Genomic DNA, 53,956 nt, shown 5'->3' with positions numbered 1-53,956 from the left:
CGACGACGCTGTCTATTGCGAGCCGGTCAAGGTAGGCCGCGGCGACGGTTTCCGCCTGATCGTCGCGATCGCGGACGTCTCGCATTACGTGCATCCGAAAAGCGGGCTCGACGCAGACGCGATCGAACGCAGCACGTCCGTCTATTTCCCGCGCCGTGTGATTCCGATGCTGCCGGAAAAACTGTCGAACGGTTTGTGCTCGTTGAATCCGCACGTCGACCGTTGCGTGCTCGTGTGCGACATGATCGTCACCGCGCGCGGCGAAGTGAAGGGGTATCAGTTCTATCCTGGCGTGATGCATTCCGCCGCGCGTCTCACCTATACCGAAGTCGCCGCGGTACTGAAGAACACCAAGGGTCCTGAAGCCGCACGCCGCGCCGCACTGCTGCCGCAATTGCAGAATCTGTACGGCGTGTACAAGTCGCTGTTCGCCGCGCGTCAGAAGCGCGGCGCGATCGACTTCGACACGACCGAGACGTACATCGTCTGCAATGCGCAGGGCAAGATCGAACAGATCGTGCCGCGCACGCGCAACGACGCGCACAAGCTGATCGAGGAATGCATGCTGGCCGCGAACGTGTGCGCCGCCGACTTCCTCAAGCGCAACAAGCATCCGGGCCTGTTCCGCGTGCATGCCGGACCGACTGCGGAAAAGCTCGAGAATCTGCGCACATTCCTGCGCGGCATGGGCCTCACGCTCGGCGGCGGCGACAAACCCCATGCAAGCGACTACGCCGCGTTGATGGCGCAAATCCGCGACAGGCCCGACGCGCAGATGCTGCAAACCATGCTGCTGCGCTCGATGCAACAGGCTGTGTATAGCCCCGACAACATCGGCCACTTTGGCCTCGCGTACGAGGCGTATGCGCACTTCACGAGCCCGATCCGCCGTTACCCCGACCTGCTTACGCACCGAGCGATCTACGCGATCCTGCAAGGCCGCAAGTATCAACCGGAGCCGGCACAAGGCATCACGCTGAATACCGCGCTGTCGCCGCGCGCTCGCGCAATGCAGCAGGCCGACGAAGAAAAGAGCGGCCGCTCGCGCTCGAACAACGTGGCGATCTGGGAAGAGCTCGGTCTGCATTGCTCGGCCAACGAGCGCCGCGCCGACGAAGCCTCGCGCGATGTCGAAGCGTGGCTCAAGTGCTATTTCATGCGCGACAAGCTCGGCGAAGAGTATGGCGGCATGGTGAACGGTGTCACGTCGTTCGGCATTTTCGTGCAGCTCGATTCGCTCTTTATCGAAGGCCTCGTGCACGTCACCGAACTCGGCTCCGACTACTTCCAGTACGACGAGATCAAGAACGAACTGCGCGGCGAGCGTACCGGCATTCGCTACCGGCTGTCGGATCGCGTGCGCGTGCAGGTAAGCCGCGTCGATCTCGACGCGCGCAAGATCGACTTCCGCCTCGTGCGCGATACGCCGATCAAGCCGCATCCGGTCCGCGGCGTCGCTGCGGCCGAGAAGTCATCCGGCGAAAATGGCGGCGCGCGCGTGCGCGCATTGCCGCCGGTAGAAGGCGCCGCGGTGGCGCCGGGTGCGCGTCGCAAGAAGGCGGCGCCCGCACAAAGCGCCGCCGTCAAGGAAGCACGCGCCGCGCGCGCCGCCGCGAAGAAACATGGCGCGGCGCCCAAACCGGCATCCAAGCCCGCGGTGCGCAAGAAGCGCTGAAGCCGTCTCGTCGCTTGAACCGCGCGCAAGCGGGTACGTACAAACGTGCCGGTTGCGCGCGGTGTTCGTTTGATCCGCTTCGTTTGATCCGCGGTTAGCGCGGGCTTTATGCACTGATTTCATGTGCCGGTTTCATGCGCACGCTTCATGCACGGGCCGCACACGCTGGCTCGATCGCGGACAGGCACACATATTCATCACAGCAGCGCGGCTTTCATGCCGCGCTCAATCAAAGGTTGTATCAGTCATGGCACGTCACAAGGTTTTATACGGTTTCCACGCAGTCACCGCGCGTATCCGGCACGATGCGTCGACCGTCGAAGATGTTTATTACGACGCGACGCGCAAGGACCGTCGCATGACCGAGTTTCTGCACGTGGCGAAGGAAGCGGGCGTACGTCTGATCGCCGCCGACGAAACACGTCTGTGGGGTCTCGCGCACACCGAGCGCCATCAGGGCGTGGTGGCGCGCGCGGGCGACATGCCGCTCGCGCAGAACCTCGCCGAATTGCTCGACGGCATCAACGGTTCGCCACTGATTCTGGTGCTGGACGGCGTCACGGATCCGCACAATCTGGGCGCCTGCCTGCGCGTCGCCGATGCTGCCGGCGCTCACGCGGTGATCGCGCCGCGCGACCGCGCGGTCGGCCTGAATGCGACTGCCGCGAAGGTGGCAAGCGGCGCCGCTGACACGGTGCCGTACATCACCGTGACGAACCTCGCACGGGCGTTGCGCGAACTGAAGGACGCCGGCGTCTGGGTGGTGGGCACGGCTGGCGAGGCCAGCAAGAGCCTCTACGAGACGGAACTCGACGGTCCCGTTGCACTCGTGATGGGCGCCGAAGGTGAAGGCATGCGCCGCCTCACGCGCGATACCTGCGACGTCGTCATGCAGATCCCGATGGCCGGCACGGTGGAAAGCCTGAACGTATCCGTGGCAAGCGGCGTATGTCTGTTCGAGGCGGTCAGGCAGCGGGCGGTGAAGAAGTAATTCCGGCCGGTTGCCAGGCCTTACTCCGGGTAAACTAGGGCCTTTCACTGCTCGCTCCCGCATCCTCATGACTCAAGACGAACTGAAGCAACTGGTCGGCCAGGCCGCCGCCGACTACGTCCACGCCAGCGTGCCCGAAGGCTCGGTAATCGGCGTCGGCACCGGCTCCACCGCGAACTGTTTCATCGACGCGCTGGCTGCCAACAAGGCGCGCTACCGCGGCGCGGTGTCGAGTTCGCTCGCCACCACCGCGCGCCTGCAATCGCACGGCTTCAAGGTGCTCGATCTGAACGAAATCGATTCGCTGCCGGTGTATGTGGACGGTGCGGATGAGATCGACCACAGCGGCGCAATGATCAAGGGCGGCGGCGGTGCGCTCACGCGCGAGAAGATCGTCGCGTCGGTGTCGGACGTATTCGTCTGTATCGCCGATGCCACCAAGCTCGTCGATACACTCGGCAATTTTCCGCTGCCAATCGAAGTGGTGCCGATGGCGCGCACCGCAATCGGCCGCCGCGTGACCGCGCTCGGCGGTGTGCCGGTAGTGCGTGTCACGAAAGAGGGCACGCCGTTCATTACCGACAACGGCAACGAGATCATCGACGTCAAAGGCCTGCGCATTACCGATCCGCGCACGCTCGAAATGCACATCAATGCGTGGCCCGGTGTCGTGACAGTTGGACTCTTCGCGGGGCGCGGCGCAAATCTGTGCCTGCTCGGCACGGACACCGGCGCGCAAACCATCGAATACCGCAAGGACTGAGCAACGCGCGAGCGTGTGTCAGGCAGGCTCGCACGCGTTCATCGTCTATTCGGCGGCACGCGTTCTAGCGGCTCGGCTGAGTGTTGGCCGGGCTCCTCCGGGCCGCTGCATTTTCGCCGTCAGCGCGTCCATCATCCGCTGCAAACACTGATCGACTGAGCGCTCCGCTTGCGCTTCGATGAGCGCCTGTTGCGCAAGGTGCTGATCGATGAGCAAGTGCGGGATCTTTGCGGGCACAACGATTGCGTCGGCGAGCGCCGCCGCTTGCCAGGTTTTACGAACCAGCCGTTGCGGCATGCCGCACGATCTTCGTCCCCCGCCCGCCACTGCCGCGTTCACACGGCGGCCCGCGGCCATGCCTTCGACTATCACGCGTCCGCAACGCTCGGGTTCCCAGGCGAATGGCGATGATCAATTATTCGCATCCCGTCGCATGTCGAATGTGGGCATGCGCACACGCAGCAAACGACGCGACACATACACTCGTTGTTAAGCCCGGGAGGGGTTGACTGAGGATGGGAGATCATGAGAGTTGCGATCGTGCACGACTGGCTGGTCGCACCCGGCGGCGCGGAGGACGTGATCGAGCAGATCATCGAATGCTTTCCCGACACCGGTCTCTTCAATCTCGTCGACTTTCCCGAAGACCGCCGTCCGCTGCGCGGCAAACCGGTCACCCTCTCCTTCATTCAACGCATGCCGTTCGCGCGACGCCACTATCGCGCGTATTTGCCGTTGATGCCGCTCGCGATCGAGCAGTTCGATCTGACGGGCTGCGATCCGATCATCACGAGTTCGCATGCGGTTGCGAACGGGGCGCTCGTCGGCCCGGATCAAACGCATGTGAGTCATGGGCATTCGCGGATGCGTTACGCGTGTGACCTGCAGCATCAGTATCTGCGCGAAGCACGATTGACGCGAGGGCCCAGGTCGCCAGCCGCTTGCCGTGCGAGCGCCGAGCGATTTTCGGCGGCCGTGTTTCGCCGCGCGTTCATAGCCGAGGTCACGCGCACAATCGCGGCGGCGGTCTTGCGCAGCGAGAGCGGCGGTGGAGCGGGTCGACGCCGATCTCATGACCGACGAGTCGAACGGCCGGCAAAGCCGGCGTCACAGAGCAGTTGGGGGCGATGAGCCGAGGCTTTCGCGAGCTTGCTTGCTCGGCAAATCCGTCCCGTTTCAGCAGGGCAGCACCATCAAACAAGCCGTCCGGGCGATGCCACCCGAGCGGCGATCGGGGGGAGGCGCCGGCGTGGATCATGTGCCGCCTCGATACGACATACGACGCAGGCGGCAACCGGTAACGAATTGTCGCGGCGATTCATTACAACAGGCAGTCGTTATTCGTTCGTCATCCGATGACGCATGCGAAGCACGACCTTTGGACGAGGAAGAATTAAACTCATGAATGCCGATCGCCTTCCGGGATCTTTTCCCGACATCACTCAAAGCTGGGCCGCGCTGCAAGCCCAGTTGCCCATTACCCCGATTCGCAACGAGCACGACTACCAGACGATGGTTCAGCTCGCCGGTGCGCTTGCCGATTACCTGAACGGCAAGGAAGACGATCCGCTTGCCGATCTTCACGCAATCGTGTCGGAGCTCGTGCGCAACTGGAAAGTGCGGAATGTGACGCTTCCCGATGCGGAGCCGCGCGAGGTGTTGCGGCATCTGCTGGAAATACACGGCCTCAAGCAGAAGGACCTGATGGGCATCGCATCCCCGACCGTGGTAAGCGACATCCTCGCGGGCCGCCGTTCGATCAGCAAGAAGGTTGCGAAGGCCCTCGCACAGCGTTTTCAGACGGACGTGAGCGCGTTTTTATAAAGCAGCAGCCGGGCGGCGCGGACGTTGTGCGATCAACCGGCGCTGCCGTTTTCACTGAAGGCGTGTCGTTCGCGTTGCCTCGGCGGCTTTGATGCCGCCGGTGGCACGTCTGCCGAAGCCTTAACGTTCCAATCGTCCATCGCGCGGCGCAATAAAAAAGGCCGCGCCTTCATGTGGCGCAGCCCGCAACAGACTACCGCTTGCAACGCAAGCTAGCCTGTCTTGCCAGTGTCGTTCGGATCGACCTTGGTGTACGTGTACGCATAAGCGTAGTCATACGTATTGTTCTTGTTGTGACTCTTCCGCGCCACTCTCGCCAGCATCGAGCTCGAGGCTTTGTCGCGCCAGGTTTCGTACACGCCGAAACCTGGGAACGTCAGCAGCACCAGTGCGCAGTTGAACGCAATCAGCAGACGTTCAGTGTCCGGCAATGCGGTGAGCGTCGAAAAAAGCGCATCCACTGAGCGAGCAGGCCCCACGCAATCACGAAGAGTGCGTCGAGGCATCGAGAAGTATTCCTGAATATTATTGACTCTGCGATCTAGTCCAATCGCGCCGCGTTTTATTCGACCGTCTCAGCCTGGCGCAGACGCGGCAGAAGGCGATCGAACTCACGCTTGACGAGGCCATAGCATTCGCACGCGCGGGCTTCGAGCCCCTTGCGGTCGAGCACCTTGATGTGCCCGCGGCTATGATGGATCAGGCCTTCGTCGTGCAGCTTGCCGGCCGCTTCGGTGATGCCCTCGCGGCGCACGCCGAGCATGTCGGCGATCAGTTGCTGCGTCACGGTCAGATCATTCGACGCGACGCGGTCCACTTCGATCAGCAGCCAGCGGCACAGTTGCTTGTTCAGTGCGTGATGGCGGTTGCATGCGGCGGTCTGTGCGACTTGCGTGAGAAGAGCGTGCATGTAGAGCAGCATCAGGCGGCGCAGAAAATCGGAGCGGGCGAATTGCTGTTTGAGGGCCTGCGCGCTCATCCGGTACGCGAATCCGGCGCATTGCACCTGCACGCGATTTGGCATGGTTTCGCCGCCGGTGAGCACCGGCACGCCGGTCATGCCTTCGCGGCCGACCGCGGCGATTTCCACCGAGCTGCCGTCTTCCATCGTCGAGAGCATCGAAATGATCGCGGTAGTGGGGAAGTACACATGATGGATACGTTGGCCGGAATCGCACAGCAGCTGCTCAGTGCGCAGATGAACCAGTTCGAGATGCGGAGCAAGTGCTTGCCATTCGTGGGACGGCAATGCGCCGAGCAAATGGTTACCGTGCAGATCTGATTGAAGTGTCAACATGATCGGTCCTCGCGTGAAGCCGCGGGTCTCGCGTCTTCCTGTTTTTGATCCGATTCCTGCACCCTTTGTTAAACCGTGCGCTGCGTTATGAACAGCGGAGGATGAACAGAATCGGCCCCGTATTAGCTTGATGCGCCGCCGCGCCGTTTTCGTTGCTCCCCTACGGCGCCGCGGTGTTGCGTTCCTCTATTAGCGAGGACTGTGCCAACCATAGGGAGAAGCCTGACAGGTGCGACGCGGCGTCGACGTCCGGGCAAATCCGCCTACTTACATACGGCTTTTTGTTTCAATTCTGTACATCGGCCGGCCCGGCGGCCTAGGTTCCAGGCGCTGTTTTTATACGAGCCAAGTGCTTGATCCAATTGAGTTCGCCGCGACTGACAGCGGCTTTGCGCGCAAAGCGCCAGGTTCGACCCGGCCTTTCCAGACGCGCTTTCACGCCGCGTCCGGGATGTGCCGGAATTGATTCAGATGTGTTCAACGCTCTGCGTTCGCTGCCGTACGGTTCATCGTTTATGGTTTTCAGAAGTCGCAAGAAAAACAACAGTGATGGGCCGCTCCAGACAAATTCGTTCGCGCAACGCGTGGTTTTACGCGGGTTGCGAAGGCATCGGCGGCAGAAGGTGCGACTATCCGTAGAACGTGGGGGACGCGGCATTGAGCGCACGGACCTCGCCGGCGGGTGCCGCATATGTTGCGTCAGCTTTAAAGCCGGCGTTGGATGTGCGCGCAACCAGCGCGCTTTGCGATGCAAGCGGTGCGAGCGGAACAAGCGGCACGACACACGGGCGGTTCGGCGGAAGGTGAAACCAGTTGTGCGCGGCGCGGTAGTGCGAATCAATGATATGAACGAAGCGCGCGAAGCGCTGAGCTTCTATCACCAACTGCCAGCCGTCTGGGGTGCGCTCGGCCGTCACGCTCAGGCCGAGATCGTGACGCTCGGCAATGCGCCGCTCCGGTAAATGGAATGCTTCAGAAACGATTCGCCCGCTCGCCGCATCGCGTAGTGTCGCGATCGTCACGTCATGCGCGCGCGGGCCGAAGCGGTACGCATGCGTCAGGTCGAAGAACTGACCGAGGCACGCGGCAGCGGCGATGCGCGCCGTGCAACGCGGTGCGAGGTGCATCGCGCGGCTCGCCGCGGCGACCTTCACGCCGCCGTCGCGCAGGCACACGAGCTCCAGTTGCGCCGACAACGTTTCGGCGCGCTCATTGATCAGGTGGATATCGAGGCCGTTGAGGCCTTCGTCGGTGAGGAGCACCTGTATGGGTTGGAGCACGCGCGCGAGGCCGTAGAGCGCGCTTTTGGGCCGTCCTGTGGCGTCGATCAGCCCCCAGCCGGCGCCGGTCCGCAAATCCTGTAGCTGCCAGACGAGTCCGCCGCCGCAGCCAGATCCGGTGCTGCGCCATTCAGCGAAGACTTCACCCATCAATTCGGCTACGACCGCCCGCGACAGGTCCAGATAGCGCTCCGGGTCTTCGTAACGCAGGCGCGCCGGCTCAATGCCATAAAGCGTCTGGAGATAGTAGTCGCGCACGTCGTCGAAGTCCCAGCCGGCGCCGGGATCGCGCGGCACCGCGGCTTTCCAGCGCGGATCGTGTGGACGGATTGCGCCAGACCCTTCATGCAAGGTGGCGTCGTCGGGCACATTGGCAAAGGCGAGGCACTCGGCGGCAAAACGCACCTGCGCGCGGCGCACATCGTCGAGCGGCCGTTGATATGCGCCCACGCCATAGTAATGAGTGATGCCTTCATTAGTCGAAAACGGCCACACGCCCGTCGATGGTGAGTTGCAGACATAAGGCACGTCCGGCCGTTCGTGCGCGACGATCGCGGGCAACTGTTCGTCGAATAACGCTTGCGCGCGCAGCGAAGGCGGCAGCCCGAACATCGCGGCCTGCTGATCGGCCTCACTGCCGCCGCACAGCACCGCGAGCGCAGCGAAGCGGCGCGTGCGGGCGAGAAACTGCGTGGCTTCGCATTCGATGGAGGCGCGGAAGGCCGCATCGTTCGGATAGTCGAAATTCGCCAATGCGAAGTCTTGCCAGATCAGCACACCGTATTCGTCGGCGAGCGTGTAGAACATCTCCGACTCGTACACCATCGTGCCGCCCACGCGCAGCATGTTCATTCCTGCATCGCGGGCGAGTTCGAATGCGTGGCGCAATTGCGCTTCGGTGCCGGTTAGCGTGACCAGATCGGCGCTCGTCCAGCACGCGCCGCGGCAAAATACCGGCACGCCGTTGATATGCAACTGGAAGTGCGTGCCCTGAGCGCCGCGTTCCACTTCGATCTCGCGAAAGCCGATCGAGCCGAGCGGCTGTGCGATTGCACCGCTGTCATCGAGGTGCAGCGCAAGTGGATATAAAGTGGGCGCCCCATGTGTGTGAGGCCACCAGCGTTCGACGCAGGGCACCCGCACGCTTCCCGTCAGCGTGCGGGCATCGCTCCATTGCAACGGCGAAACGTGGCCGCCGCAACTGAGCGAAGCACGGCTCGCGGCTGCATCGTGTGGATGAACGAAATGTAGCGTTAGCGAAACAATGCCGTCGTCGCCGTCGATCCGGCTCACGACATCCATGTTGTCGACGGCATGACGTGCATCGCTCAATAACTCAACGGGTCGCCACGGCCCGACCGCGTGCACAGAGGGACACCAGCCCGGCATGTGGCCGAGCAGGGTAGTGCGCACGTTGCGCAAAGTCGCTGGCGACACGAGCCGCGGCCGCCATCGCGCGCGCGAGCGTTTTGCCGCCAACGCTGGCGCCAAAGAGCGAAAACACAAGGCGAGCGTTGCACTGCCGTTCAGTTCGATGTCGAGATCGTGGGTGACGAACATCGAATCGGACTCGAGGCGTTTGATGCCGTCAAGCCAGACTTCAGCGATGGTCGCGAGTCCATGCATGCGCAAGCGCCGTTTGCCGCTGCCATTCAGCGTGACGCGATACCAGTGATCGTCGAAGGCGAGGGGATCGGGATGCGCCGCGTCGAAAAGACCCGCGGCGCGCCGCGCGCTCGCCACCGTGCCCGGCACGTGCGCCGCGAGCCAGCCGTCGGCGGGCAAGTCGTCCGGCGACGCGCATGCGCCAGCCGGCGTGCTCACGCATTCCCAGCCGGTATCGAGCCGCTGCGGCCAGATGTTTTCCGGCGCGAGCTCGACAGCGTGCCCGGCTTGCACCGGTTCCAAAGCCGGGCCTCCGGTTTGAGCACGCGCAGATGCAACGTCGAGCGCGGCAGCGGGCGAGCTGCCTATGTCATTCTGCGCGTGCGCCGGGCCAGTCGTCAGTGCATCCACGGCGGGTTCCTGAAGAGTCTCCGGAGCTCGCGGCGCATGCGTCACAACACGAGCGCGGCGAGCGGCGGCAGTGTCTGTTCATAAGCGCTTTCGAGCACGTCGAAGCAGTCGTCGCACGTATCGCGACGTCCGCGTGCGATCGCGCGCACGAGCCGGAACTGCATCACCATCGACTCGGACGCGATGCGCTGTGCGGCGGCGGGAATCGTCGCGGGAATGTCGAAGCCTTGCGCGCAAAGCCACAGCAGATACTTCGAGAGAAACTCGAAGTTTGCGCCGAGCTGACGCATCAGATTGAACGAGTACGGATGGAAGAACGCCTCGCCGCGCTCGAGCAGCATATCCAGATGCATGGGAAATGCGGCGCGCCATTCGGAGACCGGATTCCTCAAAGGCCGGCGGCCTAGATGTGCGCACAACGATTCCGCCGACGCTTCGGCGAGTGCCGTGCCTTCCAGCGCAGGCCGCGCCTGCTTCGCGAATTCGACGTAGGGGAACAGCAGATCGGGCTGCTGCGAGAACTGCGGCGACTTGCGGAACACGCCGTCGTAGTCCTCGCCGTCCAGCATGTGATAGCCGGTGTTGTGGAAATAGCCGAGGCGGCGCGCGTCGGGATCGATGAAGTCGATGCCTACCGTAGTCTTCGGATGCTCGCGGCGATACGACGTGGCGCGCGTGTTCGGCAAATAGAAGCCGTCCACTTCCACGAGCACGGTGTGGCCGCGCAAGGTCTGCGCGAGCACGCGTGCTTCCAGCGAGTCGTAAATCGCGAGTTCCTGGACCTGCGTGCCGTAGAGCCGCTCCAGGTCTTCGAGAGGGAACTTGAAGAACGTGAACTGATCGCCCTCGAAGTCCTGCGTGACGGTGAAGCCGAACGCGGCGCGGGGATCGAGGCCGAAGCCGTGCAGCAATTCGATCCACAGGTCCACATAGCAATTGGTTTCCTGCCATACGCGCTCGCCCTGGTGCAACGGGTGCGGCTCATGTCGACGTGGGCGCGCCTCGGTTGCGCGAAGTGCCGCGGCTTGCGACGAAACGGCGGCACCGTTAGCGGGCAATGCGCGTTGCCTCGGCAACTGGAACGTGCACGACGGGTTCTTCGGCAGTGGTGTCAGTGATGGATTCATGCGCTGTCTCCGGCGTCCGGTAAAGCGGCAGCCGCCGCCTGCGTCCGCATCCGCGCCATGCCGTGCGCGACGCGCGTTTCTGTATCGCCCCACAGCAGCGCGCGCACGTCGTCGGGCCACGCCTGGACGTCGAGCCCGTGATGGCGGAAGAGGGCGAGCGTGATGCGCTCCATGCCGAAGCCGACGCAGCCCGTATGTGCGACCGTGCCGTCTTCACAGGCGATCTTCCAGATTGCGCCGAAGTGATCCATGTGATAGTTGAACGACAGGCACGCGGTCTTGCTGCCCGGATTCGCGACCGGGATCAGCAGTTCGAACTTCAGCGCCTGCGCGCGTTGACTATCGGCGACGATCTTGCCGCCGCGCCCAAAGAATGGATCGTTGGCGAGATCCACTTCGACGGGCAATTGCAGCAGGGAGACGAGCAGCGAGCCGCGTTCGATCCACATCTGGCGGAACGCCATTACGTCTTGCGCGTTGCCGAGCCGCACATATTCGCGCTGGCGAAACATCTGCATGCGGCCAGGATCGAGCGAGGGCTCGTGGCGAAAACAATACGACAGCACGTCGACTGTGCGTCCGCCGACAGGCAACGGGCCGCGCCGCGCCATTACCGGATAGATCGGATAGCAGGCGGCTGGCGTCAGCACGATGCGGGTGGGCTTCTGCTGCGCCATCCACGCGTCGCTGCGATCGTCGTCGCTTTCGTTCATCGCGTCGTCGAGCGCTCGCAACAGGCGCTGGTGGCCCATGTCGTTACCGCAGAACGAGTGGATCGTGCCGGCGAGATCGGGAAAGCTCTTCAGATATTCGCTATCCTCGAAGTCCGTGCGGCGCATGGCCGGCGGAAAGCGCAATACTTCGGGATCCTGATCGGCTCCGAGGTGCGTGATGGCGACATTCAGTCGATCCACGACGTCCTCGAAAAGCTGGCTGCGGCCGTACAGTCCGTTCTCGCCTGTGTCGATCAGCAGGCCCGCGGCCAGCAACTCGTCACGAAAGCTCGGCGCAACGAGTTCATCGCCATTCGCTGCGGTGGTCAGTGCTGCGATATCGGTCATCTTATTCATCAGGCTCTCCCCGGTGCGGCGGGACGCTGCGCAAGCAGCAGGCTCGCCGTGTTCTGCGCGATGCGATCGTTATTGATCATGAGCGGTGCCGAATAGAGGTCGCGCAAATGGCGTCCCACGCTATACGGCGTGCCGTTCTTGTACCCGGCCATGCCGCAGATCATCATGACTTCGTGCACGATATCCAGTGCGGTCGTGGAGATGCTGGTCTTCAGCGTGTTCATGTCGGACGCGAAGCCGAGCATCGCGGCAAGCGGCGCGTCGGCCTGCGATTCGTTCAGACGTGCCGCATGCGTTGCACGCGCCGCGTCGAGCGCCACGGAAAGACGCGCCTGCATCATCTGCAACAGACCGACGGCTTGCGCGAGGCGGATGCCGGCGGGCGGAACAGCGCCGGGCTTCGAACGCGCCTGGGCCCGGAAGAACGCCTTCGCGCGATTCACCGCATCGACGGCCACACCCGTCCATACCGACGCCCATAGCGTGTGCGAGACCGGTAGCATGGTCTGGTCGGCGATTTCGGCGAACGGCGTCGGCAGGATCTGTTCGGCAAGTCCGCTGGCGACGAGCCTGAAGCCCTCGCTGCAAGTGCCGCGCATACCCATCGAATCCCACACGCCGCGTTTTTCGAGCAGCGTGTTTTCGCGTAACGCGACGATCAGCACCTGGTCCGCGGCAGCCGACTCGGCGGTGCGGCGTGCGGTGACCAGAATGGCGTCCGCATGCGCGCCATACGAAATCGTCGGAGCAAGCTTTTCGACGCGAAAGCGCTGACCGTCGAGCTCAACCGCGCAAGCGCTCGTACGCATATTGCCGCCGATCGTTTCCTCGGACGTTGCCGACGCCAACAGCCATTGATGCTCGGGTAGTTGCGCGAGCAACCGACGGTGCCACGGCGAGTCGCTGCCATGCTCGTCGATACACGCGACCTGGATCTGATGCATCGCATAGATCATCGCGGTGGACGCGCAGCCTTGCGCGAGCGTTTCGCAGATTGCGCCAATGTCGGCGAGCGATAGACCTGCGCCGCCGTATGCGGCAGGCACCATCGCCGACAGCAGGCGCTCGCGCTTGAGCGCCTCGAACGCCTCGCCGGGAAAGCGGGCGTCGGTGTCGACGCTGTCGGCGAACTGCGCGGCGATCGCGGCGCAGCGTTGCGCCGCCGCACGCCAGCCGGGCTCAGGCTCGATTGCGGTCAATGCCGCGGGTGCGGTGGATGCCGCCGGCGTAGCCGGATCTAGTAGCGGGGCGTTCATGCTGCTTTCGCCTGTTGTAGTTCCGTGACGGCGGCGGCCATCGAATCGATGCTCGAAAAGAGCCGGCGCGTGAGCATGCGGTCCGGAATCTCGACGCCGAATTCGTCCTCGATGGCCAGCATCAGATGCACGGTCGCGAGCGACGACAGGCCCGCGGCATACAGATCCGCGTCGTCTGCAAGGCTCTCTGGCGCTACATCGAGGCGGGCCGATTCGGAAAGGATGCGTCGCAATGTGTTTTTCATGGTGGTGTACCCCTCTGTTGTACAGCGGTCTCTTCACGTTCGCCGACGTAGACAAACGCATGTGATCGATTTTTGCGCGCAACGCAATGCGCTATGCGGTGCCTCGTATTTAAGAATCGGCAAAGCCTGGCGTCAGTGCGATGGCGCACGGAAACGGGCGTATCGCGGCCTTAACGTGTAGCCATCAGAGCCGCCCCGCATGTCGAGCGCGGCCCGCGAGGACGTCATCGGATGCCGGCCGCGTTGCACATTAAAGAATCCGCTGGGGAACGTGATGAACTGGAAAACGCTGGAATTCGAGCAGCTTTCGGCACGCGAGCTGTATCTGATCTTGCGGGCGCGCAGCGCAGTGTTCGTCGTCGAACAGTCGCATGTCTGCCTCGATGCAGATGGCCGCGACGAAAGCTCGCTGCATGTGTTCGCCGTGGAGGACATGGCGCGGCCCATGCCGATCCTTGCGTATGCTCGCGTGCAGCCCGGCGACGCGGAAGATCCGGGGATTACCATCGACAAGGTGTTGACGAGCCCGCTGCGGCGCGGCGACGGCACAGCGGAAATGCTCGTCGAACGCGTATTGCAAGCCATCGCCGAGCGTTGGCCAGGACGCGCTGCCCGTGTCAGCGCGCCGCTTGGCTTGCGCGAGTTCTACGAGCAATTCGGGTTTCGTAAGACGGGCGGTCCGTATCTCGAACAGGGCGTTCCGTTCATCGGTCTCGCGCGGCAGATGCGTGGCTCGCAGCCGCTCGCTGAACTGCGGCGCCGCGAGCGCGATCGCAATCGCGCGGCGCTTGTCAACACGTTTGAACTGTTGTGATGGAGCCGGTCGCCTTCTTTACGGCGCGTTCGATGATGGCGTCGACGAACTCGAGAAATACTTCGGAGTGCATGGCGTCGGATTGCGGCGTCTGCGTCGTGTTCGAGTGGCGTTTTGCGAGCGCACCGACCACGCGATTCTGTCCGCGAGCGCGCAGGAAAACGTGATGTCCCATTCCGAAGTCATTTATCGCAGTCAGGTCGGCGAGCAGCGCTTCAGCGGAGCCGCTGAAGCCGGCGACTCTCTCTTTGCGCAATGCCGCGGGCTGCGTGCGCCTGCGGCGCAATGGCTTGCGAAGCATGCGCGCGCGTTTCGTGTATCGGGGGAAGCGTGATCCATTCGCGGAAAAGCGGCGCACACGTCGCGCGAATGGAGACGTGCTCTTCCAGTCTGCTTACCAGGGCGCCGTTTGGTGAGCGGACATTCATCACCTTTGCGGCGCACTCCCATACCGCTGGAGGAGTGCCGTGAACAGTCAATCCGAGTTGGACCGTATCAATCGCGTCGCGTGGAACTCGCGCGACGCGGAGCGCGTTTTGACGGCCGACAAGATCTTTTCCGACGCCGGCGAAAAAGCCGCATTCGAGTGGCTCGCACCGCGCTGTGCGGCGGCGCCGTTGCTCGATATCGGTATCGGCACTGGCCGCACGATTGCGCCCATGCTCGCGATCTCGAACGACTACACCGGCGTCGACTACACGCCAAAGCTGCTGGAAATGGCGAAGTCGCGCTATCCCGGCTGCGACTTGCGGCATATGGATGCGCGCGACATGTCGGAACTGCCGTCCGATCATTACGGGCTCGCAGCGTTTAGCTGGAACGGCATCGACTGTGTCGACTACGACGACCGCGTGAAGATCCTCGAGGAGATGTGCCGCGTGGTGCGGCCTGGCGGCTATGTGCTGTTCTCATCGCACAATCGCGGCGGCCCGGGTTATCGCGAGAACATCTGGCAACTGCTGCCGCAATTCACGTTCAATCCGCTCAGGCTTGGCTGGCGCACGCTGCGCTCGCTGCGCCGCTTCCAGCTCGGCACGCTGAACTACGTGCGCAACGTCAAGCTGAATCGCGACTATGGCGGCTACGCGGTGAAGACAGCGGCGGCTCACAACTTCGGCATCGTGATCGTCTACACCACGCTTGGCGAACAGCGCCGGCAGCTCGCGCAGATCGGCTTGCAATGCGATGTGGTGTTCGGCAGTAGCGACGGCAACCCGATTGCCGACGATGTGGAGGACAGCGACGCGTGGTGGTTTCACTTCATCGCGCACAAGCCGCTCGCGGCGTATCGCTTCGATCAGGAGAACGGCCATGCACGCCCAGGCACATCCACTTGACGACCCGCACGCGGCCGAGGCCGACTTCGACGAGCGGCGCTTTCGCCGTGCACTCGGCCGCTTTGCGACCGGCGTAGTGGTGATCTCGACCGGCAGCGGCGAGCGCTTGCACGCGATGACAGCCAACGCCTTCATGTCCGGATCGCTCAAGCCGCCGCTGATCGTCGTGTCGGTCGGACAGCGAGCGCGCATGCACGAGCGCCTGATGGACTGCGCGTTCTTCGGCGTGAGCGTGTTGTCGGAGGCCCAGGAGGCGCACAGCCGCCACTTCGCGGGCGAGCCGCAGAGCCGGCTCGCGCCGCGCTTTGCTGCCGTCGATGGACTCGCGGACGTCGTGCTGCTCGAACATGCGGCAGCGCGCTTCGCCGCGCGCGTCGTGGACCGGCATCCGTGCGGCGACCACACGTTGTTCGTCGGCGAGGTGCTGGTGTTCTCGCTCGATGAGCACGCGCCGCTGCTCTTCTTCGGCGGCCGCTATGCGTCGATGGCCGGCTCGCGTCTCACGGCTGTTGCAGGCGCCTTGCCGGCAAGCGTGCATGGCGAGCGCCCTGAATCGGGTCCGGCTCTTGCGGCGAACCATGACTGATGCGGTGCTGTTGCGCTCAGACAAATTGCCCTGCTACGTGCGTCTTCGCACGATGCAAAGTCCGCGCTGAAGGCATGCTTGAAACGCAAGCTTATGGCCCATCGGGACGTATCGCGTTACAGGGAAGAAACAATTCTTCAGAGGGATAACCCTGTCAGGAAGTGTCCCAACTGGCGTAACCGTTGTTAAGCAAGCAACGTATCGTGGATGAACACCACGCGACGATAAAACACACAAAAGGGCGGTTTATCAACAGGCTACGCGGGGGCGAACACCGCTTCGGGGAGAGGGTCATGGAACAGGCAAACAAGGATCGATCACTGGTGAGCAAGGTGATGGACGGGCTCGTCACAGGGATCGTCGAAGAGAAATACGGCGCGATACTGCCGCCGCAGGATGTGCTGTCGAAAGAGTTCGACGTGAGTCGCACCGTCATGCGCGAGGCGCTGTCGATGCTGCTCGCTCGCGACATGCTCGACGTGCGTCCGAAGATCGGCACGCGCATCCGGCCGATGAGCGACTGGCGCATGATCGACGAGGACGTGGTGAACTGGCGTTTTCGCGCGAAGCCCGATCCGCTGTTTCTGCGCGACGTGATCGAGTTTCGCATCCTGATCGAGCCGCGTGCGTCGGCGCAAGCCGCGGCGCGCGGCAGCGCGGCCGACATCGCCGCGGTGCGCGATGCGTTCGAGGCATTTCGCGTGATCCGTCCTGGGGAACCTGGCTATCAGGAAGCCGACGAGCTGTTCCATACGCGCATCGTCGTCGCGAGCGGCAATCAGTTTTTCAAGCAGATGGCGGCGATCATTCGCGGCGCGCTGTCGACCGGCAATCCGATCGTCACCGAGCGTGAAGGGATGTGGGAGACGGCGGTGAACTCGCACCGGCGCGTGGTCGAAGCGATAGAGCGGCGCGACCCGAAAGAAGCCGAACTCGCGTCGATGGCGATGATCGACTCCAGCACCGAGGAAATCGCGGGCACCTTCGCCGCAGCGCCGCCGATCCCGCCCGCGCATGGCGGAAACGCCGGATAGGGCCGAGCCAACGCCTGATTTCAGGCGCTGCTGCGCGCGTTGCCGCAGCAGCGTGCTCGTCCGCCAATCGCCGTTCGCTGGAGGCGCACATGGCCTGAGCGTTTGCGCGAGCCGGCACATGTGCGGGCCGCATGCGCGACAATGGCACCTTGCTCTTAACCGCATGGACGCCAGGTGATCGTGACAAACGCTGTGATAAACGCCGCGGCAAATGTCGGCATAAACCTCGGCACAAACGCCGCCACAAACGCCAGCACCCATCCAACGCAACGAACCCCTTCGGACGGCACGATCCGGTGGGGAATCGTGGGTACGGGCCGTATTGCTCGCCGGTTCGCCCAAGGCCTCGCCTATGTGCCCGACGCGCGCCTCGCGGCGTTGTGGTCGCGCCGCGCTGAGCCGGCTCAGGCTTTCGCCGATGAATTCGGCGGCCAGCTTTGCGCAAGCTTCGACGCGCTGCTCGCAAGCGGCATCGAGGCGCTCTATATCGCCACCGTTCAGGACAGCCACGCCGATTACGCAATCGCTGCGCTGCAAGCCGGCCTGCACGTGCTGTGCGAGAAGCCCGCTGCGATCAACAGGGCGCAACTCGAACGAGTGCAGGACACGGCGCGCCGCGCGCAATGCCTTTTCATGGAAGCGATGAAGCCGCCGTTCTATCCGCTCTACAGAAAGTTGCGCGCGCATCTGAATGACGATCCGATTGGCGAGGTCGGGCTCGTGCGGGCCGGCTGTTCAGTGCCGGGCGTGCCCGACGATCACCCGTCGCTGTCGTTCGAGCATGCGGGCGGCGCACTGCTCGATATCGGCATCTACGAGATGTTTCTCGCTGTCGACTGGCTCGGCGCGCCGCTCGACGTACAAACACTCGGGCGGCTCGGCGCGACTGGCGTCGATACGTTCGCGAGCCTGAACAGCCGGCACGAGCGCGGCATCGCGCAACTCTTCTGCGGACTCGATCTGCACGGCAAGGGCGACGCGCTCTTGATGGCGAACAAGGGGCACGTGACGATACACGAGCCGTGGTGGAATCCGTCGCGCGCGACCATCCGCTACGCCGACGGCCGCGTGATCGAGCTCGACGAGCCGTTCGAAGGCGGCGGTCTCAACTACGAAACCACGCATTTCTGCGAGCTGATCCGCGCGGGGCAGATTGAAAGTCCGCTGATGCCGCATAGCAAGTCGTTGCAGATGATCGCAATGGCCGATGCCGCGCGTGCGGCGTTGGGGCTCAGGTTTATGGGCGAGTGAGGGCTGGGTGAGGGCGTACGCAGTTGAACGGGCTCCTGGTGACTGACAGCACCCAGCACCCGGAACGCCCCCTGCGCGGTGGTACGATTCCCACCGACCACGCGGCGACGAAAGCGCCGCAATGTCCGCTGCTTTCGAACACCTTCCAATGGAGCCGCCTGCCATGCGCATGCTTGCCAAACTATGGCGCGACAACAAGAGCCTTGTCGCGTTTCTCTTTCTGATGGTGCTGTTTCGCAGTGCTGTGGCCGACTGGAACGTCGTGCCGAGCGGCTCCATGTTGCCGACCATTCGCGAAGGCGACCGGATTTTCGTCGACAAGATGGCCTACGATTTGCGCGTGCCGCTCACGCATATCGCGATTGCGCATCTGCATGATCCGCAGCGCGGCGATATCGTGACGATCGATTCTTCCGCGGCGCATGAGTTGATCGTCAAGCGCCTGATCGGTCTGCCGGGCGACACCGTCGCGATGCGCGACAACGTGCTGTATGTGAATGGCGTGCGTGCAGATTATCAGCCGCTGACGCTCAAGCCCTTGCCGGGCGACGCCGCCTCGCCGGGCGATTATCTGACTGAGCGTTTCGACGGCGTTGCGCATACCGTTCGGCTCACGCCACAAGCGCCCAGTCCGCGCGATTCGTTCGGACCGGTGACGGTGCCGCCCGGCGAGTATCTGATGCTCGGCGACAATCGCGACAACAGTGCCGACTCGCGTTACTTCGGCTTCTTCGCGCGTAAGGAGTTGATGGGGCGTACCCGGCGGGTGGCGTTTTCGCTCGATCCGGATCGCTATTACGCGCCGCGTTTCGAGCGTTTCGGCGCGCCGCTGGACGAGGCCGCGCCACTCGCGAGCCGCTAGCCGGCGGGCATCACGTTCGCGGCGGCTCAGTGCCCGGTGTGCAGTGCCCAGTGCTCAGCGCGCACTGCTCAGTGCTCAGGGCAGAAGGCCCACTGCCCAGCACTCAGTGCCGTGACGGCAGCGCAAGCCGCCGTTCATACCAGCGTTGCAGCAGTTCGAGCACCTGGCACAGCACCCAATACACGGCCGCTGCCGCAAGATAGAGCGGCAACGGCTGATACGTCGATGCGATGATTTCCTGCGCGCTGCGCAGCAGTTCAGTCACCGTAATGACAGAGACTAGCGACGTGTCCTTGATCAGGCTGATCAAGCTGTTCGACAAACTCGGCACGGCAATGCGCAAGGCTTGCGGCGCGATTACATAACGCAGCGTCTGACGCCGCGACAGTCCGAGACTGTAGGCAGCGAGCCATTGTCCCTGGTGAATGCCGAGGATCGCACCGCGCATGCTTTCCGACAGATACGCGGCCACGTTCGCCGACAACGCGATCACACCGGCCGGCGTCGGGTCGAGCGAAATGCCGAAGCTCGGCAAGCCGTAGTAGATCACGAAGATCTGCACGAGCAGCGGCGTGCCGCGCATCACGCTCACGTAAATGCGCGCGATCCAATTGAGGATGCGGCTGTGGCTCACGCCCATCAGTGCAAGCGCGGCGCCCGCGATCAGCCCGAAGAACATCGACAGAACGGCGAACTTGACCGTCAGGACAGCGCCCTGCGCGAGCACAGGAAGCGATTGAACGAGCAGGGAAGTGGTGGACATGAGCGGTGCTCGGGTTGGCGCGCAAGACGCACATCGCCCAGGCTGGGCGCGTGCTGCAAAAGTGCGAAGGGCGGCTTCCGAGGATGCCGCCCTTCGTTTCATCCGAAGCCGGTTATTTGATCGGCTTGCTCACGTCGATGCCGAACCACTTGTCCGAGATCTTGGCGAACGTGCCGTCTGCCTCGAGTTGTGTCATTGCGTCGTCGATTGCCTTGGCGAACTTCGGGTTGTTCTTCCTGAACGGAATGCCCGACGGGTTGCCCGCGCCGACATTCGCGCCGGTGCGCAGCGGCAACTGCGAGTTCTTCAACAGATACGCGAGCATCAGACGGTCGTTGAGCGCCGCGTCGAGACGCCCCGCTGCCAGATCGCGCAGATATTCGGGCGCGCCCGGATATGTCTTCACATCGATGCCCGGCACCGACTTCGCCATGTCCATGTAGTTGGTGCCGAGGCCCACGCCTAGCTTTTTGCCCTTCAGATCGTCGAGCGACTTGAACTGGCGCGTGTCGTCCTTACGCTGGATCAGTTGCGCCGCCGAGTACGTGTAGGCTGGCGAGAAGTCGAGCGCCTGCTTGCGCGCATCGGTAATGCCGACCTGGTTGACGATCACGTCGAACTTGTTGGCCTGAAGGCCCGCAATGATGCCGCTCCATTCGGTCGTGACGAATTCGGGCTTCACGCCGAGCTTCGCCGCGACAGCCCTGGCGATGTCGACGTCATAGCCGACCAGTTCGCCCGACGGCGCTTTCGAATTGAACGGAGGGAAGGTGCCTTCCAGGCCGATGCGCAGCGTGCCGCGCTGCTTGACCTGATCCAGCAGGTCGTCGGCGTGCGCCGCGACCGCGGTAAACGAAGCGCCGATCAAAGCGGCGACGACAATCTTTTTCAACAACCCGAGTTGCATTGTGTTCCTTGTTGTTCGTATGTTGTTCTAGCGGACGAAAGCTTAGCAAAGCAGACTGCCGAACGCTAAATACCGTTTGTTCATGGCTGTATTACCGGGCCGCTGCAGAGCCCAGGTCCGCGCCGCGCTGCAACTGCGCCGTGCAGTTAACGAAGCGCCTGCACGCATTCGGCGACGAGCGCCGGTCCCCGATAGATGAAGCCCGTATAAAGCTGAACGAGCGATGCGCCGGCTGCGAGCTTGGCACGTGCATCGTCGCCGGAAAAAATCCCGCCGACGCCGATGATCGGTACAGTCTCGCCGACTTCGGCGCGCAGCTTGCGGATCACTTCGTTCGACGCGTCGAACACCGGCTTGCCCGACAGGCCGCCGGCTTCATCGCCGTATTGCATGCCAGCGACGGCCGTGCGCGACAGCGTGGTGTTGGTCGCGATCACGCCTTCGAAGCGGTGACGCAACAGCGTGTCGGCGATCGACTTGATCTGTTCGTCGTCGAGGTCGGGCGCGATTTTCAACGCGAGCGGCACGAGTTTGCCGTGCATGTCGGCAAGACGCTGCTGCTTGTCCTTGAGCGCTGCGAGCAGAGCGTCCAGTTCGCCCGCGCCTTGCAACTGGCGCAGGTTTTTCGTATTCGGCGACGAGATGTTGACCGTCACATAGCTCGCGAATGGATACACGCGTTCGAGGCAATACAGGTAGTCTTCGGCGGCGCGCTCGATCGGCGTGTCGGCGTTCTTGCCGATGTTCAGCCCGAGTACACCGCGATAGCGCGCGGCCTGCACGTTCTTCACGAACTGGTCGACGCCCGCATTGTTGAAGCCCATGCGGTTGATCACTGCATTCGCCTGCGGCAGGCGAAACATGCGCGGCCGCGGATTGCCGGGCTGCGCGCGCGGCGTGACCGTGCCCACTTCGATGAAGCCGAAGCCGAGCGCAGCAAGACCGTCGATGGAGGCGCCGTCCTTGTCGAGCCCCGCGGCGAGCCCCACCGGGTTGCGGAACGTCAGTCCCATCACCGTGCGCGGCGCATCCGGCACGCGCGCGGCGAGCGCGCCGGCGAGACCGGTGCGGCCGGCGGCGCCGAGCACACGCAAAGTCAGGTGATGAGCGTCTTCCGCGTCCATGCGAAAGAGTTGGGCGCGTATGAGCGGGTAGAGGGAACTGAACACAGGACGAAGCCGGGCGGCCGGAAAATGGGAACCCGCTATTTTACCGGCTTTGCGCTATCAATGAGATAAGGCGGACGAGGATGTGGTGCGCAGCTGTGGGGGCGAGCGGTTAGGGCCGGGGAGTGTCGCGCGCGGCGGGCGGGGAGTGCCGCGCTCAGTTCGCGCAGCGTTGCATTGAAATTGTTGCTGGGATCGTGCAGACACACACGCAGACAGCTAGGCAGAGATCCATGCAGAGATCCCACACAGAGAAGCCACGCTGAGAATCCCCGCCGAGACCCAGGCAGAATCCCCGCCGCGCCCCCCCGCTAAATCTCGCTCAGCGTTGGACTCAAGGCCGAAGCGGCCCGCGCTTGCCCTGCAATGCCGTGCCGACTGGCGGAACATCGACGCCACCGGGATCGAGCACGCGCCACACCCCGTCGATCAGGCCTTCGAGCGGCCTGAAATTGGCCTTGTAGGCCATCTTCGGGCTCTCGCGAATCCAGTACCCGAGGTACACATACGGCAACTTCAGGCTGCGGGCCTGCTCGATTTGCCAGTAGATGTTATACGTGCCGAAGCTCGTATGCGGCAGCCCCGGCTCGAAGAACGTGTACACGGACGAAAGCCCGTCGCCGAGAATGTCGATCATGCTGATCATGCGCAGAAGGCCCGGCGAATCCGGCCGATCCGGCAGCGGTTCGCGAAATTCGACGAGCCGCGAGTTGATCCGGCTTTGCAGCAGAAACTGTTCGTATTGATCGCGGCTGTCGCGGTCCATGCCGCCGCCCGCGTGCCGCGCCGATTGATAGCGCATATAGAGCGCGTAGTGCTCTTCGTCGTAGTGAAGCGGCGCGACCGTGGCGATCATGTCGCCATGCTTTTTCCACACGCGACGTTGCGTGCGGTTCGGTTCGAACCGGTCGACCGGCACGCGCACCGGCACGCATGCACGGCAACCGTCGCAATAAGGCCGGTAGGTGAACACGCCTGAACGCCGGAAGCCCGCTTTGACGAGATCCGTGTAGACGTCCGAGTTGATCAGGTGACTGGGCGTCGCGACTTGCGAGCGCGCGATGCGCCCGTCGAGATAACTGCAGGGATAGGGCGCCGTTGCATAAAATTGCAGCGCCGAAAGCGGAGAAAGAGGCAGCTCGTTAGGATGAGTCACGTTGGCAGCTCTCGAAACATCTCTGGTAATGCAAACCCGGCGCGCGTTCCAGTTCGTGTTGGAATTAGCATTGCAGCGCGTATTCCAGCTTTTGATCCGCGCGTTTCGTTAAACGGATCCGGATTCGGCCTGATTCTTCCTACGCCGCTCGCGCGAGCACATCGAGCAACACGGTCTTGTCGAAGCGCCACGGTATGCGCGGTGCGTCGACCGACGCGCGAACATGCGCGATGAACGCTTTGCGCGCTATCTCGCGACCGCCGAGCGACGCCAGATGCGACGTGTTCTGCTGGCAGTCTATCATTTCTATTTCGTGACGGCGCAAGTGCCCAACAAGCGCGGCCAGCGCCATTTTCGAGGCATCGGTGACGTTCGCGAACATCGATTCGCCGAAGAACATCTTGCCGAACGAGACGCCGTACAAACCGCCCACGCGTTCACCCTGGAACCATGTTTCGATGCTGTGCGCGTCGCCCATGCGATGCAGCGACGAATAGGCATCCACCACGTCCGCCGTGATCCACGTGCCGCGCTGTCCGTGCCGAGGCGCTTGCGCGCACGCGCGCATCACCGCGGCGAAATCGTGGTCGACGCGGATCTCCCACGCGTCGTCGCGCAACACGCGCTTGAGCGTTTTACGCAGCGACGGCGACACCTTGAACTCGGCGGGGCGCAGGATCATGCGCGGGTCGGGGCTCCACCACAGCACGGGCTGGCCGTCCGAATACCACGGGAAAATACCGTGACGATACGCGTCGATGAGCCGCGACGGCAGCAGATCGCCGCTCGCCGCGAGCAGGCCGGGTGCGCCGCTTGCCGCACCGAGCGCGCGCTCGACGGGCGGAAACGGATCGTCGGGTCCGAGCCAGGGAACCATGCGCGCCGCTCAGCCTTCGCGCAGCGAACGGAAGATATCGCCCGTATGCAGGCCGAAGCTACCGGCTGCGCGATCGGCGAAAAAGAAGCGCAGCGTCTGCCCGACGGTGGGAAACGCAATCTCGTCCCAAGGGATGTCGCTCTCGTCGAACAGTTTCACTTCGAGACTTTCCTCGCCCGCGGCAATGTCCAGATCGAGCAGGCGTGCCATATAGAACAGATGCACCTGATGCACATGCGGCACGTTGAGCAGCGAGAACAGGTTCTGCACCTCGACGCGCGCGCCGGCTTCTTCCAGCGTTTCGCGTGAAGCGGCTTCGGCCGTGGTCTCGCCCATTTCCATGAAGCCCGCAGGCAGCGTCCAGTAGCCGTAGCGCGGTTCGATCGCGCGACGGCACAGCAGCACCTTGTCGTCCCAGACCGGAACGGTGCCGACGACGTTGCGCGGATTCTGATAGTGCACCGTGCCGCAACTGCCGCATACGAAGCGCTCGCGGTTGTCGCCCGGCGGAATGCCCAGGCTGACGCCGTGGCCGCAGACAGAACAGAATTTCATAGGAAGGGCACGAGAAAGGGTGCTAGGAGTTTATCACTGGGGCGGGGTCTTACCGTGTGGGGGAGATGGTGGCGTGAGGGGCGCCTTTGTCGGCAGCGGGCGGCGGGAAGGCGTGCGGGGGCGGTTGGGGATGGAATCGTTGCGGGTGTTTTCGTTGAGTACCACGATACGTGCAGTGCGCCCGAGTCGGACAGACCGGTGGCGAGCGGACGCGTTGTGTAGAGCGGTGAGCAATCGCGTGGCTCAAGGCGGGAACGCGTGCGTTTGGTGGCGCGCATATGCATGCGTGCGTCGACGTATGCAAAGCATATCGATACGAAAAACGCGCCGCGAAAAACAAAAAAGGCCTGCCGGTTTGGCAAGCCTTTAATGTTGTTTTCGACGTTTCAACCGGTCCAGCTTTTGGTTGCGGGGGTAGGATTTGAACCTACGACCTTCGGGTTATGAGCCCGACGAGCTGCCAGACTGCTCCACCCCGCGTCCGTCGAAGAAAAGATTATAGAACAAACAGAAAGCTGATGCAATAGCCATTTAAAAAACGGCTTTGGCTCGTGCGCGGTGCCGCCCGCCGGAAGCCTTCAGCAAGACGTCGCGCGATGCGTGGACGGCGTCGCATCGTGCAAGGCCGCTGCAAGACGCTGCGCTAGAATCGGAATCTTCCGGCGCGCCGTCACGCCAGTCGCGAGGGATTCGGAACGAATCCATGCCGCCCCGGCCGCGAAGGCAACGCAACGCGCCCGCACTCACACTCGCCCCGGAATTTCATGGACATCGCTCACGACCTGCAGACCATTGCCGCTCAGGAACACGCGCTCGTGTTCCCTCAATTCGATGCTGACCGTGCGTGGCAAATCGGCGCCTATCTGCACGAAGTCGCGAAGGCGCGCGGCATTGCCGCCGCCGTCGACGTGCGCACTTTCGGTCAGCCTCTCTTCTTCAGCCTGCTCGACGGTGCGACGCCGGACAACGTCGATTGGGCGCGCCGCAAGGGCAACACGGTCGCGCACTTCCGGCGCAGTTCGTATGCGATCGGCCTGAAAATGCAGCAGGCGGGCAGCACGCTCGCGGACAAGCACGGCTTGCCCGCCACCGAATATGCAGCGCACGGCGGCGCGTTTCCGTTGACGGTCGCGGGCGTCGGCGTGATCGGTTCGATCACCGTGTCCGGCTTGCCGCAGCGTGCCGATCATGAGTTCGTGGTGGAAGCGCTCTGCGCACACCTCGGTCACGACTACAGCAAGCTCGCGCTTGCAAAGGCCTGAGCCGATGCGGGTGCCGCCTTATGCATTGCTTGGCATCGCGATCGTGGCCGAGGTGATTGCCACCTCCGCGATGCGAGCGTCGGACGGTTTCTCGCGGCTTGTGCCGTCGGCGGTGGTGGTCCTCGGCTACGGGGTTGCGTTCTACTGCCTGTCGCTCACGCTCAGGAGCATTCCGGTCGGCATCGTCTACGCCATGTGGTCGGGCGCGGGCATCGTGCTGATCACGCTCGTCGCGCTGCTGTTCTATCGGCAGGTGCCTGATGTGCCGGCCGTCATCGGGCTCGGGCTGATCATTGCCGGCGTCGCCGTGCTGAACATGTTCTCGAAGATGCAGGCGCATTGAGGCGCAAGCCCGACGCATTTCCTTGCCGCTGCCGGAAATTTATGGCGCGCTTTCAGCCTGGCGGCGCTTGGCTGCACTTGCCTGCGCTTGCCCTGGATTTGCAATGCACTTGCCGCTGATTCCGGCGCTTACTTGCAGCGCACGATCATCGAACGATTCTTGACGTTGGCCGACACGACGTTCGTCACGCTGCCGCCCGCGGTGCCGCCTTCGTCGTTGTCTTTCGACANAATGTCATAACCCGTCGCGCCGCATGCCTTGCCCGCCTGCACATAGCATGAGGCCCAGCTCGAGCCGGCGTCTGCGCCGCTGCAGTTCACGGCGAAGCCGGTCTGGCCGTTCGGCAGATTGATGAGCGACGTCGTGTTCGACGACGCGCAGCCGGCGAGCCCCACGCCCAGCGCGAGCGCCACCGGCAATGCGGCAACGACGGGAGCGCGGCGCAACAGAGCCCGCGCGAGGCCAGGTTGCAGGTGGCTCCCGCGCAGCAATTGCGTCCTGAAATCCATCGTGTTTGTTTCCTTTGATGATGTTGGCTTGCGAGACGCGCAAAGCTCATGGCGTCTCAACAGTGATGCCCGCCGCGCTAACGAGGCGGCGGCTTTCCGTGCCGCTTTCGGTGGCCGCGTCTTCCCAGATGCTGATGGCTTGCGCGATGTCGATGCCGTGACTTTCGGCATACGCAAACCACCTGTTCGCTGCATCCGGCTCGGGCAGTTCGTGATCGTGCAAAAAATATTTTCCCATATTGCGCTCGCTGAACTCGAAATGACGCCGGTGCGACAGCACGGTGTGTGCCGTGCGAACCCATTCGACCTGCGCGAGTCCGACAAGTGCAATGGTGAAAACGCACAGAACCAGCCGCGCAGAACTTATTGGACCGCCGCGCGCCTTACCTGATCATTTCAACGAGGAGAACGAACATGGCTGAACGGGTCAGTGGCCCTTATCGCGGCTATTACATCAGTGCTGCCGCGCGCCTCGTGCCGGCAGCCGACGCACAAAGCGCGGGCGGCACCTACGTCGGTTCGGTGAGCCTCGCCGAGCTTGGCCCGGACGATCCGCATCGCATCGAAACCCTGGTCGATCTCGGCGGTCAGCAGCGCTTTAGCAGCGAAGAAGAGGCGCTTGCCTTCGTCGAACAGGCCGCGCGCGATTACGTCGACCGTCTGCTGGGAGGTAAGTGATGCACGTCGATCGTCTGGCGGGAGGACAGTCATGACGGCGCGCGATGCGAAAGCCCGCGCTCGAACGCATGCAGAAGTTGGCGGCGATTCCCGCGACGCGGCGGGGTGGACCGCGGTCCGGCCCCGCGAGTACCATATTCCGGTCGTCCGGGGCCGGCCGGTTCTCGCGGGCTCCGGTTGTGTACCGGATATTTCTGATGAGGCGACCATGGAAATCAGGTTTCCCGCAGGCGCGCCAGCCTACCGCGATTCCAATCTGACAGTTGTCTTTCCCGCGCTGGTGGACGGTAAGCAGGTCCCGTGCGCAATCTCCGTCGAGGCGCTCGAAGATCACTTCGGTGCGCGCTCCGAAGACCTGGAAGGCTGGATGCGCGCGTTCGACGCCGGGCGTCCGCGCATCGAAGCCGTTGCGCGCGAGCACTTGCAGATCAGTAACGGCACGCCTGTGCTGCTCAAGAGCGGACATTTTCCGCCGGGAAACGTCGCTGGATAGGACACGAAAAAACCTGTTCGGCGAGCGAGACGCGCTCGGCAGCAAGCCGGCTGGATTGTCTCCGCGAAAGTCCGGCACCGGGGCGCAAAGCGTTGGTCGAAGCGCGCGGGCGGGCCCACTTCCCGGCGCAATCAGGACCGAGCCGCGGGCTCGTGATAACGTTGGCTTTCCCATGACTCTGCGCCGCCGTGCGCCGTCTTCCATGTCTCTTTCCGCCTCGCCCGCTGCTAGCGACGAAATCGCGACTTACGTAGCCAACCGCATCGGTTTCATCGAACTGGAAAGGCCTCAGGCGCTCAACGCGCTGTCGGTCGGCATGATCCGCACGATTCACGCCGCGCTCGACGAGTGGCGCGAAAATCCCGACGTGCTCGCGGTCGTCGTGCGCAGCCAGCATCCGCGCGCGTTCTGCGCGGGCGGCGACATTCGCTTCCTGTACCAGTCGGCGCAACGCGGCGAGCATGAAGCGCGCGATGCGTTTTTCATCGAGGAATACCGGCTCAATCACGCGATTTTCGCTTATCCGAAGCCCTACATCGCGTTGACGAACGGCGTGGTGATGGGCGGCGGCGTGGGTATTTCGCAAGGCGCGCATCGCACCGGCGGTCTGCGCGTCGTCACGCAGTCGACGAAGATGGCGATGCCGGAAACGCGCATCGGGCTTTTCCCCGATGTCGGCGCCAGCTGGTTTCTCGCGCGCACGCCCGGCGCGATTGGCCGCTATCTGGCGGTGACGGGCGAAACGATCGGCGCCGCCGACGCGCTGTATGCCGGTCTCGCCGACCTCTACATGGACGATGCCGCGTTGCCTGCGCTGATCGACACCTTGCGCAGCGAACTGTTCGAGCGCGGCGCGGATGTGGTTGCATGCGTCGAGCGCGAAAGCCGCGCGTATCAGGTCGCGCCGCAGCCGGACGAGTCGCCGCTTGCACGCGCGCGTGGGTTGATCGACCGGCATTTCGCGTTGCCGGACATGCCGTGCATTCTTGCTTCGCTTCAGCAAAAGTGCGATCGCGACACGGCCGACTGGGCTGAGCGGACCATCGCGGTGTTGCGCGAGCGCTCGCCGCTTTCAATGGCCGTTTCGCTCGAAATGGTGACGCGCGCGGAAGGCTCGATGGCGGAAGTGCTGCGCGGCGATCTCGATCTCACGCGCTCCAGTTTCCTGCAAGGCGACGCCGTGGAAGGAATTCGCGCGCGGATCATCGACAAGGACAACGCGCCGCGCTGGCGCGTCGCGCGTATTGAAGACGTGAACGCCGCCGACGTCGCGAAGATGTTCGAAAGCCCGTGGCCGGCCAACGAACATCCGCTGCGCGATCTGCGGGGTTGAGCTGCCTGCGGCTCGCGCGATCGAAGCAGCACGTGTCTGGCGTCACGACCCGAGCTGCCCGGAACCGCCGGAAAGCGGTCCGGGGTCCAGCGGTTAAGCGGCTAGACCGGTCGAGCGGTCTAGCGAGTGAACCCGTAAGCCAATAGCCGAGTAAGCGGCCACGCGACCGCCGACCAAGGGCCAATGACCAAGGAGCCATCGGCTACCGATTACCGACCACCGGAGCGAACCGGTAAGCGAATAAAACGGCCAACCATCCACCAGCCAGCCAGCCAGCCAACCAGCGACCCTCAACCACCTCAATCCGCCTCTTCGCTCGCCATGAACGCGCGCATGAAGACAAGCGCGCCCCAGCCCCACATCGCATTCGCGGCAAAACCCATTGAGAGGCGCGGCAGCATGTTGCCGCTCGGCCAGATGCCGCGCAGTGGATCGACGACGAACACGCTCGCCGCCGTCAACACGATGCCACCAAACATGAAGGCGGGCAGCCACGGCGCGCGGCGCTCGGGTGCGACGCGCAACAGCCACGCCATGAGTACAGCCCAGAACGCGCTCCAGATTGCGTTCGCAATGAATTCGGGCAGGCCGAGCGGCAAAAACGGGGCAGTCGAAAAACCGCTTTGATCGATGATGCCGGCTGCGTGCAGCAGCGCCAGCGTCGATTCATGAAAGAACAGCGAAGCTAGGAAACCGGCGACAAACGGCAGGATGAGTTTTTGCATGCATTGCACCGCCAGGGTACAGGCGCGTGGTTCACCCTGCCTGCACCGGATTATTGGAAACGTGCGCCATTATAGCCAGCGGTAGTGGCTTTTCCGGGGGCCTAAAGCGTCGCGTTCGTACGCTTTAGCGTCGGGCTAATCACGGAAGTGGAAAACCTAAGCTAAAAAAAATCGTTCAAAAGCGGCGCCCCGATCCATAGACTGTTTTTCCATGCAGACGGTGCTTGCCACCGTCGCCCATAGCGTCGATACCGCATTTTTTCGTCCTTTCGCCGTGCATCGCCCGGCTCCCGCGTGATGGCCGGCTGGACGCGCGCGGCCGGCCTTTGCGTCGGCGTTTTCGTTTGTCTGCGCAGCATGCACGGTCTTCTTTCAATCCAGTTTTGAATTCGCACGGAGCAGTAAATGAATGTGTTCTGGTTCATACCGACTCATGGCGACAGCCGCTATCTCGGTACGTCGCAAGGTGCGCGCGCTGCGGACTACGACTACTTCCAGCAGATTGCCGTCGCCGCAGACACGCTCGGCTACGAGGGCGTCCTGCTGCCGACCGGCCGTTCGTGCGAGGACGCATGGGTCGTTGCATCGAGCCTGATCGCCGCGACGAAGCGCCTGAAGTTTCTCGTCGCGATCCGTCCGGGCATTTCGTCGCCGGGACTCGCCGCGCGCATGGCCGCGACGTTCGACCGTCTGTCGAACGGGCGCCTGCTGATCAACGTCGTGACAGGCGGCGATGCGGCGGAACTCGAAGGCGACGGTGTGTTCGTCGAGCACGACACGCGCTATGAGATCACCGACGAATTTCTGCACATCTGGCGCAAGCTGCTCACGGCCGCGCATACCAACGACGCGATCGAGTTCGACGGCAAGCATCTGAAGTCGAAGGGCGGCAAAGCTTTGTATCCGCCCGTGCAGAAGCCGCATCCGCCGCTGTGGTTCGGCGGTTCGTCGCCGGCTGCGCACGACATGGCGGGCGAGCATATCGACACCTATCTGACGTGGGGCGAGCCGCCCGCCGCGGTCGCGAAGAAGATCGCCGATATTCGAGCACGTGCGGCTGCGCACGGCCGCACGATCCGCTTCGGGATCCGTCTGCACGTGATCGTGCGCGAGACCGAAGAAGAAGCGTGGGCCGCCGCCGACAAGCTGATCAGCAAGCTCGACGACGAAACCATCGCGCGTGCGCAAGCATCGTTCGGAAAGATGGACTCCGAAGGCCAGCGCCGCATGGCCGCGCTGCACGGCGGCAAGCGCGGTGGGCGCGCGGAGCTCGAGGTCTATCCGAATCTGTGGGCCGGCGTGGGCCTCGTGCGAGGCGGCGCGGGCACTGCGCTCGTCGGCAATCCGGAGCAGGTGGCGGCGCGCATGAAGGAATACGCGGAGCTCGGTATCGAGACGTTCATTCTGTCCGGCTATCCGCATCTCGAAGAGTCGTACCGCTTTGCCGAACTCGTGTTTCCGCTGCTGCCGAACCGGCAGCGCAAGACCTCGAACGGGCCGCTGTCGGGGCCGTTCGGTGAGATCGTCGGCAACAACTATTTGCCGAAGGCGGCGAGCGCCAGCTGAGCGTCATCCGCTTTTGCACGACATCTTCGGTAGTCAATGGGGGAAGTAATCATGGCTCAATCTACTGTGAGTGCGGATCGCGACGAAGGCGCGCGTGCGGGCGCAGCTGTCGATTCCGTGCTTGTTTCGGCCCTCGGGCCGTTACGGCAAGTCGGCGCGTCTCTCGCGCCGTGGATCGCACCGCTGCTGATCCTGCTCGCGTGGGAAGCCGCCGCGCGCAGCGGTGTGCTGTCGACACGCGTTCTGCCCGAACCGCTCGCTGTCGTAAAGGCCGCGTGGTCGCTGATACAGTCGGGCGAAATGTGGGCCGACGTGAAAGTCAGCACGTGGCGCGCGGTTTCCGGTTTTGCGATAGGCGGCGGGGTCGGTCTCGTGCTCGGGCTCGCGACGGGCCTCTTCAAGCCGGTCGAGATCGCACTCGATTCGACCGTGCAGATGATCCGCAATATCCCGGCGCTCGCAATGATTCCGCTCGTGATTCTGTGGTTCGGCATCGAGGAGCAGGCCAAGGTGTTTCTCGTTGCGCTGGGCGTGTTTTTCCCGGTCTACGTGAACACGTTTCACGGCATCCGTTCGGTCGATTCCAATCTGATCGAGATGGCGCGCAGCTATGGTGTGAAGGGCTTTGCACTGTACCGTCATGTGGTTCTGCCGGGCGCGTTGCCGTCGATTCTGGTCGGCGTGCGCTTCGCGTTCGGGCTGATGTGGGTGACGCTGATCGTCGCGGAGACGATTTCCGCGCAATCGGGCATCGGCTATATGACGATGAACGCGCGTGAATTTTTGCAGACGGATGTCGTCGTGGTCGGCATTCTGCTGTACGCGGCGCTCGGCAAGGTCGCCGACGTGCTGGCGAAAAGCCTGGAGCGCGTGTCGCTGCGGTGGCACCCGGCTTATCAACGAGGAGGCAAGGCATGAGCGCAACGACATTTTCCGCGTCGTATGGCGGCATCGCGGGCAGCGATCTGGAAGCGGAACTGGCGCAGGCGCGCATCGCCGATCGCGACGCGCACGTGGCTGGCGGGCTCGAGTATGGCGATGCCGCGCATGACTATGCAGGTGATCACCATCGGCATGTGGGGGCGCTGGCCGACGCGCTGGCGCGGCATGGTGAGAGTAGTGGTGCTGCCGGTGCTAGTGGTGATAGCGGTGCAAATATTGGTAGCGGTGCTAGTGATGCAAGCGGTGCTGACGGAGAAAACGGAGCAGATCGAGCAGGCGGGGCAAACGGTGCTGGCAGAGCAAACAGCGCAGCCGATTATTCAGTGCAGTTGCGCAGCGTCGGCAAGCGCTACGGCGACCGCAAGGTACTGACTGACTTCGACCTGTCGATCGAACGCGGCAGTTTCGTCGCGATTGTCGGCCGCAGCGGCTGCGGGAAATCGACGCTGCTGCGGCTCGTCGCCGGTCTGGAAAAGACCACGGCCGGCGTGCTGGAGAAGCGTGCCGAAGACGGCCGCCCGCTCGACACTCGCATCATGTTCCAGGACGCGCGCCTGTTGCCGTGGAAGAGCGTGCTGCAAAACGTGATGCTTGGACTGCCCCGCAGCGCGCGCGACGACGCGCGTGCGGTGCTCGCCGAAGTGGGCTTGCTGGAGCGCACCAACGACTGGCCCGCGCAGCTTTCCGGCGGTCAGCGTCAACGTGTGGCATTGGCGCGGGCGCTCGTGCATCGTCCGCAATTGCTGCTGCTCGACGAGCCGCTCGGCGCGCTCGATGCATTGACGCGTATCGAAATGCACACGTTGATCGAGCGCCTGTGGCGCGAGCACAAGTTCACAGCATTGCTCGTCACGCATGACGTGCACGAGGCCGTCGCGCTGGGCGACCGCATCCTGCTGATCGAAGAAGGGCGCATCGCGCTCGACCAGCCGGTGCCGCTCGCGCGTCCGCGAGCGCGTGCGTCGGCGGGCTTCGCGGCGCTCGAAGAGCATGTGCTGCAACGCGTGCTGAAGAATGCGCCGAACGACGACGCGTTGTCCGAGAAGACCGACGACGCACGCGGCACCCGTAGCCAGGGCCGCTTCAGGCGGCCTACCGACGTCCGTTGGGCTGTCTAATATCCGTTGACTGACTGTTTTCAATCGCTTCCTGGAGCCACTCGCAATGAGCATTTCCGCAATCAACGTACGCAATCAGTTCAGAGGCAAGGTCAAGGAAATCATCCGCGGGCCGGTCGTTTCCGAAGTCGATGTCGACACGCCGTTTGGCATCGTCACGTCGGTGATCACCACGCGCTCCATCGACGAACTCGACCTGCAGGTCGGCTCCGAAGTTGTAGCGCTCGTCAAGTCGACGGAGGTCTCCATTGCGCGCCTGTAGGCGCTGCGCTATTTCGCGTTCGCGCCGCTGGCGGGGGGTTCGTGCATCATCTTGTCGTTAGTCGGCTTGCGCGGACGCTTGATCGGCATGTTGTCCGGATTGCTCGATCCGGTCGAGCCGGAGGCCGCCTCGGGCGGCTTCACCATCGAGGAAGCAGCGTCGCCCGGCGCCGCCGTCTGTTTTGCCGGCGCAGTGGAGCCCGATGAACTCGCCAGGCCCGTTTGAGCCCATGCCGCCGTTTCGCCCGCCCAGATCGCCGCCAATGCGGCGGCTGCGGTCAAAGTTGTCAGAGTGCTTCGCTTCATCTCCTTCTCCTTTACGTTAATCGCGGCCGGCCTGCTTGTGAGGCTTTCCAGGTAGACCCGCGTTGCCAGCGAAAATTCACGCGCAAGCCATTCCGTCATGACGATGCGCCAACGCGACTGCATCCGCCCTCGAAACTTGCTACGATGAATTCAGCCATTTCGACGGAGGCGGCCATGTCGAAGTCATTGAGTCCGGAAGCGATCGAAGCGTTACGGCGTCTGAACGATGTCGGCGTGGGCCAGCCTCCGCCGAAATTCCCGCAGTCCGTGACGGCCGAGTTGCTCGCCTGCGGGCTCGTCGCCGAGGCAAGCGGCGACGAGGTCGAAATCACCTGTAACGGCAGGCAGTACCTTTCGGGCGATTGCGACTAGGCGCGAGGCGAGGGCGCTTTGGCGGGTGCCGCCTGGTGGCGTGTAGCACGGCGTTTGCAAGCCTGACGTGAGGGCGCGGCGCTGGCGTCAGCGTCGGCATGCTCGCGCGAGGAATGGCCGCCGCGGAATACACGGGACGCGAGGGAGGTAAGGATGGAGCCGAAGGGCCTCGACATGGGGGATTATCAGGAGCGCTATCAGGACTACGACATCGAAGTCGCGGTCGAACAGGTGCTCACCGGCGTCAAGGCGCACTTCCGGGTCCTGCGGGAAAATGCCGTAGTGGTCGACTGGCGGCTCGTGCATATCGACAGTCTATGGTCCACTGAGCATGCCGCGGCCGAGGCAGGCTTTCGCGCGGCGCGCGAAGTGATCGACGCCGGTCTCGCTGCTTAGGCGAGGCGGCGCGTGAAATGGCGAACAGCTTCGACTAAGCTTGGTGGCTCACCCTAACTCGCCGAACACCACCATGCATCTCGCGCCCGCCGTGCCGATCATCCGTATTTTCTCCGAGGAAAAAGCCCGCGAGTTCTACGTGGACTTCCTGGGCTTTACCGTCGATTGGGAACACCGCTTCGGCGATAACTTTCTGCTGTATGCCCAAGTGCGGCGCTCGGATCTCGTCTTGCATCTGAGCGAGCATCACGGCGACGCAACGCCGGGCTCGACGATTTTCGTGTCGGTGCGGGACATCGACGCGCTGCACCGCGAGCTTCAGGCGAAGGACTACCAGTACGCGAAGCCAGGCGTCGAGGCGCTGCCGTGGGGAAAGGTGCTGGAAGTCTCAGATCCGTTCGGTAACCGGATCCGCTTTTGTGAGGCGCCCGAAGATCAGCACGCGGCGCAATAGTGGCGGACGCACGTTCCTGCGATCGCTGGATCTGATTCGCCACGAGCGCATTTGAACGCTATGACCCGCTCCGACTCGACGAGGCCGGTAAACGGAACTGGGCGCCGACATCGGAACCCGATGTTCGGCGCCCAGTTCGCATGCTGCTACGAGGGCAGCACGCTTGACGGCAAATGCTTAGTGGCCGAAGAAAACCGATTGCGGACCCGAAACCGGTTCACGCGTGCCCGATTGCGACGACACGTTGTTCACACCGCCGTACGCGTTCGAATCGGCGTTAGCGCGTTCAGCAGCGACGGTTTGCGCATTCTGGCCTTGTTGCGAAGCCGGCGCGCCGACCGACGGACGATAAAACGGTGCCGGGCCGTAGCCGCTCGCGAAAGCAGGGGCAGCGATCGAGGCGGAAACAGCGACGAGCAGGGCAGCGATAAATTTGGTCTTCATGGTGTACCTCCAACGATTTTCGATTTTCAGGGTGGCGTTGCAGAGCCCGGTGGGCTGTGTTTGCAACGTCGATGAATGCAGTGTATACCCCTACTATCAAAAATTTGTATCGATAATCTGAAATTACTATTCTCGCTGTTGAAATAATGGGTGAGTCCTAGACGTGGCGCGCCTGGGCGGCGGTCTGGCCCCGTTGGGCAAGGCGGTTTCTGTGGTAAAGGACTGGTCGGCGAGGGGTTTTTGGCGGTGTCTGGAGGGCAAAGGAAACTGCCAGATCGACCAATCAAGGCCGCCAACAAAATCCAAAGCAGAAACCAAAAACAAAAACGGCGTTGTGATTTCTCACAACGCCGCTTGCAAATCTTTACTACATGAATTCTTTGGGGTGGCTGATGGGGCTCGAACCCACGACAACAGGAATCACAATCCTGGACTCTACCAACTGAGCTACAGCCACCACTGATATCTGCTTTGACTGCCGGAAAACTTGGCTCGCCAACGAAGAAACGAGATTATACGAACACGAACTGCGTTTGCCTAGACCTTTATTCAAAAATTTCGGCAGGCTCACGCAGATGTTGTCTCGCCTCGTCGAAGATCGCGAGGTCGCGCGCAGTGAGACGCTTGCTATCGGACAGCACGCGGCGCCAGCCGCGCGCACCTGCCTCCCCGCGATAGAGGCCGAGTGCGTGACGTGTGATCGCGCCGAGGTAGGTACCGCGGGCCATCTCGGCCGCGCAATATTCGATCAGCTTCGCCTCGACCTGCTCGCGCGTGAGCGGCGCTTGTGACGACCCATAAAAGCGCGCGTCGACATCAGCCAGCAAATACGGATTGTGATACGCCTCCCTCCCGAGCATCACACCATCGACGTGCTCAAGATGCGTCTCGACTTCGTCAAGCGTCTTGATCCCGCCATTGATCACGATCTCCAGTTGTGGAAAGTCGCGCTTCAACTGATACGCGTAATCGTACTTGAGCGGCGGAATCTCGCGGTTTTCTTTCGGGCTCAGGCCTTTGAGGATCGCGTTGCGTGCGTGGACGATAAAGACGTTGCAGCCGGCGTCCGCAACTGTGCCGACGAAGTCACGCACGAAGCCGTAGTCCTCGACGGCATCCACGCCGATTCGATGTTTGACCGTGACAGGCACCGACACGACGTCGCGCATCGCCTTTACGCAGTCGGCGACCAGTTGCGGCTCGTTCATCAGACACGCACCGAATGCGCCGCGCTGCACACGCTCCGACGGACAGCCGCAATTCAAATTGATTTCGTCGTAGCCCCATTGCTCGCCGAGTTTCGCCGAGCGGGCGAGATCATCGGCCTCGCTGCCGCCGAGTTGCAGCGCGACGGGCGCTTCGTCGGGCGCGAACGCGAGATGGCGCGGCACATCGCCGTGCAGCAGTGCGCCGGTCGTGACCATTTCCGTGTACAGCCACGTATGGCGCGAAATCATGCGATGAAGCGACCGGCAGTGGCGATCGGTCCAGTCCATCATGGGCGCCACGCTGACGCGGCGAGGGCTGGGAACGTGAGGTGAAGACATGGGCGGCCAAACGGCTTGAATCGAAACCACGATTTTACCGCAAGGCAGGCAATCGCCCGGCAAGGCTCGAGTGGCGCGTAACCCTGCGTTGAATTAGCCACCTAACCGTCTTAAGGTCAGTGGGTTCAGGGTAGCTGTCGCCGCTTGCAGCCTTTTGGTTTAATGACTGCGGCCGCCGTGCCCGCCGCCGCCGCCGCTCCACGAACTGCCCCCGCGCGATCCGCCATATCCGCCGCCGTGCCAGCCACCTCCGCCGTGGCCGCCATGCCAGCCACCGCCGCGCCAGTGATCTCCGCCGCCGCCGTGGTAATAGCAGCACCGTCCGCCCCAGCCGCCCCAGATGCCGACCGAGCCGTACACCGGCGCATAGGGCGCACCGTATGCGTAGCCATAAGCCGGGTAATAAGGTTGCGCGTAGCCGTAGTCATAGCCGGGCGCGACTGCGCATCCGCTGACGCCCGCCACTACCGCCAGCAATGCCATCGATGCAAAGAGTCTGCTCACGATCGTCTCCCGTCCCTGACATAAAGAATCAGAAAGATCGCGCGCGAAGGAGTTCACCCATATTTGTGTCCGTGCATTACGGAGGAGGCGCATGCCCGCAGCGGCGCATAGGTCACGCAACACTGCCGTGCCGCGACATGCGCTTGGTGCTTTCGCGGCGACCCGCGCGTGCGCGTCGTTTCATCGCGACAGTTGCTTGATCTTCGGGCGCATGACGGAGCGAAGCCGCACTCATCAACGGATCGAACGAACGCCTCAACGCTTGCGCAAAGGCTCGATCAGCGACGACAAGCCGTTGTGATCGATTTCATGCATCAACGCGAGTAGCCGGCCAATCTCGCCCGGCGGAAAGCCTTGGCTCGCGAACCAGTTCAGGTAATGGCCGGGCAGGTCGGCGATCACGCGACCTTTGTACTTGCCGTAGGGCATCACGCGCGTGACCAGCAACTCGAGATGTTCGGGATTCATCGGATCGATCGACGCAAGGAATGTTGAGCGCAGCGCGTGTTCAGCCGCGGGCCAGAGCCGCATTCTAGCTGTGGTGCAGGCATTGCGCGGGCATGGTAACGTCAGCGGTTTATCTTCATACAACCAACAGGACAAGTTCGATGGAATACCGCAGACTCGGCGATTCGGATGTGCAGGTCAGCCTGATCGGGCTCGGCACCATGACGTGGGGCGAGCAGAACAGCGAGCAGGACGCTCACGCGCAGATCGACTACGCGCTCGATCACGGCATCAACCTGATCGACACCGCAGAGATGTATCCCGTACCGCCGCGTGCGGAGACCCAAGGTTCGACCGAGCGCTTTATCGGCACATGGCTCGCCCAGCATCGCAGCGCACGCGAGAAGATCGTGCTCGCCACCAAGATCGCCGGTCCCGCGCGCCAGCCGCACAACCCGCGTCATATCCGCGGCGAATCCAATCAGTTCGACCGCAAAAATCTGACCGAGGCGCTGAACGACAGCCTCAGGCGTCTGCAAACGGACTACGTCGACCTCTACCAGTTGCACTGGCCGGACCGCAACACGATGACGTTCGGCCGCCCCGCCTATCCGTGGGTCGACGACGAATACACGGTGCCGATCGACGAAACGCTGTCTGTGCTCGCCGACTTCGTGAAGGCGGGCAAGGTGCGCCATGTGGGAGTATCGAATGAAACGCCTTGGGGCGTCGCGCAGTTCCTGCGCGCGTCGGAGAAGCTCGGCTTGCCGCGTATTGTCAGCATTCAGAACCCCTATAGTCTGCTCAATCGCACTTACGAGGTCGGACTGTCCGAATACGCGCACCGCGACAATATCGGCTTGCTCGCGTATTCGCCACTCGCGTTCGGCTGGCTATCCGGCAAGTATGAAGGCGGCGCGCGTCCGGCCGGCGCGCGCATTTCGTTGTTCGAGCGCTTCCAGCGCTACAGCAAGCCGCAAGCGGTGCAGGCCACCACGCGTTACGTCGAGCTGGCGAAGCGCCATCGCATGTCGCCGGCGCAGCTCGCGCTGGCGTTCGTCAATAGCCGGCCGTTCGTCACGAGCAATCTGATCGGCGCGACCTCGCTCGATCAGTTGAAGGAAAACATTGCGAGCGTCGACGTGAAGCTGTCGCAGGACGTGCTCGACGAAATCGACGCGCTGCATCAACTGCAGCCGAACCCGGCGCCTTGAGGACGTCGGGACATGCAACGAAAGGCAAATGTCCCTGCCTGTCGGCGAATCACGACCTAAACTGTGGTGAGCAGGACGGGCTTTCCTCCATTCGTGCGGTGCGGCCGGGCATTGCGCGGCACGTGCGGATGGCAGATGCGGATGGTAGGATGCAGCCCGAAAAATCGGCGGCCGCGGCACGCTTTAGGCCGCGCTGTTCACATACGGCGATAGCACTCAGGACATCGAATGGCGCAACAAAAAACCAACCCAAAACTCGAGCAGGCGCTAACGCGCGGGGATCTTGCAATCCGTCAGGCGAATTCGGCGCGGGCCACCGCGCTGCTGCGCGCGCTAGCCAAAATGATCGTCGATGCCTCGGCGACAATCGGTGTGGAAGCCTTCACGCTGATTCCGGACGGCGACAAGATTTACGATCCCGCCGACGGCCTGTGGCCGCAAGAGCTGCAGATCTCGCTCGACGGTCCAGTTGAGGACGCCGATCCCGACGAGGTCCGCACCGTGCGGCTGATCGCCGATGATCCGGGCACCGTGTTCCGGGTGGAGTGGCAGCGTGCCGATGGCAAGATCGGGCGTCACGAAGGCGGCCCGTTCGCGACAGTCGCGTTCATCTCGGACGTCGACATTCCGTGGACCGACGACGAAGACTGAGTACGCGTCAGTGCTCCATGTTTATTCGCGGGCGTTGACTCCCTGGGTCAACCGCCCGCGATTCGCTTCACATGTTTTCGGCGCGTCGGTATTTACTTCATCATCCTGCGCCGGAACAGCACGGCACAAACGATGAACCCGCCCACCGCATAAGCGGCGAGCACGGCCGCATGCCATAGCGCATTGTCCAGAGGACGCCCGAGCATGGCCGGCCGGATCAGGTCGACCGCGTGCGCGAGAGGCAGCACTTCGGCCGCACCGCGCGCGGCGGCAGGCAACTGCGAGATCGGGAAGAACACGCCGGAGAGCAGCAGCATCGGCGTCAACACGAGCGTCTGATAAAACATGAAAAAGTCGTACGACGGCGCGAGCGCAGTCACGACCATTGCGACGCTCGCAAACGCGAGTCCGGCCAGCACGATCACGGGCAACGCCAACAGCATCGACGGAAAGTTCGCGTAGCCGAGCGCGCCGGCCACCAGCATGATCGCCGCGCCCGACAGCACCGACTTGCTTGCCGCCCAGATCACTTCCCCGAGCACGATATCGCCGAGCGTCAACGGCGTGTGCATAATCGCTTCCCAGGTGCGCTGCACATGCATGCGCGAGAAGCCCGAATACATCGACTCGAAGCTCGCGGACATCATCACGCTCGAGGCAACCGTGCCCGCTGCGAGGAACGAGATATACGACACGCCGTCGACACGACCTACCATTAGCCCGAGCCCGAAGCCGAGGCCGAACAGATAGATCATCGGATCCGCGAGATTGCCGAACATCGAGGCGAGCGCGAGTTTCTTCCACACAAGATAGTTGCGGCGCCATACCGCGATCCAACTGAGTGCGTTGGCGGGCAGCGCGGCGAGCGGGGCCTGGCTGGGCGGCGTGGCTTCTTTGCTTCGATAAGTGCGTGCATCCATTGCGTGTCTTGTGCAGTTCGATGGGAGTCAGTCCTGCATCTCACGGCCGGTGAGGCGCAGGAACACATCTTCGAGATTCGCCGGGCGGTGCAGATAGCGCAGGTCCGCGCGCTGTTTCAGCCGCGCGTGCACCGGTTCGGCGTCGTTCACATAGCAAAAGAGCGTCTCACCGCTGATCTCGGTTCGCTGCGCGAGCGGCGCGAGTTCATCGCGCAATGCGAGCGGATCGGGGCCGAAAATTTCGATCACGTCGCAGCCGATTTCCGACTCGATCAGTGCTCTCGGCGCGCCTTCCGCGATCTTGCGTCCTTCTTCGATAACACATAGCCGGTCGCATAGACGCTCGGCTTCCTCCATGAAATGCGTGGTCAGCAGAATCGTCTTGCCGCGTGCGAGCAACGAGCGCAGCCGCTCCCAGATCAGATGCCGCGCCTGCGGGTCGAGGCCGGTGGTCGGTTCGTCCATGATCAGCACGTCGGGATCGTTGACGAGCGCACGCGCGAGCGTGAGGCGTCGCTTCATGCCGCCCGAGAGTTCGCTTACGCGCGCGTCGGCCTTGCTTTCGAGGCGCGCGAATTCGAGCAGCGACGGCACCATCGCGCGGCATTGCGCGGCGCTCAGCCCGAAGTAGCGGCCGAACACCAGCAGGTTTTCGCGGACCGTGAAGTCGGGATCGAGGTTATCGAACTGCGGCACGACACCGACGCGTGCCCGCGCGATGCGCGCGCGGCCGGGGATCGGCTCGCCGCACAGACGGATCGCGCCGGCGTCCGGCGCGGCAATGCCGAGCAGCATGCGCAACGTGGTGGTTTTGCCCGCGCCGTTGGGCCCGAGCAGGCCGAAGCATTCCCCGGCGTCGACATGAAACGACAATCCGTTGACAACCTTTTTTTCGCCGTAGCTTTTTTCAACCTGCTGGAATTCGATGGGCGTGTCAGGCATGGTCTGCATCGAGGCTCCGGAAAGCGCACGAATGGGCGGGAAGGCTGCTCATTCTAGGCCATCGGTTGCGAAGTGTCGGTGGGTGCGGGCCGCTCGCAGCGCGGGTTCTTGCACTGCCGCATGACAGAGACCTGCGCTTTGGCCGTGGCTCGTGCCTCGTATGCACAAGGCAGGGCAAGCTGCAATCGCACTTAGCGTTTTCCATCCCTTGCAAGCTGAATTGCGGCGCACCATGATTGATTCTGACCGCGCTTTTGCGGAAAGGGGAAAGACGATGGCCAGCTACCAGAAAATCCTGCTGTGCTACGACGGCTCGCGCGAAGGCCGCAAAGCGCTGCGTTGCGGCGCCGATCTTGCGCTGGATCTGAAGGCGGAAACGCATTTGCTCTCGGTTGTGGATATGCGCTCAAGCATTGCGCAAAGCGCGGGCCTCCTGACCGATGTGGCGTGCGGCAGCTTCGAAAAGACCGCGCGGGACATCCTGGAAGAAGGCGTGGACTGGCTGACCGAGCGGGGCGTGAAGGCGCAGGGTCACTTTGCATTCGGCCATCCGATCGACGAGATCGCCAATCTTGCGAATGAATTGCAGGTCGACCTCGTCGTGGTGGGTCACCGTTGCCGCACCGGCTTGTCTCGATGGTGGATGGGCGCGGGTAATACGCCGCTGCTCGACCGCGTGTCGTGCAGCATCCTGGTCGCTTGCTCTTCAGCGCAGGAGCAGCAGCAAGAGGCGGCTTGAGCGTGTGGCTTGGCGCGTGAGCGTGCGGGCTTGGGCATGCGGCATGCGGTATGGGCAGGCCGCTCGGGCACGTTGCCCAAGCATCCGGGATTCAAAGCCGCAAAGCCGCGCTTGCGCTCACTCGTTCAGATTGACCGCCGCCAGCTTCCACGTGAAAAGACCTTCGCGCAGGAAGATCGCGGAGTAACGGGCGTCGCCGGCGCCGTGCTGGTACGTGACGGCGAACTCGTTGAGGCCGCGATAGCCGGCCGTGGTTTGCGGCGGTTGCGGCGGCGCTGTGCTCCTCGCTGCGTTGCCTGTCGCACTACCGGTAGCGCCGCTATTCGCGTTGTTACCCGCACCGGCCGATGCAGGCGCAGGCCCCTTCGCAGCGGGCGGATTGCCGGCGACCGGCGGAGCGGGCGGTCGCTCACCCGGCTCACCGCGCGGCGGCATGCCGTTCAGCAGCGCGGCCACGCCGTCGGGCGTCGCATACGCGTCGACGAGCGGACCGATCAGTGCCACGCCAATCATCGCGCCGATCGCAGCCAACGGATCGCCATTCCCATGTGAGTCCAGCCGGCGCGTTAGCAAGCCTGTGACTTGCTGCTTCAGGCTCTCGCGCAGTGCGGGAAAATCGACGTACTGATTCACCGTCTGCGCGTCGCGTGCGTCGGCGGCGCGTTTGAGGTTATTGAGCGCGATATACGGCGACGCATAAGCGAAACCCAGCGCGGCAATCACCACCATAACGATCAGCGCGACGATAAGCGGACGGGCGCCGCGCTTCTTGTGCATTGAAACTGCCATCGGGCGGAACTCTCTATCAGGTGTGATCTAACGTGGACCGCAGCCGCGTTGAAACGATCCGTGCGCTGCCAGAAAGCATGTTGCCAGCCACGCACCCGCACACCTTACGGCCCATCAGGATTCGAACACCGCGCCGTGGACGTTGGTTTCATCGGCGATGCAGCGATCGATCATGCGGCACACCGCATCCACCGTACCGACCATGATGAGCCGCGATGGCCCGTGGTACACCCGCACAGGCGCGCGCCGCGCCGGCTCGGCTGTATTGAGTCCCGAATTCAGCGACACGCGAGCGAATGCCGGCAATGAAGAAGGCAGCGCAGCTTGCAGGCCGGAGCCGCTAGCGGGCGAATCGAACAGCGACGCAGTAGCGGCCGTGGACGCTTCGATTAATGAGCAAGGCACCAGCTTGCGCAGATGGCGCAGACGGCCGAACTGGCGAAACGGCAACAGGCGGGCAAGGCGTTCCATGAGTCTCTCCGGGCGATTCAACGTAAGTGCTGCTTTAGTCGGTGAGTGAGCGGTTGGCTAATCAGCGGGACGACAACCCAGTGAGCACATTGAGCACGCACTGAACTCGCATTGAGCTTTTTGCCAATTGAGCCGACCTTGCGGGCGCTATCAGAACTCGCCCGGGCGAATCAGCCCGACAGCGATGCCTTCGAGCGCGAAATCCGCACTGCCTGTCTCAACGAAGATGTTCTCGTAATCGGGGTTCTCGGCAATCAGCTCGATACCATTGGGGCGGCGCTTCAGCCGCTTGACGGTGACGTCGTCGCCCAGCCGCGCAATGATGATCTGGCCGTCTTTGGCCTCGCTTCTTTTCTGCACCGCGAGCAGATCGCCGTCGAAGATGCCTGCGTCGCGCATGGACAGGCCGCGCACCTTGAGCAGGTAATCGGGCTTGCTCGAGAACAGCGCTGGGTCGCACGCATAGTGCTGCGCGATATGTTCCTGCGCGAGGATCGGACTACCCGCGGCAACCCGGCCGATCAGCGGCAGCGACAGTTGCATGATGCTGGTGTGCGGCAGCGTGAACTGATGCGGCGCGTCGTCCGGGCCCGCCAGTAAGCGGATGCCGCGCGACGCGCCGGCCGCGAGTTCGATCACGCCCTTGCGGGCAAGCGCCCGCAGATGCTCTTCAGCCGAATTGGCCGAACTGAAACCCAGCTCGGCAGCGATCTCCGCACGGGTGGGCGGAAAACCGGTGCGTTCGATAGCCCGGCGGATCAGATCGAAAACCTGCTGCTGTCGTGCGGTGAGTTTGGTCATAGGGCCACTGTATGGATGAACAGGTGGCTGTATTTTTATACAGTATTCGGCGCAATTCAAGCTTTACTTTAAGTTCGCGCGGGACACCGCAGCTGCGACGTCGCAAATCGACGTCGGGACAGTCGTTTTCATGCCGCAACGCCTTATCTGGCTGTCATTACCACTTTTGCGTATTAAAAAATGAAGAAACATTATTTTTAATGATGAAAGGCCTTCGATAGACTGGCCTTCCAGTCGCTCATGTGCACGTGACCCGACGCAGAACAACACCAGACGCTGTTTCAGCGGACCAACACGCGGAGAACTTGGCATGAACTATCAGGACACCGGGCGGGCAGGCAAGCGGCGAAAACTCATCGCAGCGCTTGCGCTCGGCGCGGCAACTGCGCTTGGCGCGCTCGGCGCAGCCGGCCACGCGCAAGCCGCCGACACCACGCTGCTGAACGTTTCGTACGACCCGACTCGCGAGCTCTACCAGGACGTGAATCAGGCCTTCGGCAAGGAATGGAAGGCGAAAACCGGCGAAACGGTCACGTTCAAGCAGTCACACGGCGGTTCGGGCGCGCAGGCGCGCTCGGTGCTCGACGGTTTGCAGGCCGACGTCGTGACGCTTGCGCTCGCTTACGACATCGACGCGATCGCGAACAAGGGTTTGATCGACAAGGGCTGGCAAAAGCGCTTGCCCGATAACGCGTCGCCGTACACGTCGACGATCGTGTTTCTGGTGCGCAAGGGCAACCCGAAGCACATCAAGGATTGGGACGATTTGACGAAGCCGGGCGTGTCAATCGTGACGCCGAATCCAAAGACTTCGGGCGGTGCGCGCTGGAACTATCTCGCGGCGTGGGCGTATGCCGCGCATCAGCCGGGCGGCAACGACCAGAAGGCCAGGGAATTTGTCGGCAAGCTGTACAAGAACGCCGGCGTGCTCGATTCCGGTGCGCGCGGGGCGACCACCAGCTTCGTGCAACGCGGCATCGGCGATGTGCTGATCGCGTGGGAAAACGAGGCGTTTCTGTCGCTGAAGGAATTCGGTCCGGACAAGTTCCAGATCGTCGTGCCGTCCGTGAGCATTCTGGCCGAGCCGCCGGTGGCCGTGGTGGATAAGGTCGTCGACAAGCACGGCACGCGCAAGCTGGCCGAAGCGTACCTGAACTTCCTCTATAGCGAGCAGGGCCAGGAAATCGCTGCGAAGAACTTCTACCGTCCGCGTTCGAACAAGGTTCCGGCCGAACTGACCTCGAAGTTTCCGAAGCTGAAACTGTACACGGTCGACGATTCGTTCGGCGGCTGGGCCAACGCGCAGAAGACGCACTTTGCCGACGGCGGCGTGTTCGATTCGATCTACCAGCCGCAGTAACACGGCTGAAGTCCGCGCTGCAGCCGGCGGGCTGGGCCATGCGACGCGCCATTGCGCGTCACTTCCGGAGCGTGCCAGTGGCGCGCTTTTGGCCGATCAGGACCAGGCGGCCGGCAGCACGAGCATCAACCTGAAAGAGTAAGAGCATGACCACGTTGACCTTCCGGAAACCGAGCGCCTTGCCCGGTTTCGGCCTGACACTCGGCATCACGGTGGCTTATCTGAGCCTCGTGGTGCTGATTCCGCTCACAGCGACCTTTCTGAAGACGGCGACGCTCGACTGGAGCCAGTTCGTGCGCGCGGTCAGTTCGCCACGCGTGCTGGCCTCGTACCGGCTGACTTTCTTTTCCGCGCTGGGCGGGGCGCTGATCAACGCGGTGTTCGGCTTTCTGGTCGCATGGGTGCTTGTGCGGTATAGGTTTCCGTTCAAGCGCATCGTCGACGCCGTGGTCGATCTGCCGTTTGCGCTGCCCACGTCGGTGGCCGGCATTTCGCTGGCGGCGGTGTACGCGGGCAACGGCTGGATCGGACAGTTCCTCGAGCCGCTCGGGCTAAAGGTCGCTTTCACGCCAGTGGGCGTGCTCGTCGCGCTCACGTTCATCGGTTTGCCGTTCGTCGTGCGCACGGTGCAGCCGGTGCTCGAAGAGTTCGAGCGCGAGCAGGAAGAGGCCGCCGCGTGCCTCGGCGCATCGCGCTGGCTGACGTTTCGCCGCGTGGTGTTGCCGGCGGTGTTGCCGGCGTTGCTGACGGGCTTCGCACTCGCGTTCGCGCGCGCACTCGGCGAATACGGCTCGGTCATTTTCATTGCGGGCAATGTGCCGATGAAGTCGGAAATCACGTCGCTCCTCATCATCACCAAGCTCGAGCAGTATGACTACGCCGGGGCTACCGCGCTTGCCGTCGTGATGCTCGTCGTCTCGTTCCTGATGCTGCTCTTCATCAATACGCTCCAGTGGTATTTGCAGCGCCGCACGAGTCGCGGCAGCGCGGGGCCGGCGCCGGCCGCGGTAAGCGTTGCAAGCATCGGCGGAGGCCTGCAATGAGCCGCCATCCGGCCGATAGCATCGATCACGCGGACGGTGGGAAGGCGCACGCCGTGGCTCCGCGCGCGCCACTGAACGTGGCGCGCCGGCCCGATCCGGTCACTGAACCGCCGCTCGTGCGCTGGATTCTGACCGGCATCGCGCTGTTGTTTCTCGCGCTCTTTCTCGTCGTGCCGCTCGTCGCCGTGTTTTATCAGGCGTTGAACAAGGGCCTCGGTTTCTATCTGGAATCGCTCGCGGACCCGGACGCGCTCGCGGCCATCAAGCTGACGGCGATTACGGCAGGAATTGCGGTGCCGCTGAATCTCGTGTTCGGCCTCGCGGCTTCGTGGTGTATCGCGAAATTCGAGTTTCGCGGCAAGGCGCTCCTGACCACACTGATCGATCTGCCGTTCTCGGTGTCGCCAGTGATCTCGGGTCTCATCTATGTGTTGATGTTCGGCGCGCAAGGATGGTTCGGCCCGTGGCTGCAAGCGCATAACGTGCAGATCATTTTCGCGGTGCCCGGCATTGTGCTCGCGACGATCTTCGTGACGTTCCCGTTCGTCGCGCGCGAACTGATTCCGCTGATGCAGGCGCAAGGCAACGACGAAGAAGAAGCCGCGCATGTGCTCGGTGCGTCCGGCTGGCAGATCTTTCGCCGCGTCACGCTGCCCAACGTGAAGTGGGGCCTGCTGTATGGCGTGATTCTGTGCAATGCGCGCGCGATGGGCGAGTTCGGCGCAGTGTCGGTCGTGTCGGGCCATATTCGCGGCCAGACCGACACGATGCCGCTGCACGTCGAAATCCTCTACAACGAATACAACTTCTCGGCGGCGTTCGCGGTGGCCTCGGTGCTGGCCTCGCTCGCACTCGTGACGCTCGCGCTGAAGCTGCTCGCCGAGCGTCATATGTCGGCGGAACTGTCGGACGCTCGCGATGTGCCTGCGCATGCCGGACCTGTCGCTCTGCCTGCGGCTCTATCCTCGGCTTCGTCGGCTTCGTCTTTCGCTTCCCCGTCCGCTTCGGCTACTACTGCTCAGCCGCGGAAAACACAAGTCTCGCAGCAACATCCGCTCAAGCAAGGAGAGCTGTAATGGGTATCACCGTACGTAACCTGCAGAAGCGCTTCGGCGATTTCGTCGCGCTGGACAATGTCTCGCTCGACTTTCCGCCGGGCGAACTGGTTGCGCTGCTCGGGCCCTCGGGGTGTGGCAAGACCACGTTGTTGCGCGTGATCGCGGGTCTCGAGTACGCGGACGGCGGTCAGGTCGTGCTGCAAGGCCAGGACGTCGCAACCGTCGGCGCCCGTGAGCGCGAAGTGGGCTTCGTGTTCCAGCATTACGCGTTGTTCCGTCATATGACGGTGTTCGAAAACGTGGCGTTCGGCTTGCGCGTGAAGCCGAGGAAGGAGCGTCCGTCGGAAGCGGTGATCCGCGAGAAGGTCCATGAACTGCTCAAGCTGGTGCAGCTCGATTGGCTCGCGCAGCGCTACCCGTCGGAACTGTCGGGCGGACAGCGGCAGCGTATCGCACTGGCCCGCGCGCTTGCAGTCGAGCCCAAGGTGCTGCTTCTCGACGAACCGTTCGGCGCCCTCGATGCGAAGGTCCGCAAGGAATTGCGCAGTTGGTTGCGGCGGCTGCACGACGATCTTCACATCTCGACCATTTTCGTCACGCACGACCAGGAAGAGGCGCTCGAAGTGGCGGACCGTATCGTCGTGCTCAATCGCGGACACGTGGAGCAGGTCGGCAGTCCGCAGGACGTGTACGACCACCCGCAAACGTCGTTTGTCTACGAGTTTCTCGGTGCGGCGAACCGCTTGCACGGCAAGGTCGACGCGAGCGGTTTCGTGGTGGACGGCGCTGCGTTGCCGGTTGCGATCAGCACCGATTTCAGCGGCCCGGCTTTCGCCTACGTGCGTCCGCACGATCTGCAGTTGTATCCGCAGTCGGCGGGACATCGCGAGGGTATCGTCGTCGATGTGCGGCGCGTCGTGACATTGGGCGGCTCGGTGCGGGTCGAACTCGCGGGGCGCGAGGGCAATCTGCTCGAAGCCGAACTCGATCGCGAAGCGTGGCGCGAACTGCAACTGGCGGTCGGCGACGGCGTGACCGCGGTGCCGCGCGCGCTGCGTCTGTTCCCGGCGCAATGAGCGCATGACTCGATGCGACGCAACGCGAACGAACTGAATAACTCGAACAACCTGACTCTCGCTGAACCGGACACTTCAAGATGAACTTCCAGCAATTGCGCTTCGTGCGCGAGGCCGTGCGGCAGAACATGAACCTGACCGAAGTGGCGAACGTGCTGTACACGTCGCAGTCGGGCGTATCGAAACAGATCAAGGACCTCGAGGACGAACTCGGCGTCGACATCTTCATTCGACGCGGCAAGCGCCTTACGGGTCTCACCGAACCGGGCAAGGCGGTGCATCAACTGATCGAGCGGATGCTGCTCGATGCGGAGAACTTGCGTCGCGTCGCGCGCCAGTACGCGGATCAGGACAGCGGCCATCTGGTCGTGGCGACCACGCACACGCAGGCCCGTTACGCGCTGCCGAAGGTGATTCGTCAGTTCACCGAGGTTTTTCCGAAGGTGCATCTGGCGCTGCGCCAGGGTAGTCCGCAACAAATCGCTCAGATGATCATCAATGGCGAAGCCGATATCGGCATTTCGACGGAAGCGCTCGACCGTTTCCCCGATATCGTCACGTTTCCGTGCTATTCGTGGCATCACGTGGTGGTCGTGCCGAAGGATCATCCGCTCGTTGGCCGCCCGAATCTGACGCTCGACGAAATCGCCGAATTCCCGATCGTCACGTATGACCAGGATTTTACGGGCCGCTCGCATATCGACCAGGCGTTCGCGAAAGCGGGAGCGCTGCCCGACGTGGTGCTGACCGCAATCGACGCCGACGTGATCAAGACCTACGTCGAGCTTGGAATGGGTATCGGCGTGGTCGCAGCAATGGCCTACGATCCGAAGCGCGACAGCGAACTGGTCGCGCTCGACACGCAGCATCTGTTCGAGGCGAGCACGACGCGTGTCGGCTTGCGCAAGGGCGCGTTTTTGCGCGCGTACGCGTACCGTCTGATCGAGATGTTCGCACCGCAACTGACCGAGGCGGAAATCGCCGCGCAGTTGCGCGAGGCAGTGTGAAGCGCTAGGAGCCGAAGCGGCTTTTGCCGGTTCAAAGGCGCGCGACGGCAGCGCATCATCGCTTACAATCGCCGCCATGAACTCACAGACCTCCTCCTCAAGCGCCGTGGCGCCGCTGCCGCGCATCGCCGTGCTCGCCACCGGCGGCACGATTGCCGGCGCGGCCGCCGACGCCACCAATACGTCGGGCTACCAGGCCGGTGTGGTCGGCGTCGAACAATTGCTGGCCGTCGTGCCGGCCTTGTCGACGGTGGCCCGCATCGCGCCCGAGCAGATCGCGAGCGTCGACAGCAAGGACATGGCGATGCCGCTGTGGACCACGCTCGCGCAACGCATCAACGCGCTGCTTGCCGCCGACGACATCGACGGCGTGGTGGTCACGCATGGTACCGATACGCTGGAAGAAACGGCGTATTTGCTGCATCTGACTATCAAGTCCGATAAGCCGGTGGTGCTGACAGCCGCAATGCGGCCGGCGTCGGCGTTGTCCGCCGACGGTCCGCTCAATCTGTTGAACGCCGTGACTGTCGCGGCAAATGCGGACGCGCGCGGGCAGGGCGTACTCGTTGCATTCAACAACAGGATTCACAGCGCGCGCGACGTGGTCAAGACGAGCACCTATGCCGTCGATGCATTCCAGTCGCCGGAAATCGGCGCGCTTGGCTGGGTGCAGGATGGACGCGTCGAGTTTCAGCGCAGCGTGGTGCGTCGGCATACGCTCGCGACTGAATTCGTGATCGGCGGGAATTGGCCGCATGTGGAAATCGTCGTGAGCTATGCCGGCGTGTCGCGCATTGCCGTCGATGCGCTCGTGACGGCCGGCGTGCGCGGCATCGTCGTCGCGGGCACGGGTAATGGTTCGATTCACGCGTCGCTCGCGCAGGCGCTTGCCGATGCCGCTTCGCAGGGCGTTGCGGTGGTGCGTTCGTCGCGAGTGGGCTCAGGGCATGTGATGCGCAATGGCGCAGCCGCCGACGATGCACTCGGCTTCGTCAGCGCCGGCTCGCTTAATCCGTACAAGGCACGCGTGCTGCTGATGCTGGCGTTGGCCGCGGGCGGCGCGGGGCCGGTCGCGCTGCAAAAGGCGTTCGATACGTATTGACGCTGCGCGGTCTTTAGCACAATGCGCTGAACGAAAAACGCGGCGCTCGAGTAGCTACTTCGAGCGCCGCGTTGTTGTTTACTGCGGTGTTTTACTCGCGCAATGTGGGCGCTTGCAATGGCTTATCACACAGCCGGAATCACCAGCACCTGGCCCGGATAGATCTTGTCCGGGCTCTTCAGCATCGGCGTATTGGCCTGGAAGATCACGTCGTTTTTCGCGCCGCTGCCGTAGTACTTCTCGGCGATCTTCCACAGGTTGTCGCCCGGCACCACCGTATGGAACTGCGTGGGTGCCGCGGCGGGCGCGGTCACGCTCAGTTGATCGTCCACCTTGTCGACGTTCTGCACATTGCCGGCTGCGACCAGAATCTTGTCCTTGGTCGACTGGTCCGCCGCTTCGCCCGATACGGTCACTGTGTGGCTCGTGCCGTCGTACGTGACTTGCAGACTGGTTGCGTCCAGACCCTGGCTGCGGATGTAAGTCGCGATCGCGTCGCCCGCGGTCTTGTTCAGCGCCGCAAGGTCGGGTGCGGCGGGCGCGGATTCAGCCTTGGCCGGCGTGGACGCGGCGCTGAACAGTTTTTCGCCGGCTTCCTTGATGAAACTGAGAATACCCATCGATCACACTCCTCATGTTGGTACGCAAGCATGCTTTGCGTACGGGTTAAGCACTCGTTGCGATGCACGCGGCCGCGAAGCGCCAGCGAACGGAACACGCCGCACAACGCGCATGCGATGACGAAGCGGCACGCGCGCCCGAATGCATCCAGCAGACTCACGAGTGTAGGAGAAAAGCTGATGGGGAAGTGTCAAGAAAGGTAGGGAGGCGGGCACGAAGTTGCAAGCAAATGCAAGCGAACGTGCATCCCGGCGGCGCATGAGCGAGCGCGCTGCGCGACTGAATGGCGGAAAAAGCATGAACAAGAATCCGACAGCCGGACACCCGACGACGACGTCTGACCGACCAAGGCTTCCCCGGCGTCGCCGGGTGCCGCTGCGGACCCCACTTTGCCGCTCTCAGCCCAGAGCGGCACGATTTGCCCGTTCCGCCACGATGCCGCGCGACGAACCGGGCGCCCCACTTGCGATTGCCGTGGCGTTGACGAGCCAACATCCGAGGCAATCGGTATTACTGAACTATCGGCGGGTTGCGAGGCATGCGGCCGTTGCTGATTCGAATCCGCAGCCCGCGAAGAAACGCCGCAGGATCAAGCTGCTTTCGCTTCGCTATCCGGCGCTTGCGCGACTTCATAGTTCGCCATGATTTCCAGCGCGCGAACCATCGCGGAGTGATCCCATGCCTTGCCGCCGTTGGCCGCGCATACGCTGAACAATTGCTGCGCACTCGCGGTGTGCGGCAGCGCGATGCCCAGCTTGCGCGCGCCGTCGAGTGCGAGGTTCAGATCCTTTTGATGCAGTTCGATACGGAAGCCCGGATTGAACGTGCGCCTGGTCATCCGTTCGCCATGCACTTCCAGAATGCGCGACGAAGCGAAGCCGCCCATCAACGCCTTGCGCACACGTTCCGGATCGGCACCCGAGCGGGACGCGAACAGCAGTGCTTCGGCTACCGCTTCGATGTTCAGCGCGACGATGATCTGGTTCGCGACCTTGCACGTCTGGCCTGCACCGTTCTCGCCGATCAGCGAGATGTTCTTGCCCATCAGTTCGAACAGCGGTTTTGCCTGCGCGAAGGCTTTTTCCGGACCGCCCACCATGATCGTGAGCGTTGCTTCGCGCGCGCCGACTTCGCCACCGGACACGGGCGCATCGAGGTAGTCGACGCCGAGCGCGTTGATCTTCTTCGCGAACTCCTGTGTATCGAGCGGCGAGATCGAGCTCATGTCGATCACGAGCTTGCCTGCCGTCAGACCGGCGGCCACGCCGTCGTCGGCGAACAGAACGTTGGCCACGTCAGGCGTATCGGGCACCATGATGATGACGATGTCGGCGGCTTGCGCGACCGCGGTCGAATTGGCCACGACGTTCGTGCTCTTGCCCAGATCTTCGGGCACCGGGTATGCGCCGTTTACGAACAGCGTGTGACCGCCCTTGATGAGGTTGCGCGCCATATGTGCGCCCATGATGCCGAGCCCGATGAAACCGATCTTTGCCATGTGTGTGAATCTCCAGTGTTTCCAGTGTTGTTTGCGGCCCCTTTACGGGGCTTTTATGGGCGCGTCATGCGCCTGATCTGACCGATGCCGTGTTCACAGCGCGTCGGTCAGG

Annotated in this window: 61 protein-coding genes, 2 tRNA genes and 2 pseudogenes (2 of these 65 only partly in view); 33 read left to right on the top strand and 32 right to left on the bottom strand. The window is 63.1% G+C overall.

Annotated elements, in window-relative coordinates; all coding sequences use genetic code 11:
- From rnr to F759_RS0105270, 5 genes and pseudogenes are all read left to right on the top strand, one after another.
- Window positions 1-1,675 carry the 3' portion of a ribonuclease R gene (rnr, locus tag F759_RS0105295; protein WP_027798938.1) on the top strand. It extends 830 nt beyond the left edge of the window, so the window shows 1,675 of its 2,505 coding nt (coding positions 831-2,505); its start codon lies beyond the left edge, outside the window; it ends in the stop codon at window positions 1,673-1,675.
- 247 nt (window positions 1,676-1,922) lie between these two features.
- Window positions 1,923-2,666 (top strand): 23S rRNA (guanosine(2251)-2'-O)-methyltransferase RlmB, encoded by a 744-nt coding sequence (gene rlmB / locus F759_RS0105290; RefSeq protein ID WP_020065733.1) that lies wholly within the window; start codon window positions 1,923-1,925, stop codon window positions 2,664-2,666.
- A gap of 67 nt (window positions 2,667-2,733) precedes the next feature.
- Window positions 2,734-3,429: a ribose-5-phosphate isomerase RpiA gene (gene rpiA, locus F759_RS0105285; RefSeq protein ID WP_027798937.1), complete on the top strand. Its 696-nt coding sequence runs from the start codon at window positions 2,734-2,736 to the stop codon at window positions 3,427-3,429.
- A gap of 525 nt (window positions 3,430-3,954) precedes the next feature.
- Window positions 3,955-4,371, top strand: a pseudogene (locus tag F759_RS37250) (glycosyltransferase family 4 protein); the annotation flags it as partial.
- A gap of 459 nt (window positions 4,372-4,830) precedes the next feature.
- Window positions 4,831-5,253 carry a helix-turn-helix domain-containing protein gene (locus F759_RS0105270; RefSeq protein WP_027798934.1) on the top strand — a complete coding sequence of 141 codons (423 nt, stop codon included), beginning with the start codon at window positions 4,831-4,833 and terminating at the stop codon, window positions 5,251-5,253.
- A 305-nt stretch (window positions 5,254-5,558) separates the two neighbouring features.
- Here F759_RS0105270 and F759_RS40610 read toward each other — a convergent pair.
- From F759_RS40610 to F759_RS0105230, 7 genes and pseudogenes are all read right to left on the bottom strand, one after another.
- Window positions 5,559-5,779: pseudogene (locus F759_RS40610) on the bottom strand (undecaprenyl-phosphate glucose phosphotransferase); the annotation flags it as partial.
- Between the two features lie 36 nt (window positions 5,780-5,815).
- Complete coding sequence (locus F759_RS0105255; RefSeq protein ID WP_006048767.1) at window positions 5,816-6,550, bottom strand: Crp/Fnr family transcriptional regulator; 735 nt, start codon at window positions 6,548-6,550, stop codon at window positions 5,816-5,818.
- Window positions 6,551-7,179: 629 nt separating this feature from the next.
- On the bottom strand, window positions 7,180-9,846 hold the full coding sequence (locus F759_RS0105250) for a glycosyl hydrolase 2 galactose-binding domain-containing protein (protein WP_027798931.1): 2,667 nt from the start codon (window positions 9,844-9,846) through the stop codon (window positions 7,180-7,182).
- A gap of 41 nt (window positions 9,847-9,887) precedes the next feature.
- Window positions 9,888-10,973 (bottom strand): DUF1839 family protein, encoded by a 1,086-nt coding sequence (locus tag F759_RS0105245; RefSeq protein ID WP_027798930.1) that lies wholly within the window; start codon window positions 10,971-10,973, stop codon window positions 9,888-9,890.
- Window positions 10,970-12,043, bottom strand: a complete 1,074-nt coding sequence (locus F759_RS0105240; protein ID WP_027798929.1) for an amino acid--[acyl-carrier-protein] ligase — start codon at window positions 12,041-12,043, stop codon at window positions 10,970-10,972. Before F759_RS0105240 ends, F759_RS0105245 begins: the two co-directional genes overlap by 4 nt.
- Window positions 12,043-13,299: an acyl-CoA dehydrogenase family protein gene (locus F759_RS0105235; protein ID WP_027798928.1), complete on the bottom strand. Its 1,257-nt coding sequence runs from the start codon at window positions 13,297-13,299 to the stop codon at window positions 12,043-12,045. Before F759_RS0105235 ends, F759_RS0105240 begins: the two co-directional genes overlap by 1 nt.
- Window positions 13,296-13,544 (bottom strand): acyl carrier protein, encoded by a 249-nt coding sequence (locus tag F759_RS0105230; protein WP_027798927.1) that lies wholly within the window; start codon window positions 13,542-13,544, stop codon window positions 13,296-13,298. Before F759_RS0105230 ends, F759_RS0105235 begins: the two co-directional genes overlap by 4 nt.
- 274 nt (window positions 13,545-13,818) lie before the next feature.
- Between F759_RS0105230 and F759_RS0105225 the strand changes: the two genes are divergently transcribed.
- Entirely contained in the window at window positions 13,819-14,358 is a 540-nt protein-coding gene (locus tag F759_RS0105225; RefSeq protein WP_027798926.1) for a GNAT family N-acetyltransferase, read from the top strand.
- Here the strand turns inward: F759_RS0105225 and F759_RS42000 are convergent.
- Window positions 14,336-14,533 carry a hypothetical protein gene (locus F759_RS42000; protein ID WP_152530588.1) on the bottom strand — a complete coding sequence of 66 codons (198 nt, stop codon included), beginning with the start codon at window positions 14,531-14,533 and terminating at the stop codon, window positions 14,336-14,338. The two genes, F759_RS0105225 and F759_RS42000, sit on opposite strands and share 23 nt — an antisense overlap.
- Here F759_RS42000 and F759_RS42810 point away from each other — a divergent pair.
- The 6 genes from F759_RS42810 to lepB all read left to right on the top strand — a co-directional run bounded on the left by F759_RS42810 (window position 14,525) and on the right by lepB (window position 19,428).
- On the top strand, window positions 14,525-14,692 hold the full coding sequence (locus tag F759_RS42810; RefSeq protein ID WP_154670902.1) for a hypothetical protein: 168 nt from the start codon (window positions 14,525-14,527) through the stop codon (window positions 14,690-14,692). The two genes, F759_RS42000 and F759_RS42810, sit on opposite strands and share 9 nt — an antisense overlap.
- A 133-nt stretch (window positions 14,693-14,825) precedes the next feature.
- Window positions 14,826-15,695: a class I SAM-dependent methyltransferase gene (locus F759_RS0105215; protein ID WP_027798924.1), complete on the top strand. Its 870-nt coding sequence runs from the start codon at window positions 14,826-14,828 to the stop codon at window positions 15,693-15,695.
- Window positions 15,670-16,281 (top strand): flavin reductase family protein, encoded by a 612-nt coding sequence (locus F759_RS0105210; RefSeq protein WP_027798923.1) that lies wholly within the window; start codon window positions 15,670-15,672, stop codon window positions 16,279-16,281. Before F759_RS0105215 ends, F759_RS0105210 begins: the two co-directional genes overlap by 26 nt.
- A 293-nt stretch (window positions 16,282-16,574) precedes the next feature.
- Entirely contained in the window at window positions 16,575-17,315 is a 741-nt protein-coding gene (locus tag F759_RS0105205; protein WP_027798922.1) for a FadR/GntR family transcriptional regulator, read from the top strand.
- Window positions 17,316-17,606: 291 nt separating this feature from the next.
- On the top strand, window positions 17,607-18,566 hold the full coding sequence (locus tag F759_RS0105200; RefSeq protein WP_027798921.1) for a Gfo/Idh/MocA family protein: 960 nt from the start codon (window positions 17,607-17,609) through the stop codon (window positions 18,564-18,566).
- A gap of 163 nt (window positions 18,567-18,729) precedes the next feature.
- Window positions 18,730-19,428 (top strand): signal peptidase I, encoded by a 699-nt coding sequence (lepB, locus tag F759_RS0105195; RefSeq protein ID WP_027798920.1) that lies wholly within the window; start codon window positions 18,730-18,732, stop codon window positions 19,426-19,428.
- Between the two features lie 103 nt (window positions 19,429-19,531).
- On the opposite strand, the gene F759_RS0105190 is transcribed toward lepB, so the two are convergent.
- From F759_RS0105190 to F759_RS0105160, 7 genes are all read right to left on the bottom strand, one after another.
- Window positions 19,532-20,191, bottom strand: a complete 660-nt coding sequence (locus F759_RS0105190; protein WP_027798919.1) for an amino acid ABC transporter permease — start codon at window positions 20,189-20,191, stop codon at window positions 19,532-19,534.
- Between the two features lie 112 nt (window positions 20,192-20,303).
- Window positions 20,304-21,098, bottom strand: a complete 795-nt coding sequence (locus F759_RS0105185) for a cystine ABC transporter substrate-binding protein (protein ID WP_027798918.1) — start codon at window positions 21,096-21,098, stop codon at window positions 20,304-20,306.
- Between the two features lie 146 nt (window positions 21,099-21,244).
- Window positions 21,245-22,267, bottom strand: coding sequence for a quinone-dependent dihydroorotate dehydrogenase (locus tag F759_RS0105180; protein ID WP_027798917.1), 1,023 nt, complete (start codon window positions 22,265-22,267; stop codon window positions 21,245-21,247).
- 331 nt (window positions 22,268-22,598) lie between these two features.
- Window positions 22,599-23,420 (bottom strand): arginyltransferase, encoded by an 822-nt coding sequence (locus tag F759_RS0105175; protein WP_027798916.1) that lies wholly within the window; start codon window positions 23,418-23,420, stop codon window positions 22,599-22,601.
- A 139-nt stretch (window positions 23,421-23,559) separates the two neighbouring features.
- On the bottom strand, window positions 23,560-24,297 hold the full coding sequence (gene aat, locus F759_RS0105170) for a leucyl/phenylalanyl-tRNA--protein transferase (RefSeq protein WP_027798915.1): 738 nt from the start codon (window positions 24,295-24,297) through the stop codon (window positions 23,560-23,562).
- A gap of 9 nt (window positions 24,298-24,306) precedes the next feature.
- On the bottom strand, window positions 24,307-24,852 hold the full coding sequence (locus F759_RS0105165) for an NUDIX hydrolase (RefSeq protein ID WP_027798914.1): 546 nt from the start codon (window positions 24,850-24,852) through the stop codon (window positions 24,307-24,309).
- 403 nt (window positions 24,853-25,255) lie between these two features.
- Window positions 25,256-25,332: transfer RNA gene (locus F759_RS0105160), tRNA-Met, on the bottom strand.
- Window positions 25,333-25,616: 284 nt separating this feature from the next.
- On the opposite strand from F759_RS0105160, the gene F759_RS0105155 reads away from it, so the two are divergent.
- Window positions 25,617-26,114, top strand: a complete 498-nt coding sequence (locus tag F759_RS0105155) for a heme-degrading domain-containing protein (RefSeq protein ID WP_027798913.1) — start codon at window positions 25,617-25,619, stop codon at window positions 26,112-26,114.
- 10 nt (window positions 26,115-26,124) lie between these two features.
- Complete coding sequence (locus F759_RS0105150; protein ID WP_407668520.1) at window positions 26,125-26,457, top strand: DMT family transporter; 333 nt, start codon at window positions 26,125-26,127, stop codon at window positions 26,455-26,457.
- 128 nt (window positions 26,458-26,585) lie between these two features.
- Here the strand turns inward: F759_RS0105150 and F759_RS0105145 are convergent, their stop codons facing one another.
- Window positions 26,586-26,966 (bottom strand): hypothetical protein, encoded by a 381-nt coding sequence (locus tag F759_RS0105145; RefSeq protein WP_027798911.1) that lies wholly within the window; start codon window positions 26,964-26,966, stop codon window positions 26,586-26,588.
- A gap of 46 nt (window positions 26,967-27,012) precedes the next feature.
- A complete protein-coding gene (locus tag F759_RS43945; protein ID WP_027798910.1) occupies window positions 27,013-27,204 on the bottom strand; it encodes a hypothetical protein in 192 nt (63 codons plus the stop codon).
- A gap of 176 nt (window positions 27,205-27,380) precedes the next feature.
- Here F759_RS43945 and F759_RS0105135 point away from each other — a divergent pair, with 176 nt between their 5' ends.
- The 3 genes from F759_RS0105135 to F759_RS0105125 all read left to right on the top strand — a co-directional run bounded on the left by F759_RS0105135 (window position 27,381) and on the right by F759_RS0105125 (window position 29,470).
- Complete coding sequence (locus F759_RS0105135) at window positions 27,381-27,644, top strand: hypothetical protein (RefSeq protein ID WP_027798909.1); 264 nt, start codon at window positions 27,381-27,383, stop codon at window positions 27,642-27,644.
- Window positions 27,645-27,852: 208 nt separating this feature from the next.
- A complete protein-coding gene (locus tag F759_RS0105130) occupies window positions 27,853-28,137 on the top strand; it encodes a DUF1488 family protein (protein ID WP_027798908.1) in 285 nt (94 codons plus the stop codon).
- 202 nt (window positions 28,138-28,339) lie between these two features.
- Complete coding sequence (locus tag F759_RS0105125) at window positions 28,340-29,470, top strand: enoyl-CoA hydratase/isomerase family protein (protein WP_027798907.1); 1,131 nt, start codon at window positions 28,340-28,342, stop codon at window positions 29,468-29,470.
- Between the two features lie 299 nt (window positions 29,471-29,769).
- On the opposite strand, the gene F759_RS0105120 is transcribed toward F759_RS0105125, so the two are convergent.
- Window positions 29,770-30,195: a hypothetical protein gene (locus F759_RS0105120; RefSeq protein WP_027798906.1), complete on the bottom strand. Its 426-nt coding sequence runs from the start codon at window positions 30,193-30,195 to the stop codon at window positions 29,770-29,772.
- Between the two features lie 405 nt (window positions 30,196-30,600).
- On the opposite strand from F759_RS0105120, the gene ssuD reads away from it, so the two are divergent.
- Genes ssuD through F759_RS0105100 form a run of 4 tightly spaced genes read left to right on the top strand, consistent with a single transcriptional unit; the run spans window position 30,601 to window position 34,083 of the window.
- On the top strand, window positions 30,601-31,761 hold the full coding sequence (gene ssuD, locus F759_RS0105115) for an FMNH2-dependent alkanesulfonate monooxygenase (protein ID WP_027798905.1): 1,161 nt from the start codon (window positions 30,601-30,603) through the stop codon (window positions 31,759-31,761).
- 51 nt (window positions 31,762-31,812) lie between these two features.
- On the top strand, window positions 31,813-32,679 hold the full coding sequence (gene ssuC / locus F759_RS0105110) for an aliphatic sulfonate ABC transporter permease SsuC (protein ID WP_027798904.1): 867 nt from the start codon (window positions 31,813-31,815) through the stop codon (window positions 32,677-32,679).
- Complete coding sequence (locus F759_RS0105105) at window positions 32,676-33,821, top strand: ATP-binding cassette domain-containing protein (protein ID WP_027798903.1); 1,146 nt, start codon at window positions 32,676-32,678, stop codon at window positions 33,819-33,821. Before ssuC ends, F759_RS0105105 begins: the two co-directional genes overlap by 4 nt.
- Before the next feature lie 46 nt (window positions 33,822-33,867).
- Window positions 33,868-34,083: a TOBE domain-containing protein gene (locus tag F759_RS0105100; protein WP_020065782.1), complete on the top strand. Its 216-nt coding sequence runs from the start codon at window positions 33,868-33,870 to the stop codon at window positions 34,081-34,083.
- Window positions 34,084-34,091: 8 nt separating this feature from the next.
- Here F759_RS0105100 and F759_RS0105095 read toward each other — a convergent pair whose 3' ends face one another.
- Window positions 34,092-34,388: a hypothetical protein gene (locus F759_RS0105095; protein ID WP_027798902.1), complete on the bottom strand. Its 297-nt coding sequence runs from the start codon at window positions 34,386-34,388 to the stop codon at window positions 34,092-34,094.
- Between the two features lie 174 nt (window positions 34,389-34,562).
- Here F759_RS0105095 and F759_RS0105090 point away from each other — a divergent pair, with 174 nt between their 5' ends.
- From F759_RS0105090 to F759_RS0105080, 3 genes are all read left to right on the top strand, one after another.
- On the top strand, window positions 34,563-34,760 hold the full coding sequence (locus F759_RS0105090) for a hypothetical protein (protein WP_027798901.1): 198 nt from the start codon (window positions 34,563-34,565) through the stop codon (window positions 34,758-34,760).
- Between the two features lie 153 nt (window positions 34,761-34,913).
- Window positions 34,914-35,156, top strand: coding sequence for a DUF6566 family protein (locus tag F759_RS0105085; RefSeq protein ID WP_027798900.1), 243 nt, complete (start codon window positions 34,914-34,916; stop codon window positions 35,154-35,156).
- A gap of 73 nt (window positions 35,157-35,229) precedes the next feature.
- Window positions 35,230-35,610, top strand: a complete 381-nt coding sequence (locus F759_RS0105080; protein WP_027798899.1) for a glyoxalase superfamily protein — start codon at window positions 35,230-35,232, stop codon at window positions 35,608-35,610.
- Window positions 35,611-35,787: 177 nt separating this feature from the next.
- Here F759_RS0105080 and F759_RS0105075 read toward each other — a convergent pair whose 3' ends face one another.
- The 5 genes from F759_RS0105075 to F759_RS0105050 form a co-directional block, all read right to left on the bottom strand.
- Window positions 35,788-36,054, bottom strand: a complete 267-nt coding sequence (locus F759_RS0105075) for a hypothetical protein (protein WP_027798898.1) — start codon at window positions 36,052-36,054, stop codon at window positions 35,788-35,790.
- A gap of 381 nt (window positions 36,055-36,435) precedes the next feature.
- Window positions 36,436-36,511: transfer RNA gene (locus F759_RS0105070), tRNA-His, on the bottom strand.
- A gap of 88 nt (window positions 36,512-36,599) precedes the next feature.
- Window positions 36,600-37,601 carry a tRNA dihydrouridine(20/20a) synthase DusA gene (gene dusA, locus F759_RS0105065; protein ID WP_027798897.1) on the bottom strand — a complete coding sequence of 334 codons (1,002 nt, stop codon included), beginning with the start codon at window positions 37,599-37,601 and terminating at the stop codon, window positions 36,600-36,602.
- Window positions 37,602-37,760: 159 nt separating this feature from the next.
- Window positions 37,761-38,105, bottom strand: coding sequence for a hypothetical protein (locus F759_RS0105060; protein ID WP_027798896.1), 345 nt, complete (start codon window positions 38,103-38,105; stop codon window positions 37,761-37,763).
- Window positions 38,106-38,360: 255 nt separating this feature from the next.
- Window positions 38,361-38,573: a DUF3820 family protein gene (locus tag F759_RS0105050; RefSeq protein WP_027798895.1), complete on the bottom strand. Its 213-nt coding sequence runs from the start codon at window positions 38,571-38,573 to the stop codon at window positions 38,361-38,363.
- A gap of 140 nt (window positions 38,574-38,713) precedes the next feature.
- Between F759_RS0105050 and F759_RS0105045 the strand changes: the two genes are divergently transcribed.
- Together F759_RS0105045 and F759_RS0105040 are read left to right on the top strand one after the other, a co-directional pair.
- Window positions 38,714-39,766 (top strand): NADP(H)-dependent aldo-keto reductase, encoded by a 1,053-nt coding sequence (locus tag F759_RS0105045; protein WP_027798894.1) that lies wholly within the window; start codon window positions 38,714-38,716, stop codon window positions 39,764-39,766.
- A gap of 228 nt (window positions 39,767-39,994) precedes the next feature.
- Entirely contained in the window at window positions 39,995-40,417 is a 423-nt protein-coding gene (locus F759_RS0105040) for a hypothetical protein (protein ID WP_027798893.1), read from the top strand.
- 92 nt (window positions 40,418-40,509) lie between these two features.
- Here F759_RS0105040 and F759_RS0105035 read toward each other — a convergent pair whose 3' ends face one another.
- Window positions 40,510-41,337 carry an ABC transporter permease gene (locus F759_RS0105035; RefSeq protein ID WP_027798892.1) on the bottom strand — a complete coding sequence of 276 codons (828 nt, stop codon included), beginning with the start codon at window positions 41,335-41,337 and terminating at the stop codon, window positions 40,510-40,512.
- 27 nt (window positions 41,338-41,364) lie between these two features.
- The gene (nodI, locus tag F759_RS0105030; protein WP_027798891.1) at window positions 41,365-42,279 is read right to left on the bottom strand and encodes a nodulation factor ABC transporter ATP-binding protein NodI; all 915 of its coding nucleotides are present in this window, start codon (window positions 42,277-42,279) and stop codon (window positions 41,365-41,367) included.
- A gap of 274 nt (window positions 42,280-42,553) precedes the next feature.
- On the opposite strand from nodI, the gene F759_RS0105025 reads away from it, so the two are divergent.
- Window positions 42,554-43,018 carry a universal stress protein gene (locus tag F759_RS0105025; protein WP_027798890.1) on the top strand — a complete coding sequence of 155 codons (465 nt, stop codon included), beginning with the start codon at window positions 42,554-42,556 and terminating at the stop codon, window positions 43,016-43,018.
- A gap of 117 nt (window positions 43,019-43,135) precedes the next feature.
- On the opposite strand, the gene F759_RS0105020 is transcribed toward F759_RS0105025, so the two are convergent.
- The 3 genes from F759_RS0105020 to lexA all read right to left on the bottom strand — a co-directional run bounded on the left by F759_RS0105020 (window position 43,136) and on the right by lexA (window position 45,079).
- On the bottom strand, window positions 43,136-43,807 hold the full coding sequence (locus F759_RS0105020) for a DUF2939 domain-containing protein (protein WP_027798889.1): 672 nt from the start codon (window positions 43,805-43,807) through the stop codon (window positions 43,136-43,138).
- A 114-nt stretch (window positions 43,808-43,921) separates the two neighbouring features.
- Window positions 43,922-44,278: a hypothetical protein gene (locus F759_RS0105015; protein WP_027798888.1), complete on the bottom strand. Its 357-nt coding sequence runs from the start codon at window positions 44,276-44,278 to the stop codon at window positions 43,922-43,924.
- A gap of 150 nt (window positions 44,279-44,428) precedes the next feature.
- The gene (gene lexA / locus F759_RS0105010) at window positions 44,429-45,079 is read right to left on the bottom strand and encodes a transcriptional repressor LexA (RefSeq protein WP_027798887.1); all 651 of its coding nucleotides are present in this window, start codon (window positions 45,077-45,079) and stop codon (window positions 44,429-44,431) included.
- 310 nt (window positions 45,080-45,389) lie between these two features.
- On the opposite strand from lexA, the gene F759_RS0105005 reads away from it, so the two are divergent.
- From F759_RS0105005 to F759_RS0104975, 6 genes are all read left to right on the top strand, one after another.
- Window positions 45,390-46,439 (top strand): sulfate ABC transporter substrate-binding protein, encoded by a 1,050-nt coding sequence (locus F759_RS0105005; protein WP_027798886.1) that lies wholly within the window; start codon window positions 45,390-45,392, stop codon window positions 46,437-46,439.
- Window positions 46,440-46,585: 146 nt separating this feature from the next.
- Window positions 46,586-47,482 (top strand): sulfate ABC transporter permease subunit CysT, encoded by an 897-nt coding sequence (cysT, locus tag F759_RS0104995; RefSeq protein WP_027798885.1) that lies wholly within the window; start codon window positions 46,586-46,588, stop codon window positions 47,480-47,482.
- Window positions 47,479-48,558, top strand: coding sequence for a sulfate ABC transporter permease subunit CysW (cysW, locus tag F759_RS0104990; RefSeq protein ID WP_027798884.1), 1,080 nt, complete (start codon window positions 47,479-47,481; stop codon window positions 48,556-48,558). The genes cysT and cysW overlap by 4 nt, the downstream gene beginning before the upstream one ends.
- Window positions 48,558-49,616 carry a sulfate/molybdate ABC transporter ATP-binding protein gene (locus F759_RS0104985; protein WP_027798883.1) on the top strand — a complete coding sequence of 353 codons (1,059 nt, stop codon included), beginning with the start codon at window positions 48,558-48,560 and terminating at the stop codon, window positions 49,614-49,616. The genes cysW and F759_RS0104985 overlap by 1 nt, the downstream gene beginning before the upstream one ends.
- Before the next feature lie 80 nt (window positions 49,617-49,696).
- The gene (locus F759_RS0104980) at window positions 49,697-50,623 is read left to right on the top strand and encodes a CysB family HTH-type transcriptional regulator (RefSeq protein WP_020065801.1); all 927 of its coding nucleotides are present in this window, start codon (window positions 49,697-49,699) and stop codon (window positions 50,621-50,623) included.
- Between the two features lie 76 nt (window positions 50,624-50,699).
- A complete protein-coding gene (locus F759_RS0104975; RefSeq protein WP_027798882.1) occupies window positions 50,700-51,725 on the top strand; it encodes an asparaginase in 1,026 nt (341 codons plus the stop codon).
- Between the two features lie 125 nt (window positions 51,726-51,850).
- Here F759_RS0104975 and lysM read toward each other — a convergent pair whose 3' ends face one another.
- The 3 genes from lysM to otnI all read right to left on the bottom strand — a co-directional run.
- Window positions 51,851-52,345 carry a peptidoglycan-binding protein LysM gene (gene lysM / locus F759_RS0104970; RefSeq protein ID WP_027798881.1) on the bottom strand — a complete coding sequence of 165 codons (495 nt, stop codon included), beginning with the start codon at window positions 52,343-52,345 and terminating at the stop codon, window positions 51,851-51,853.
- Between the two features lie 590 nt (window positions 52,346-52,935).
- Complete coding sequence (locus tag F759_RS0104965) at window positions 52,936-53,844, bottom strand: 2-hydroxy-3-oxopropionate reductase (protein WP_027798880.1); 909 nt, start codon at window positions 53,842-53,844, stop codon at window positions 52,936-52,938.
- A 107-nt stretch (window positions 53,845-53,951) separates the two neighbouring features.
- Window positions 53,952-53,956 carry the end of a 2-oxo-tetronate isomerase gene (otnI, locus tag F759_RS0104960; protein ID WP_027798879.1) on the bottom strand. Its footprint extends 805 nt past the window's final position, so only the last 5 of its 810 coding nucleotides appear in the window; its start codon lies off the right edge, out of view; its stop codon occupies window positions 53,952-53,954.

The organism is Paraburkholderia dilworthii, from assembly GCF_000472525.1.
Classification (GTDB): Bacteria; Pseudomonadota; Gammaproteobacteria; order Burkholderiales; family Burkholderiaceae; genus Paraburkholderia; species Paraburkholderia dilworthii.
Note: the sequence above shows the minus strand (reverse complement) of the source record. Positions and strands in the feature narration are given on the sequence as shown.

Excerpts from the sequence above, each read along its gene's own strand:
- F759_RS0105130 (WP_027798908.1), top strand. The coding sequence starts at position 27,853 with ATGGAAATCAGGTTTCCCGCAGGCGCGCCAGCCTACCGCGATTCCAAT.
- F759_RS0105255 (WP_006048767.1), bottom strand. The coding sequence starts at position 6,550 with ATGTTGACACTTCAATCAGATCTGCACGGTAACCATTTGCTCGGCGCA.
- cysT (WP_027798885.1), top strand. The coding sequence starts at position 46,586 with ATGACCACGTTGACCTTCCGGAAACCGAGCGCCTTGCCCGGTTTCGGC.
- F759_RS0105025 (WP_027798890.1), top strand. The coding sequence starts at position 42,554 with ATGGCCAGCTACCAGAAAATCCTGCTGTGCTACGACGGCTCGCGCGAA.
- aat (WP_027798915.1), bottom strand. The coding sequence starts at position 24,297 with ATGGTTCCCTGGCTCGGACCCGACGATCCGTTTCCGCCCGTCGAGCGC.
- F759_RS0105225 (WP_027798926.1), top strand. The coding sequence starts at position 13,819 with ATGAACTGGAAAACGCTGGAATTCGAGCAGCTTTCGGCACGCGAGCTG.
- F759_RS0105020 (WP_027798889.1), bottom strand. The coding sequence starts at position 43,807 with ATGGCAGTTTCAATGCACAAGAAGCGCGGCGCCCGTCCGCTTATCGTC.
- F759_RS0105185 (WP_027798918.1), bottom strand. The coding sequence starts at position 21,098 with ATGCAACTCGGGTTGTTGAAAAAGATTGTCGTCGCCGCTTTGATCGGC.
- F759_RS42810 (WP_154670902.1), top strand. The coding sequence starts at position 14,525 with ATGTCCCATTCCGAAGTCATTTATCGCAGTCAGGTCGGCGAGCAGCGC.
- F759_RS0105230 (WP_027798927.1), bottom strand. The coding sequence starts at position 13,544 with ATGAAAAACACATTGCGACGCATCCTTTCCGAATCGGCCCGCCTCGAT.
- F759_RS0104975 (WP_027798882.1), top strand. The coding sequence starts at position 50,700 with ATGAACTCACAGACCTCCTCCTCAAGCGCCGTGGCGCCGCTGCCGCGC.
- F759_RS0105155 (WP_027798913.1), top strand. The coding sequence starts at position 25,617 with ATGGACATCGCTCACGACCTGCAGACCATTGCCGCTCAGGAACACGCG.
- rpiA (WP_027798937.1), top strand. The coding sequence starts at position 2,734 with ATGACTCAAGACGAACTGAAGCAACTGGTCGGCCAGGCCGCCGCCGAC.
- F759_RS0105190 (WP_027798919.1), bottom strand. The coding sequence starts at position 20,191 with ATGTCCACCACTTCCCTGCTCGTTCAATCGCTTCCTGTGCTCGCGCAG.
- F759_RS0105125 (WP_027798907.1), top strand. The coding sequence starts at position 28,340 with ATGTCTCTTTCCGCCTCGCCCGCTGCTAGCGACGAAATCGCGACTTAC.
- F759_RS0105205 (WP_027798922.1), top strand. The coding sequence starts at position 16,575 with ATGGAACAGGCAAACAAGGATCGATCACTGGTGAGCAAGGTGATGGAC.
- F759_RS0105245 (WP_027798930.1), bottom strand. The coding sequence starts at position 10,973 with ATGAATCCATCACTGACACCACTGCCGAAGAACCCGTCGTGCACGTTC.
- F759_RS0105105 (WP_027798903.1), top strand. The coding sequence starts at position 32,676 with ATGAGCGCAACGACATTTTCCGCGTCGTATGGCGGCATCGCGGGCAGC.
- F759_RS0105040 (WP_027798893.1), top strand. The coding sequence starts at position 39,995 with ATGGCGCAACAAAAAACCAACCCAAAACTCGAGCAGGCGCTAACGCGC.
- F759_RS0105135 (WP_027798909.1), top strand. The coding sequence starts at position 27,381 with ATGGCTGAACGGGTCAGTGGCCCTTATCGCGGCTATTACATCAGTGCT.
- F759_RS0105235 (WP_027798928.1), bottom strand. The coding sequence starts at position 13,299 with ATGAACGCCCCGCTACTAGATCCGGCTACGCCGGCGGCATCCACCGCA.
- dusA (WP_027798897.1), bottom strand. The coding sequence starts at position 37,601 with ATGTCTTCACCTCACGTTCCCAGCCCTCGCCGCGTCAGCGTGGCGCCC.
- ssuC (WP_027798904.1), top strand. The coding sequence starts at position 31,813 with ATGGCTCAATCTACTGTGAGTGCGGATCGCGACGAAGGCGCGCGTGCG.
- cysW (WP_027798884.1), top strand. The coding sequence starts at position 47,479 with ATGAGCCGCCATCCGGCCGATAGCATCGATCACGCGGACGGTGGGAAG.
- F759_RS0104985 (WP_027798883.1), top strand. The coding sequence starts at position 48,558 with ATGGGTATCACCGTACGTAACCTGCAGAAGCGCTTCGGCGATTTCGTC.
- F759_RS0105210 (WP_027798923.1), top strand. The coding sequence starts at position 15,670 with ATGCACGCCCAGGCACATCCACTTGACGACCCGCACGCGGCCGAGGCC.
- F759_RS0105045 (WP_027798894.1), top strand. The coding sequence starts at position 38,714 with ATGGAATACCGCAGACTCGGCGATTCGGATGTGCAGGTCAGCCTGATC.
- lepB (WP_027798920.1), top strand. The coding sequence starts at position 18,730 with ATGCGCATGCTTGCCAAACTATGGCGCGACAACAAGAGCCTTGTCGCG.
- F759_RS0105075 (WP_027798898.1), bottom strand. The coding sequence starts at position 36,054 with ATGAAGACCAAATTTATCGCTGCCCTGCTCGTCGCTGTTTCCGCCTCG.
- F759_RS0105240 (WP_027798929.1), bottom strand. The coding sequence starts at position 12,043 with ATGAATAAGATGACCGATATCGCAGCACTGACCACCGCAGCGAATGGC.
- F759_RS0105005 (WP_027798886.1), top strand. The coding sequence starts at position 45,390 with ATGAACTATCAGGACACCGGGCGGGCAGGCAAGCGGCGAAAACTCATC.
- F759_RS42000 (WP_152530588.1), bottom strand. The coding sequence starts at position 14,533 with ATGGGACATCACGTTTTCCTGCGCGCTCGCGGACAGAATCGCGTGGTC.
- F759_RS0105120 (WP_027798906.1), bottom strand. The coding sequence starts at position 30,195 with ATGCAAAAACTCATCCTGCCGTTTGTCGCCGGTTTCCTAGCTTCGCTG.
- F759_RS0105090 (WP_027798901.1), top strand. The coding sequence starts at position 34,563 with ATGTCGAAGTCATTGAGTCCGGAAGCGATCGAAGCGTTACGGCGTCTG.
- ssuD (WP_027798905.1), top strand. The coding sequence starts at position 30,601 with ATGAATGTGTTCTGGTTCATACCGACTCATGGCGACAGCCGCTATCTC.
- F759_RS0105165 (WP_027798914.1), bottom strand. The coding sequence starts at position 24,852 with ATGAAATTCTGTTCTGTCTGCGGCCACGGCGTCAGCCTGGGCATTCCG.
- F759_RS0105085 (WP_027798900.1), top strand. The coding sequence starts at position 34,914 with ATGGAGCCGAAGGGCCTCGACATGGGGGATTATCAGGAGCGCTATCAG.
- F759_RS0104980 (WP_020065801.1), top strand. The coding sequence starts at position 49,697 with ATGAACTTCCAGCAATTGCGCTTCGTGCGCGAGGCCGTGCGGCAGAAC.
- F759_RS43945 (WP_027798910.1), bottom strand. The coding sequence starts at position 27,204 with ATGGGAAAATATTTTTTGCACGATCACGAACTGCCCGAGCCGGATGCA.
- F759_RS0105095 (WP_027798902.1), bottom strand. The coding sequence starts at position 34,388 with ATGAAGCGAAGCACTCTGACAACTTTGACCGCAGCCGCCGCATTGGCG.
- F759_RS0105080 (WP_027798899.1), top strand. The coding sequence starts at position 35,230 with ATGCATCTCGCGCCCGCCGTGCCGATCATCCGTATTTTCTCCGAGGAA.
- F759_RS0104965 (WP_027798880.1), bottom strand. The coding sequence starts at position 53,844 with ATGGCAAAGATCGGTTTCATCGGGCTCGGCATCATGGGCGCACATATG.
- lysM (WP_027798881.1), bottom strand. The coding sequence starts at position 52,345 with ATGGGTATTCTCAGTTTCATCAAGGAAGCCGGCGAAAAACTGTTCAGC.
- F759_RS0105035 (WP_027798892.1), bottom strand. The coding sequence starts at position 41,337 with ATGGATGCACGCACTTATCGAAGCAAAGAAGCCACGCCGCCCAGCCAG.
- lexA (WP_027798887.1), bottom strand. The coding sequence starts at position 45,079 with ATGACCAAACTCACCGCACGACAGCAGCAGGTTTTCGATCTGATCCGC.
- rlmB (WP_020065733.1), top strand. The coding sequence starts at position 1,923 with ATGGCACGTCACAAGGTTTTATACGGTTTCCACGCAGTCACCGCGCGT.
- F759_RS0105015 (WP_027798888.1), bottom strand. The coding sequence starts at position 44,278 with ATGGAACGCCTTGCCCGCCTGTTGCCGTTTCGCCAGTTCGGCCGTCTG.
- F759_RS0105050 (WP_027798895.1), bottom strand. The coding sequence starts at position 38,573 with ATGAATCCCGAACATCTCGAGTTGCTGGTCACGCGCGTGATGCCCTAC.
- nodI (WP_027798891.1), bottom strand. The coding sequence starts at position 42,279 with ATGCCTGACACGCCCATCGAATTCCAGCAGGTTGAAAAAAGCTACGGC.
- F759_RS0105270 (WP_027798934.1), top strand. The coding sequence starts at position 4,831 with ATGAATGCCGATCGCCTTCCGGGATCTTTTCCCGACATCACTCAAAGC.
- F759_RS0105100 (WP_020065782.1), top strand. The coding sequence starts at position 33,868 with ATGAGCATTTCCGCAATCAACGTACGCAATCAGTTCAGAGGCAAGGTC.